At 49.8% G+C, this 57,244-nt stretch carries 56 protein-coding genes, 1 tRNA gene and 2 pseudogenes (2 of these 59 only partly in view); 29 read left to right on the top strand and 30 right to left on the bottom strand.

All coding sequences use genetic code 11. The features are described from left to right. The 9 genes from waaZ to rfaQ all read right to left on the bottom strand — a co-directional run. A protein-coding gene (waaZ, locus tag ABVM99_RS21020) for a 3-deoxy-D-manno-oct-2-ulosonate III transferase WaaZ (protein WP_000536017.1) crosses the window boundary here: on the bottom strand, positions 1–570 show its 5' portion. Its footprint begins 240 nt before the window's first position; the window shows 570 of its 810 coding nt (coding positions 1–570); its start codon is at positions 568–570; the stop codon falls past the left edge of the window. Positions 571–719: 149 nt separating this feature from the next. Beyond that, positions 720–1,418, bottom strand: coding sequence for a lipopolysaccharide core heptose(II) kinase RfaY (gene rfaY / locus ABVM99_RS21015; protein ID WP_000582812.1), 699 nt, complete (start codon positions 1,416–1,418; stop codon positions 720–722). Positions 1,419–1,440: 22 nt separating this feature from the next. Next, the gene (rfaJ, locus tag ABVM99_RS21010) at positions 1,441–2,454 is read right to left on the bottom strand and encodes a lipopolysaccharide 1,2-glucosyltransferase RfaJ (protein ID WP_023195504.1); all 1,014 of its coding nucleotides are present in this window, start codon (positions 2,452–2,454) and stop codon (positions 1,441–1,443) included. A gap of 17 nt (positions 2,455–2,471) precedes the next feature. Beyond that, on the bottom strand, positions 2,472–3,485 hold the full coding sequence (gene waaO / locus ABVM99_RS21005; protein WP_023195505.1) for a lipopolysaccharide 3-alpha-galactosyltransferase: 1,014 nt from the start codon (positions 3,483–3,485) through the stop codon (positions 2,472–2,474). 5 nt (positions 3,486–3,490) lie between these two features. Further along, a complete protein-coding gene (waaB, locus tag ABVM99_RS21000) occupies positions 3,491–4,570 on the bottom strand; it encodes a lipopolysaccharide 1,6-galactosyltransferase (RefSeq protein ID WP_023195506.1) in 1,080 nt (359 codons plus the stop codon). A 59-nt stretch (positions 4,571–4,629) separates the two neighbouring features. Next, a complete protein-coding gene (locus tag ABVM99_RS20995; RefSeq protein ID WP_077684043.1) occupies positions 4,630–5,706 on the bottom strand; it encodes a polysaccharide pyruvyl transferase family protein in 1,077 nt (358 codons plus the stop codon). A 40-nt stretch (positions 5,707–5,746) separates the two neighbouring features. Further along, the gene (gene rfaP, locus ABVM99_RS20990) at positions 5,747–6,544 is read right to left on the bottom strand and encodes a lipopolysaccharide core heptose(I) kinase RfaP (protein ID WP_023195508.1); all 798 of its coding nucleotides are present in this window, start codon (positions 6,542–6,544) and stop codon (positions 5,747–5,749) included. Continuing rightward, positions 6,537–7,661 (bottom strand): glycosyltransferase family 4 protein, encoded by a 1,125-nt coding sequence (locus ABVM99_RS20985; protein WP_001261579.1) that lies wholly within the window; start codon positions 7,659–7,661, stop codon positions 6,537–6,539. The genes rfaP and ABVM99_RS20985 overlap by 8 nt, the downstream gene beginning before the upstream one ends. Beyond that, positions 7,658–8,728: a lipopolysaccharide core heptosyltransferase RfaQ gene (gene rfaQ, locus ABVM99_RS20980; RefSeq protein WP_071786607.1), complete on the bottom strand. Its 1,071-nt coding sequence runs from the start codon at positions 8,726–8,728 to the stop codon at positions 7,658–7,660. Before rfaQ ends, ABVM99_RS20985 begins: the two co-directional genes overlap by 4 nt. Positions 8,729–9,136: 408 nt before the next feature. Here rfaQ and waaA point away from each other — a divergent pair, with 408 nt between their 5' ends. Continuing rightward, positions 9,137–10,414, top strand: coding sequence for a lipid IV(A) 3-deoxy-D-manno-octulosonic acid transferase (gene waaA / locus ABVM99_RS20975; protein ID WP_023195510.1), 1,278 nt, complete (start codon positions 9,137–9,139; stop codon positions 10,412–10,414). An 8-nt stretch (positions 10,415–10,422) separates the two neighbouring features. Continuing rightward, positions 10,423–10,902, top strand: coding sequence for a pantetheine-phosphate adenylyltransferase (gene coaD / locus ABVM99_RS20970; RefSeq protein WP_001171884.1), 480 nt, complete (start codon positions 10,423–10,425; stop codon positions 10,900–10,902). Positions 10,903–10,928: 26 nt separating this feature from the next. Here the strand turns inward: coaD and mutM are convergent, their stop codons facing one another. From mutM to radC, 4 genes are all read right to left on the bottom strand, one after another. Further along, positions 10,929–11,738 (bottom strand): bifunctional DNA-formamidopyrimidine glycosylase/DNA-(apurinic or apyrimidinic site) lyase, encoded by an 810-nt coding sequence (gene mutM, locus ABVM99_RS20965; protein WP_001114516.1) that lies wholly within the window; start codon positions 11,736–11,738, stop codon positions 10,929–10,931. 97 nt (positions 11,739–11,835) lie between these two features. Beyond that, on the bottom strand, positions 11,836–12,003 hold the full coding sequence (gene rpmG, locus ABVM99_RS20960; protein ID WP_001051798.1) for a 50S ribosomal protein L33: 168 nt from the start codon (positions 12,001–12,003) through the stop codon (positions 11,836–11,838). A gap of 20 nt (positions 12,004–12,023) precedes the next feature. After that, complete coding sequence (gene rpmB, locus ABVM99_RS20955; protein WP_001519051.1) at positions 12,024–12,260, bottom strand: 50S ribosomal protein L28; 237 nt, start codon at positions 12,258–12,260, stop codon at positions 12,024–12,026. Positions 12,261–12,477: 217 nt separating this feature from the next. Next, positions 12,478–13,143 (bottom strand): DNA repair protein RadC, encoded by a 666-nt coding sequence (gene radC / locus ABVM99_RS20950; protein WP_000380129.1) that lies wholly within the window; start codon positions 13,141–13,143, stop codon positions 12,478–12,480. Between the two features lie 175 nt (positions 13,144–13,318). Here radC and coaBC point away from each other — a divergent pair, with 175 nt between their 5' ends. The 3 genes from coaBC to slmA all read left to right on the top strand — a co-directional run bounded on the left by coaBC (position 13,319) and on the right by slmA (position 15,679). Beyond that, the gene (gene coaBC / locus ABVM99_RS20945; RefSeq protein WP_023195511.1) at positions 13,319–14,539 is read left to right on the top strand and encodes a bifunctional phosphopantothenoylcysteine decarboxylase/phosphopantothenate--cysteine ligase CoaBC; all 1,221 of its coding nucleotides are present in this window, start codon (positions 13,319–13,321) and stop codon (positions 14,537–14,539) included. Beyond that, the gene (gene dut / locus ABVM99_RS20940) at positions 14,517–14,975 is read left to right on the top strand and encodes a dUTP diphosphatase (protein ID WP_000976078.1); all 459 of its coding nucleotides are present in this window, start codon (positions 14,517–14,519) and stop codon (positions 14,973–14,975) included. The genes coaBC and dut overlap by 23 nt, the downstream gene beginning before the upstream one ends. Positions 14,976–15,082: 107 nt before the next feature. Then, positions 15,083–15,679: a nucleoid occlusion factor SlmA gene (gene slmA, locus ABVM99_RS20935; protein ID WP_000818607.1), complete on the top strand. Its 597-nt coding sequence runs from the start codon at positions 15,083–15,085 to the stop codon at positions 15,677–15,679. A 77-nt stretch (positions 15,680–15,756) separates the two neighbouring features. On the opposite strand, the gene pyrE is transcribed toward slmA, so the two are convergent. Beyond that, a complete protein-coding gene (pyrE, locus tag ABVM99_RS20930; protein ID WP_000806167.1) occupies positions 15,757–16,398 on the bottom strand; it encodes an orotate phosphoribosyltransferase in 642 nt (213 codons plus the stop codon). Positions 16,399–16,476: 78 nt separating this feature from the next. Continuing rightward, positions 16,477–17,193 carry a ribonuclease PH gene (rph, locus tag ABVM99_RS20925; protein WP_001247078.1) on the bottom strand — a complete coding sequence of 239 codons (717 nt, stop codon included), beginning with the start codon at positions 17,191–17,193 and terminating at the stop codon, positions 16,477–16,479. 125 nt (positions 17,194–17,318) lie between these two features. Here rph and ABVM99_RS20920 point away from each other — a divergent pair, with 125 nt between their 5' ends. Beyond that, positions 17,319–18,182 (top strand): YicC/YloC family endoribonuclease, encoded by an 864-nt coding sequence (locus tag ABVM99_RS20920; protein WP_000621352.1) that lies wholly within the window; start codon positions 17,319–17,321, stop codon positions 18,180–18,182. A gap of 49 nt (positions 18,183–18,231) precedes the next feature. Here ABVM99_RS20920 and ABVM99_RS20915 read toward each other — a convergent pair whose 3' ends face one another. Beyond that, complete coding sequence (locus ABVM99_RS20915; protein ID WP_023195513.1) at positions 18,232–19,134, bottom strand: LysR family transcriptional regulator; 903 nt, start codon at positions 19,132–19,134, stop codon at positions 18,232–18,234. A gap of 73 nt (positions 19,135–19,207) precedes the next feature. On the opposite strand from ABVM99_RS20915, the gene ABVM99_RS20910 reads away from it, so the two are divergent. Together ABVM99_RS20910 and ABVM99_RS20905 are read left to right on the top strand one after the other, a co-directional pair. Continuing rightward, positions 19,208–20,089 (top strand): HARLDQ motif MBL-fold protein, encoded by an 882-nt coding sequence (locus ABVM99_RS20910; protein ID WP_017442020.1) that lies wholly within the window; start codon positions 19,208–19,210, stop codon positions 20,087–20,089. A 250-nt stretch (positions 20,090–20,339) separates the two neighbouring features. Next, positions 20,340–20,957 carry a trimeric intracellular cation channel family protein gene (locus tag ABVM99_RS20905; protein ID WP_000924334.1) on the top strand — a complete coding sequence of 206 codons (618 nt, stop codon included), beginning with the start codon at positions 20,340–20,342 and terminating at the stop codon, positions 20,955–20,957. Here ABVM99_RS20905 and ligB read toward each other — a convergent pair. Next, positions 20,954–22,639: an NAD-dependent DNA ligase LigB gene (gene ligB, locus ABVM99_RS20900; RefSeq protein WP_017442021.1), complete on the bottom strand. Its 1,686-nt coding sequence runs from the start codon at positions 22,637–22,639 to the stop codon at positions 20,954–20,956. The genes ABVM99_RS20905 and ligB overlap by 4 nt on opposite strands. 256 nt (positions 22,640–22,895) lie before the next feature. Here ligB and gmk point away from each other — a divergent pair, with 256 nt between their 5' ends. Genes gmk through recG form a run of 5 tightly spaced genes read left to right on the top strand, consistent with a single transcriptional unit; the run spans position 22,896 to position 28,760 of the window. Further along, positions 22,896–23,519, top strand: a complete 624-nt coding sequence (gene gmk, locus ABVM99_RS20895; RefSeq protein WP_000046966.1) for a guanylate kinase — start codon at positions 22,896–22,898, stop codon at positions 23,517–23,519. Positions 23,520–23,573: 54 nt separating this feature from the next. Continuing rightward, positions 23,574–23,849: a DNA-directed RNA polymerase subunit omega gene (rpoZ, locus tag ABVM99_RS20890; protein WP_000135058.1), complete on the top strand. Its 276-nt coding sequence runs from the start codon at positions 23,574–23,576 to the stop codon at positions 23,847–23,849. A gap of 18 nt (positions 23,850–23,867) precedes the next feature. Then, positions 23,868–25,979, top strand: a complete 2,112-nt coding sequence (gene spoT, locus ABVM99_RS20885; RefSeq protein ID WP_000280481.1) for a bifunctional GTP diphosphokinase/guanosine-3',5'-bis pyrophosphate 3'-pyrophosphohydrolase — start codon at positions 23,868–23,870, stop codon at positions 25,977–25,979. Positions 25,980–25,983: 4 nt separating this feature from the next. Beyond that, entirely contained in the window at positions 25,984–26,673 is a 690-nt protein-coding gene (trmH, locus tag ABVM99_RS20880) for a tRNA (guanosine(18)-2'-O)-methyltransferase TrmH (protein WP_001068436.1), read from the top strand. Between the two features lie 5 nt (positions 26,674–26,678). Beyond that, positions 26,679–28,760: an ATP-dependent DNA helicase RecG gene (gene recG / locus ABVM99_RS20875; protein ID WP_052938222.1), complete on the top strand. Its 2,082-nt coding sequence runs from the start codon at positions 26,679–26,681 to the stop codon at positions 28,758–28,760. 35 nt (positions 28,761–28,795) lie between these two features. Here the strand turns inward: recG and gltS are convergent, their stop codons facing one another. Further along, a complete protein-coding gene (gene gltS, locus ABVM99_RS20870; RefSeq protein ID WP_000462250.1) occupies positions 28,796–30,001 on the bottom strand; it encodes a sodium/glutamate symporter in 1,206 nt (401 codons plus the stop codon). Positions 30,002–30,228: 227 nt separating this feature from the next. On the opposite strand from gltS, the gene xanP reads away from it, so the two are divergent. Further along, on the top strand, positions 30,229–31,620 hold the full coding sequence (gene xanP / locus ABVM99_RS20865) for a xanthine/proton symporter XanP (protein WP_000115428.1): 1,392 nt from the start codon (positions 30,229–30,231) through the stop codon (positions 31,618–31,620). 120 nt (positions 31,621–31,740) lie between these two features. Continuing rightward, positions 31,741–33,450: an AsmA family protein gene (locus ABVM99_RS20860; RefSeq protein WP_023195514.1), complete on the top strand. Its 1,710-nt coding sequence runs from the start codon at positions 31,741–31,743 to the stop codon at positions 33,448–33,450. Positions 33,451–33,552: 102 nt separating this feature from the next. On the opposite strand, the gene yicI is transcribed toward ABVM99_RS20860, so the two are convergent. Beyond that, positions 33,553–35,871 carry an alpha-xylosidase gene (gene yicI / locus ABVM99_RS20855; RefSeq protein WP_023195515.1) on the bottom strand — a complete coding sequence of 773 codons (2,319 nt, stop codon included), beginning with the start codon at positions 35,869–35,871 and terminating at the stop codon, positions 33,553–33,555. Between the two features lie 11 nt (positions 35,872–35,882). Beyond that, the gene (locus ABVM99_RS20850; protein WP_000834257.1) at positions 35,883–37,265 is read right to left on the bottom strand and encodes a glycoside-pentoside-hexuronide family transporter; all 1,383 of its coding nucleotides are present in this window, start codon (positions 37,263–37,265) and stop codon (positions 35,883–35,885) included. 287 nt (positions 37,266–37,552) lie between these two features. Here ABVM99_RS20850 and ABVM99_RS20845 point away from each other — a divergent pair. The 4 genes from ABVM99_RS20845 to ABVM99_RS20830 all read left to right on the top strand — a co-directional run bounded on the left by ABVM99_RS20845 (position 37,553) and on the right by ABVM99_RS20830 (position 40,544). Then, a tRNA-Sec gene (locus ABVM99_RS20845) sits at positions 37,553–37,647 on the top strand. A 162-nt stretch (positions 37,648–37,809) separates the two neighbouring features. Beyond that, positions 37,810–38,988: an integrase arm-type DNA-binding domain-containing protein gene (locus tag ABVM99_RS20840; protein WP_001218980.1), complete on the top strand. Its 1,179-nt coding sequence runs from the start codon at positions 37,810–37,812 to the stop codon at positions 38,986–38,988. A 55-nt stretch (positions 38,989–39,043) separates the two neighbouring features. Next, positions 39,044–39,910, top strand: a complete 867-nt coding sequence (locus ABVM99_RS20835) for an HAD family hydrolase (protein ID WP_000754434.1) — start codon at positions 39,044–39,046, stop codon at positions 39,908–39,910. A 1-nt stretch (position 39,911) separates the two neighbouring features. Further along, entirely contained in the window at positions 39,912–40,544 is a 633-nt protein-coding gene (locus tag ABVM99_RS20830; protein WP_000998640.1) for a hypothetical protein, read from the top strand. Between the two features lie 274 nt (positions 40,545–40,818). Here ABVM99_RS20830 and ABVM99_RS20825 read toward each other — a convergent pair whose 3' ends face one another. From ABVM99_RS20825 to ABVM99_RS20815, 3 genes are read right to left on the bottom strand one after another with little or no spacing between them, the layout of a single operon-like run. Then, entirely contained in the window at positions 40,819–41,382 is a 564-nt protein-coding gene (locus ABVM99_RS20825; RefSeq protein ID WP_152921172.1) for a phage polarity suppression protein, read from the bottom strand. A 23-nt stretch (positions 41,383–41,405) separates the two neighbouring features. Next, positions 41,406–41,651 (bottom strand): ogr/Delta-like zinc finger family protein, encoded by a 246-nt coding sequence (locus ABVM99_RS20820; protein WP_000984202.1) that lies wholly within the window; start codon positions 41,649–41,651, stop codon positions 41,406–41,408. Then, the gene (locus ABVM99_RS20815) at positions 41,648–42,382 is read right to left on the bottom strand and encodes a hypothetical protein (protein ID WP_001283014.1); all 735 of its coding nucleotides are present in this window, start codon (positions 42,380–42,382) and stop codon (positions 41,648–41,650) included. The genes ABVM99_RS20820 and ABVM99_RS20815 overlap by 4 nt, the downstream gene beginning before the upstream one ends. A 551-nt stretch (positions 42,383–42,933) precedes the next feature. Here ABVM99_RS20815 and ABVM99_RS20810 point away from each other — a divergent pair. The 6 genes from ABVM99_RS20810 to ABVM99_RS20785 all read left to right on the top strand — a co-directional run bounded on the left by ABVM99_RS20810 (position 42,934) and on the right by ABVM99_RS20785 (position 47,328). After that, positions 42,934–43,200: an AlpA family transcriptional regulator gene (locus ABVM99_RS20810; RefSeq protein WP_001149160.1), complete on the top strand. Its 267-nt coding sequence runs from the start codon at positions 42,934–42,936 to the stop codon at positions 43,198–43,200. Next, positions 43,197–43,796: a host cell division inhibitor Icd-like protein gene (locus ABVM99_RS20805; RefSeq protein ID WP_000980227.1), complete on the top strand. Its 600-nt coding sequence runs from the start codon at positions 43,197–43,199 to the stop codon at positions 43,794–43,796. The genes ABVM99_RS20810 and ABVM99_RS20805 overlap by 4 nt, the downstream gene beginning before the upstream one ends. Beyond that, complete coding sequence (locus tag ABVM99_RS20800; RefSeq protein ID WP_001244670.1) at positions 43,789–44,076, top strand: hypothetical protein; 288 nt, start codon at positions 43,789–43,791, stop codon at positions 44,074–44,076. The genes ABVM99_RS20805 and ABVM99_RS20800 overlap by 8 nt, the downstream gene beginning before the upstream one ends. After that, positions 44,069–44,524, top strand: coding sequence for a hypothetical protein (locus tag ABVM99_RS20795; protein WP_000459316.1), 456 nt, complete (start codon positions 44,069–44,071; stop codon positions 44,522–44,524). The genes ABVM99_RS20800 and ABVM99_RS20795 overlap by 8 nt, the downstream gene beginning before the upstream one ends. Positions 44,525–44,659: 135 nt before the next feature. Further along, positions 44,660–44,980 (top strand): DUF5375 domain-containing protein, encoded by a 321-nt coding sequence (locus ABVM99_RS20790; RefSeq protein WP_000856729.1) that lies wholly within the window; start codon positions 44,660–44,662, stop codon positions 44,978–44,980. Positions 44,981–44,994: 14 nt separating this feature from the next. Continuing rightward, positions 44,995–47,328, top strand: a complete 2,334-nt coding sequence (locus tag ABVM99_RS20785) for a primase-helicase zinc-binding domain-containing protein (RefSeq protein ID WP_124741039.1) — start codon at positions 44,995–44,997, stop codon at positions 47,326–47,328. 537 nt (positions 47,329–47,865) lie between these two features. Here the strand turns inward: ABVM99_RS20785 and ABVM99_RS20780 are convergent. Beyond that, positions 47,866–48,208: pseudogene (locus ABVM99_RS20780) on the bottom strand (transposase); the annotation flags it as partial. Between the two features lie 408 nt (positions 48,209–48,616). On the opposite strand from ABVM99_RS20780, the pseudogene ABVM99_RS20775 reads away from it, so the two are divergent. The 3 genes and pseudogenes from ABVM99_RS20775 to misL all read left to right on the top strand — a co-directional run. Continuing rightward, a pseudogene (locus tag ABVM99_RS20775) lies at positions 48,617–48,727 on the top strand (transposase); the annotation flags it as partial. Positions 48,728–49,483: 756 nt separating this feature from the next. Continuing rightward, on the top strand, positions 49,484–50,101 hold the full coding sequence (locus ABVM99_RS20770; RefSeq protein WP_000984806.1) for a helix-turn-helix transcriptional regulator: 618 nt from the start codon (positions 49,484–49,486) through the stop codon (positions 50,099–50,101). 74 nt (positions 50,102–50,175) lie between these two features. Continuing rightward, a complete protein-coding gene (gene misL / locus ABVM99_RS20765) occupies positions 50,176–53,028 on the top strand; it encodes an intestinal colonization autotransporter adhesin MisL (protein ID WP_023195518.1) in 2,853 nt (950 codons plus the stop codon). Positions 53,029–53,122: 94 nt separating this feature from the next. On the opposite strand, the gene ABVM99_RS20760 is transcribed toward misL, so the two are convergent. Beyond that, positions 53,123–53,587 carry a hypothetical protein gene (locus ABVM99_RS20760; RefSeq protein WP_001521985.1) on the bottom strand — a complete coding sequence of 155 codons (465 nt, stop codon included), beginning with the start codon at positions 53,585–53,587 and terminating at the stop codon, positions 53,123–53,125. 10 nt (positions 53,588–53,597) lie between these two features. Then, complete coding sequence (locus tag ABVM99_RS20755) at positions 53,598–54,455, bottom strand: transcriptional regulator (RefSeq protein WP_001278062.1); 858 nt, start codon at positions 54,453–54,455, stop codon at positions 53,598–53,600. A 796-nt stretch (positions 54,456–55,251) separates the two neighbouring features. Between ABVM99_RS20755 and ABVM99_RS20750 the strand changes: the two genes are divergently transcribed. Continuing rightward, positions 55,252–55,932 carry an isochorismatase family protein gene (locus tag ABVM99_RS20750; protein WP_000106461.1) on the top strand — a complete coding sequence of 227 codons (681 nt, stop codon included), beginning with the start codon at positions 55,252–55,254 and terminating at the stop codon, positions 55,930–55,932. Positions 55,933–56,094: 162 nt separating this feature from the next. Here the strand turns inward: ABVM99_RS20750 and cigR are convergent, their stop codons facing one another. The 4 genes from cigR to mgtA all read right to left on the bottom strand — a co-directional run. Beyond that, positions 56,095–56,574, bottom strand: a complete 480-nt coding sequence (cigR, locus tag ABVM99_RS20745; RefSeq protein ID WP_023195519.1) for an anti-virulence regulatory inner membrane protein CigR — start codon at positions 56,572–56,574, stop codon at positions 56,095–56,097. Positions 56,575–56,675: 101 nt separating this feature from the next. Continuing rightward, on the bottom strand, positions 56,676–56,762 hold the full coding sequence (gene mgtU / locus ABVM99_RS20740; protein ID WP_252515021.1) for a magnesium transporter protection protein MgtU: 87 nt from the start codon (positions 56,760–56,762) through the stop codon (positions 56,676–56,678). 12 nt (positions 56,763–56,774) lie between these two features. Beyond that, complete coding sequence (mgtR, locus tag ABVM99_RS20735; RefSeq protein ID WP_001082117.1) at positions 56,775–56,867, bottom strand: protein MgtR; 93 nt, start codon at positions 56,865–56,867, stop codon at positions 56,775–56,777. A gap of 21 nt (positions 56,868–56,888) precedes the next feature. After that, positions 56,889–57,244: the 3' portion of a magnesium-translocating P-type ATPase gene (gene mgtA, locus ABVM99_RS20730; RefSeq protein ID WP_023195520.1), read on the bottom strand. 2,371 nt of this gene lie beyond the right edge of the window; the window shows 356 of its 2,727 coding nt (coding positions 2,372–2,727); the start codon falls outside the window, past its right edge; it ends in the stop codon at positions 56,889–56,891.

The raw sequence follows: 57,244 nt of genomic DNA, 5'->3' as shown, positions 1-57,244 counted from the left end.
ACATATAATACGGCCATACTTGAGGGAATAGGCAACCTGAATAGCGGTATAAGCAATAGTATGGCAAGAGCAATATCCGATGCTGATATCCTTGCAAAATCCAGCCAGTCGCCCTCTTTTCGAAAGAGGAACTGAAATAAGTAATGCTTTATGAACCCGCTTGAGGATATTAAATTTAATTTTCTTTAAAAAACCCCCTTTTTCTCGGCGATAAAAGGAGCGAATAATTAAACAGTTTTCTTCAATATATTTTTGATCATCCACTGAAGCCTGTTCGTACACATCAAGATTGACGATAGTAAACTGACTGTTACGGCTAAAGTTATAAAAATCTTCGCGCCGACGATGGAGGAAGCGAACATCCGTCAGAAGGTACAAAAATGGCTTGACGTTATTGTTTAGCAAATATTGAACAGAACCATTGACTGCAATGACATCTTTCATTCGTAACAAGGACAGCGGCGTCTTTCTGGACGTAGGACCAGAAAGAAAAATAATACAATCTTCAGCCGTTCTTTTCGCAATAAGTTGCAGAACATCGGCGTGAGTTATGAAATTAACGCTGCCCATAAAAAACTCGTATGTTTATCATGCAACCTATAAATAAATGTTATATTCAATAACTAATATTACATCTCAAATTCTCTCAAGTATGTCATAACGCTGCAGCAAATAAAAGTCAGTCAGCCCCTTAAATTAAACCAAACGTGCTACATTGGTCAGCGCTTTTCCTTACCCTTAATACGACGAAGGAAATTTCGAAGTTTTTTCTTATAAATCAATAAGTAAAATCCGATATCTCTCACATTATTTTTGATACCATAATGTCTTTCTAAATCAATACGATCCTTTGCTTTTCGTTGCCTGGAAGGTCTTTTTCCGGACAAATCGATAATTCTGATCTCATTGCCTTGCAGGATAAAGTTACCTTTATGGGGATCGCCCGAAACCATACCATGCTGATGCAGGGAATATATCGACTGTTTGATTTTCCCTCTCACCTCGTCAGAAATTTCTGGCATATCAACAAGTTCAATACCTTCAATATACTCAATTATCATCACGTATGTTTTTACATAGCGTAATGTTTTAATTTCCGCCAGCAGGTAAAAATCATTAAGCGCCGCAAACCCTTCACGCCGCACACGATCTGTCTGATGAAAAAGCTTTTCGTAGTAATCTCCTTTTACTAACGATTTGAAAAATCGTTCAGTATTTTTTACTTTTGGACTAAATACTTTGAGAATATATTTTCCGTAGTCTGTATTAATCAATACAACTTTTGTATCTTCTATATTACGGAAGACTTTAATAATCTGATGATTATAAGATAGAAAATCTTTGAATATCTCAATGTATTTTTCACCGTCTTTTTTGACAAAGACGGTATAGTTTTTAACCTTTTTTTCAATAATCATAATGGAGATTTAGGGAAGGAAATTATTTGTGGAAAATTTTACGATAAAGATATGCGCTTCCAGCCAGAAGGCCTTTAAAATAATGCCCCTGCACGAGAAGATGTTTATATCGCTTCTTAAATTCAACTATGGTACGCGCATCTTTTGCGGGAAAATCTTTCCAGGGCGAATTCAGTCGTGCATTTTTATAATAGATAACTGAAGGATAATTTGCCCAGGCATGCCATGGTTTTGTAGCGCCCGTATAATGAATTAAAATAGTATTATCATTAATTATATTGCTATATTTTTTATGTGACTTATCTTTCAACTCACTTTTGATAGTATAAATGGTATTATACGGTCGCGGAAGAAAAATGACTTTATCCTGTAGGAGAATATTCAGAACATCCTGATCGGGATATTTAAAAGAGTCAGCCTCTTTACCTGCCAGAAGTAAAAATGCCTTTTCAGTTAAGGCATTCTCTTTCCATAATTTCAGGTTAACAAAAACCACGCCGGAGTTAAAATAACCACCTTGTAAATTAAATGCTCTTAATCTCTCATTTACCTTATTCTGGATGGAATCAACATCTTTTACGACCGCAGCGATCTTCTCTGTCAGATCAAGCTGTAAAAGATCTTGCAAAGATCCTTTGCATACAACATCGGCATCCAAATAAAGTAATGTGTTTACCTTCTTGCTGAGATAATCGAAAGCAAATAAACGAAAATACATTGCTCTCGACCATACTTTAGTTTGAGGCAATACCTCAAGGCTTTCTACTTTAATAAGATAAAGAGAAATTTTTATGTGATGCTGTACGGCTAAACGCTCTATATATTTTACAAAACACGGGGAGTATAAATCACAAATAATATGGAAAGCGAGCGGGATATTATTATTTAATACAACTGAAGCAATTGATACCCCCACACCATCAAGATAGTTTTCATCAACACCATAAGAAATGTTTAATACGTTATCATCATTATTATTATTACTTTCATCAAAAACTTTATATTCAGCTATTTCTATCTCAGGAAATGAATCCATTACATCACCTATGGGTTTTATTCAAGAAGTTTACGTTTAAAGTAGGCTATATAATAATTTATACCCGAAGTATAATGCTTCTGATTAAACATATGCTTTGCCGCATAACGTAACTGATGACTAGTGACTGGATTTAAAAGTGCACAATGAGACCATGGTGAGTTGCTCTTAGCCTGTAAAAAATATTGTGACACAGGATAAGCCCCCCAACTATGCCAGGGCTTCGTTGGTCCGATATAATGAACAAATACAGTCTCAGCATCAACTGGATTAATAACTGAATCTTTTAATTCATAGTTAAGACTAAATTGTGTATTAAATTTTTTATCAACAAAACGCGCTTTATTCACTAACAATATATTTAATACATCCTGATCAAGGTGCGTTATGCGCTGTACTACCTCCGGATCTTTTAGCATTTCAATCGCTTTCTTAGAGATATTTTCTGCGGTCCAAAGAGGTATGTTAATTAAAATAAAACCGGCATTAAAATAGCCAGAAACCAGCCCAGGCGTTGCCAGGCTAACCGAGCGCTTAGTCCACCATTCCAACTCGCCTTCAGCAACGACAGCCGCAATCTCATTTTCAGCGAAGTTAAGATCAATAAGCTCCTGAATACTCCCCTTACATGCAATATCTGCATCCAGATAAAGTACTCTATCTGTTTTATCTGAAAAATAATCGGCGATAATGAATCTAAAGTATGTTGCATAGGTCCAGTTTTTGGTACTGGGTAGCGATTTTAAGCGCTCACAGTCGATTAGGTAAACAACAATCTGCGTAGCGTACTGTTTTGCTAATGCCTCAAATCGCTGCTGGTCTTCAGAGTCAAAGAAATCGGTAAAAACATGGAAAGCTAACGCCTTCTCTGGGTTAGCGAGGAAAACCGATGCAATAGAGACACCACAGCCAAAAAGAAAGTTTTTATCAATCCCATAAGCTATATTAAATTTATCAGCATCACTATGTTGTGCATAGTTATAATCTAAAGTCTGTTGAATGACTTCTTCTTCAAAATATTTTCTGCTCATAGTGATCACTTTTGTAATTTCGAGAATATTGCATTATTAAAATTTTTAAAATATAGCACATCGTAAAATCTCTCAATCGTGCCGGGAATAATATCATGCTGATATTTTACTTCACCAGAAATAACGCGATTAAGGTGTCCTACAAAATCATCTATAGCCCCCGGGGTGTAAAGCTCACCATTCAAGCCGGGTTTAATCATATCGCGCGGACCAGACATACAATCAGAACTAATACACGGAATTCCATATGACATTGCTTCCAGCAGGGTCATAGGAAATCCCTCAAATGCAGAGGTAAGTAGTAACGCGGTGACATTTTTTATTTTTTGCTGTACGACTTGCCACGGCTCGCTTTGCCAACCATACCAGATCACACGCTGCTCAATACCAAGCTCCCGACTATAGGCCTGGCACTTTTCAAAATCTGAGCCATCACCAATAATATGTAGCTGCCATTCCCCTGTCGTACGAGCTAAGCCATCAAATAAATCTTTAACTCTTTTCTGTCCTTCAAATTTAAGACGCCCTACATAGAGAAATACAGCGGGTTTATCGCGCTCAGGCGACGGCACAATGATTGTTTTAATAGAGACAGGATTATAAACGACGCTAATATTTTGCGCTGAGATACCCCGTGCCATCATCTGTTCTTTAATACCACTACTTATGGCCAGATGATAATCCGCGTACGTTATACATTCTGCATGTTTTTTATGGTCGAGCGAAAAATGCGGCCACGAGAAAATAGTAAACTGTTTACCACTTTTCTTTCGTGCTTTATTGGCATAAAGACATGAGATGACATCAATACATATCACAATATCTGGTGACGTTTCTTTCAACCATTGACTAAAATTATAAACATGCTTAGCTCGACGAAGAAAACTTAATTTTATATTTGAGAATGATTGCGCATATTTAATCTCTTTTAGCCATGCTTTATCCATTTTGTCATTACGGCAAAAGAAAAACATTTCACAGTTGATTTTCGGAGAGCTATTTTCAAACGTATGGATAACGTTGCTAATAACGGTTTCCATCCCTCCGAAGCCAGATACCGCTTCGCCAACGAACGTTATTTTCATAATATTCTTATGAATTAGAAAGTTAATATTATAATAACCTATTAATCAACCTCAATAAATTAAAGGAAATTATAGTTGTATTCAGCTAAGTCAGACATCTCTTTAGAAAGTGGTTGCCATGTTAAATTGTCAATTTCGTTAAGCGCTTTAGTAAATTCATCATGTGTTCTGACACAGTCTGGTAAATTAAACATCTTATTAATTTCATCCAATTTTGGTGTATTAGATGAAAAGCATACTGTTGGTGTACCAAAACACATTGCCGCAATAGAATAATGGTACCTTCCTGAGATTAGTACTACTGAGTTCTTAATAACAGATAGCCATTCAGTAAAAGACTTCGCATCATGAATAATTAGTTCAGGCATAAATTTCTTCAGGCTTTCGATTACATCTGGCTCCTCATTATTCATACCAGATGGAGAGCCGACAAGATAAACTAATTTGTGATTTTTATATTTCTTTAAAATCTCACCAGCTATAAAAGATGAATTTTCTTTATTATAGTTAACCGCACCAGATAAACATACGTATTTTTCTTTATACAAACTTTCTGGAATTTCGTTTTCAACCTTTTTGACAAGTAACGGCAAGCTATCAAAAGATAAAGTAGCATCAATACCTAATATATTAGTAATTAATTCATGCGATTTTTTTTCTCTTGCCGCAACATAATTACATCGTGAATAAGCACACTTATAATAATAAATTTGTTTCTCATTACCCAATTTAGGATAACAAGAGTGATTTATTAGATAAACCTTTTTTTTAAGTACATCTTTTGCAACGTGAATTATAAAAAATATAAATCTTGTTGCTGTATGAATACTATTAATAGTTCCTTCACCATTTATTATAACGCAATCACTTTTTAATAATGAATCCCATAAATCAGGTAATTTCCTGCGAAGATGTTTACTATAATAATGGCTAGCTAACCTCCTTATTAACTTATTCTTACTGTACACAAGCAGACTTTTTTTGGGTGAGTTTTCTATCTTACTACCTTCTTCGCACGAGAAAGTGACTATTTCATTAATACCACGAAACCTTAAACTTTCTTTTATCGCAGTCGATGTTCCATAACATCCCCAATGATAAGAGTTACCTGTATCATTTATAATTAATACTTTCATGACATGTAGTCCAAATCAAATAATAAGTCAGTATAATAATTTAAAGATTTTTTCTTATTGTTCTTTCTTTAATTCGAGCGGCTTTAACATCCGCCTGATGAATCAACCCCGATTCTTTTTGCAAAATATCTCGCAGGGGGAGAGAGAAATACTCACGCATAAACCGGAATATATCTCGCTGAGTCAGGCCAATATTCATTGAAGAAAAATAAAGCCCAATTAAATCCTTGTCACGCCAGCGAAGGGGAACGTGCTGACGTATCTGCGCGCGATGCAGGTCGATTACGGAGATTTTTAAATCCTCTTCACGACCTGTGAAAGGTAAATGCAGAAGAAAGTGGCAAATATAACAGTCACGATGGTTAATTCCCCCGGCGTGCATTTTACGTACCATAGTCGCAACACGCTTAATGATCATCCACTTCACCTGCGCGTCCGGTGGATTAACAGCCCAGTCAGCACAGTAGTCTTCAAGGCTAATCGTGGGCGTTAAATCTTCGGTGATAATAAATGATGTTCTGGTTAGCGGATTTACGCCTTTTTCACCAAAACCAACGCCGTGCATCGTATCAACGCCCAGCTCATGTAGACGATGAATGGCGTGCCATTCTCTGTCAGCGCCCAGAACAGGCATACGTAACGAAATCAGGTTCTTCACAATTTCTTTCAGCGAAGTGCCTTTATGCCACTTCAGGAAGTAGCTTTTGCCGTCCAGCTCAAACCGCAATGTTCGACGCGTCTCCAGCTCTCTGAACACTTCGCCCTGTAACGTTTTCACTTCCTCAAAAGCATCTTTACCGCGCCATAGTGTGGTTAACGGCGCTTTCAGCTCAACCATCTAAATCACCTGTAATAATATCTGCGGCCTTCTCCGGTAAGCTGTATAAATCCTGGGTATCAGCATAATACCGCGCATTTTCAGCCCAGGCGCTGCGTAAGGAAGGCTGTGTCAGCGCTTTGAGTAAAACCTCATTTAGCGCATCCTGGCGGAATGGTTCAGTCATCGCTTCGCCACAGTTTGCATCCACAATATAATGTGCATAACCGCACACCGCGGTTGTCAGCACCGGCAAACCAGCAGTAATGGCTTCCAGCAAAACAATACCAGCAGCTTCCTGATAGGCTGGATGCAGTAAAAGGTCGGCTGCCGCCATTAACTCCGCGATATCATTACGTCCGGAGAAAAAATGCACATTCGTGCCGACGCCGCTTCTTTCAGCCAGCGCTGCAAACTTCTTCGGCTTATCCTGCCCGACAACATAGAGCACCGTATTTTGCCGTAAAGATTCGGGTAGCGATGCCAGCGCTTCAATAGAGCGATCCACACCTTTACGGGTAAAGTCAGACCCTACTTGCAACAGTAATTTTTGCTGTTCTGAGATACCATTTTTCTGACGATAAATTTGACGACTGTTTGGGATCTGTTGGCTATATTTTCTGTCCGGGTAAATCCCCGGAGGAAGAATATGGAAACGCTCCGCTTCAGTCTGATAATGTTTTTGGAAGTCAGCAATCTGCTTATTCGTCAGCATTAATAGTTGCGTCGGCTTGCCGTGTTCAAACGTGGCGCGTTCAAAAGCAGCATAATGCCGATAGCGTGATGTCAGGCGATAGAAAAATCCTTTTTCCTGTGCGACTTTTTCGGCGTAACACACGTCTGCGGCGTAATACACATCAAGGCCCGGCATCTTATTGAATCCAACCACCCGATCGACAGGGTGGTCGCGCAAATGGTGTTGCACCCAGGCATAATATTCTGCGTTACGACCGTGGTTCGTCCGGGATTTAACCGGCACGCGGATTAATTCAAAGTTATCCGGGCATTCCCCTTCCCATGACTGAGTATAAACACGAACCTGATGCCCTCGCGCCGCCACGGTTTGGGCAATGCGCATAAAATCACGCTGCAGACCGCCAAAAGGAAAATATTTATATAAGCAAAAGGCAACTCTCATAGCAGGCTGTCCAAATCTATGGTGCGTGCCTCATGCGGCAGCATTTTTTCCGTCGCGGCGATAACATCTTCAGCCGGAATCACGGAAAGGTATTTTTTATTACGATCAAGCTCATGCCGTTCAGGCATCGGCTGATAATTTCCTGCCCAAAACTGAATGATGTCGTCGGTCCAGGGACGCCAGAACACATGATCCGTCGCGCCGAAAAGGCAAATAACCGGCGTTTTGACTGCTGCGGCAATATGACCAGGGGCCGAATCAACACCGATAAAGAGATCCGCATGGTCAATCAACGCGCCCAATTCAGGAAAGCGAGTTTTACCCGCCAGACCAGTAACCGGTTTTGTCTCACAGCCGCGTGCAATAGCATCCACGCAGGCCATCTCGTCTGCGACCGGGCCTGACGTCAGTACAACCTGATAACCGCGGCGCTGCACGGCATCAATAACCTGCGAGAATTTATCATTATCCCAGCACTTAAATAGCTGCCGTGCCGTAGGTTGAATAACAACATATTGTCGGGTTACGCCAAGTTGTTTGAGCTGTTGTCGCATGTTTTCCCAATGTTCCGGGCGATAGCTCATGGTGGTTTCCGTGACATACTGTTTTAACGCTAACGGCTTTAGCGCGGATAATGTGCGCTCAACAGCATGTTCTCCCGCATAAGGTACTAAATGCGTAAAGCTCTTTTTCCATAAAGCAGACTGACGATTACCGAAATCCTGCGAGATTTTTGTTTTTGCGTTTAAAAAACGCACAATGAGCGCCACGCTCCACTGATCGGTGAGATTGACGACCAGATCATACGAGTTAGCGCGCAATTTTTTGATTAGCGATAGCGCGTTTTTAATCTTCTCTTTTGTTCCTGCGCCTTTGTTACTGATGCCGTAGAGTGCATTAATCTCCGGATTTTCCGACAATATCGGTATGGTGTTCTGGTAAAGAAGCACATCGATTTTTGCATCGGGATAATTCTGCTTCAGCGTACTGATGACAGGGGTGGTAAGTAACATGTCTCCATGAAAACGCATTTTTATAATCAGAATTCTTCGAAATGGCTTTTCCACAAGCGACTCTTTGGTTGAAATTGTCCGGATAAATAAGCAGAAAAAAGCACGCTACCGCCCCAGGCTTCACAGCAACCCGATGGCTAATACCGCACTCATTTTAGATGCGCTAGTGTAACACTTCTTTCGCAGCAATCCGATACGAATAATTTTTATACACAATCATTTTTTTAATCATAAATTCAAAGAGATATTAATTTACCCCTCTCTTGTGAATGGTCATTCCCATTGTCTGGGGCGACAAGGGCGGCAAATTTCAATGGATTGCGTAAAAATGCAAAAATAATGGGGTTCAGCGCCTGGAATCCTCGCTTCTGAGCCAATTTGGCGCAAAAATGGGAAAAGTAATGGTAAAGCCCAGGCTAAATACATAGAATCCCCAGCACATCCATAAGTCAGCTATTTACTATGCTCGAATTGCTTTACACCGCTCTTCTCTACCTTATTCAGCCTCTGATCTGGATACGGCTTTGGGTGCGTGGACGTAAAGCGCCGGCCTATCGTAAGCGCTGGGGTGAACGCTACGGATTCTACCGCCGTCCGTTGAAACCGGGCGGAATCATGCTGCATTCCGTCTCGGTGGGCGAAACTCTGGCGGCCATCCCATTGGTCCGCGCTCTACGCCATCGCTATCCCGATCTGCCTATTACCGTAACGACCATGACGCCGACCGGCTCGGAGCGCGTCCAGTCCGCCTTTGGCAACGATGTTCAGCACGTTTACTTGCCTTATGATTTGCCCGATGCGCTCAATCGTTTCCTCAATAAGATTGATCCTAAGCTGGTATTGATCATGGAGACTGAGCTCTGGCCAAATCTGATTGCTGCGCTGCACAAACGTCATATTCCGCTGGTTATCGCTAATGCGCGGCTTTCCGCCCGCTCCGCCGCGGGTTATGCGAAGCTTGGCAAGTTTGTCCGTACGCTCCTGCGCCGTATCACCCTGATTGCCGCGCAAAACGAAGAAGATGGCGAACGCTTTGTGGCATTGGGCGCGAAGAACAATCAGGTCACGGTCACCGGCAGTCTGAAATTTGATATTTCAGTTACGCCACAACTGGCGGCTAAAGCCGTTACGCTACGTAGCCAGTGGGCGCCGCACCGTCCGGTCTGGATTGCCACCAGCACCCACGATGGCGAAGAGAGTATCGTTATCGCCGCTCACCAGGCGTTATTACATCAATTCCCGAATTTATTACTGATTCTGGTGCCCCGCCATCCGGAGCGTTTCCCGGATGCTATCAATCTTGTGCGTCAGGCAGGGTTAAGCTACATCACTCGCTCTTCGGGCGAAGTGCCGTCCGCCAGCACCCAGGTCGTGGTAGGCGATACCATGGGCGAATTAATGTTGCTCTATGGCATTGCCGATCTCGCCTTTGTTGGTGGTTCGCTGGTTGAACGCGGCGGTCATAACCCGCTGGAGGCTGCCGCTCATGCGATTCCGGTACTGATGGGTCCGCATACCTTTAACTTTAAAGATATTTGCGCCCGTCTGGATCAGGCGAGCGGACTTATCACGATTACCGATGCGGCTACGCTGGCAAAAGAAGTTTCCTCTTTACTGACCGACGCTGATTATCGTAATTTCTACGGACGTCACGCAGTTGAAGTGCTGTATCAAAATCAGGGCGCGCTCCAGTGTCTGCTGCAACTGCTGGAACCTTATCTGCCACCGAAAACGCATTGAGGACTGTCATGCAAAAACGGGCGATTTATCCAGGTACGTTTGATCCGATTACTAACGGTCATCTCGATATTGTGACGCGCGCAACGCAGATGTTCGACCATGTCATTCTGGCTATCGCCGCCAGCCCCGGCAAGAAACCCATGTTCACCCTGGACGAACGTGTGGCGCTGGCGCAAAAAGCGACCGCACACCTGGGTAACGTAGAGGTGGTGGGCTTTAGCGACCTGATGGCCAATTTCGCCCGCGACAGACAGGCGAATATCCTGATTCGTGGTCTGCGCGCGGTGGCGGATTTTGAATATGAAATGCAGTTGGCGCATATGAATCGCCATCTGATGCCGCAACTGGAAAGCGTTTTCCTGATGCCGTCCAAAGAGTGGTCGTTTATCTCATCGTCGCTGGTCAAAGAAGTGGCGCGCCATCAGGGCGATGTGACCCACTTTCTGCCGGACAATGTGCATCAGGCGCTAATGGATAAGTTGAAATAAGTATCCTTCCTTGCCGGCCTGGCGTTTTACTTCTGACAGTGACGGCAATAGAACGTCGCACGCTGTGCGTGTTTCGTTGCGACTATCGGCGTACCGCATACCCGACACGGCTCGCCTTTGCGCCCGTACACCTGCAACTCCTGCGCAAAATAGCCCGGTTTCCCATCGCTTTGCAGAAAATCCTTCAGCGTTGTCCCGCCTTGTTCAATAGAGCGCAGCAAAACGGCTTTAATCACCCGTGCCAGCAGGTCGCACTCCTCTGTCGAGAGTGACGACGCCAGGCGGTCAGGGTGAATACCAGCGGCAAACAGCGACTCGCTGGCGTAGATATTCCCCACGCCGACCACCAGCTTGTTATCCATCAGCCAGGGTTTAATCGCCGTCTTCTTCTTCGCGCATTTCTGCCGCAAATATTCGCCATTAAACTCATCGCTTAGCGGCTCCGGTCCCAGATGCGCCAGTACGTTATGCCCTTCCAGCTCTTTGGTCCATAACCAGGCGCCAAAGCGGCGAGGATCGGTATAACGTAGAATTTTGCCATTGCTCATCACCAAATCGACATGGTCGTGCTTTTCCGCCGGCAGCGCTTCCGACAGTATCCGCAAGCTTCCCGACATCCCCAGGTGAATAATTATCCAGCCGTCAGGCAGCTCCAGCAGTAGATATTTAGCACGACGCTGAACGCTAAGGACGGGTGTATCGCTCAGACGATAAATTTCGTCTGAAACCGGCCAGCGCAGACGGCCGTTACGGATATGGGCGTGCAGGATAGTAGCGCCAACTAAATGGGGTTCAATACCCCGGCGGCTGGTTTCAACTTCGGGTAATTCAGGCATAACGTCTCCGGCTGTGTGGCAGGTCTCATTAATATGGGGACGGCCAGAAAACAAAAAACCCCGCCGAAGCGAGGTTTTTGTTACATCAAAGCGAGAATTATTTGATTTTCGCTTCTTTGTAGATCACGTGCTGACGGACAACTGGATCGAATTTTTTCAGTTCCAGTTTTTCCGGCTTAGTACGTTTGTTCTTCGTAGTGGTATAGAAGTGACCAGTACCAGCAGAAGAAACCAGCTTGATTTTCTCACGAATACCTTTAGCCATGATTTATTTCCTCTTAGTACTTAGTACTTTTCGCCACGGGCACGCAGTTCAGACAGAACTGTTTCGATGCCTTTTTTATCGATGATACGCATACCTTTAGCAGATACACGCAGGGTGACAAAACGCTTCTCGCTCTCAACCCAGAAACGGTGAGAGTGCAGGTTAGGCAGGAAACGGCGTTTAGTCGCGTTCAGTGCGTGGGAACGGTTGTTACCGGTCACCGGACGCTTGCCAGTAACTTGGCAGACTCGGGACATGTCTATTCTCCAAAAATCAAATTAGCTCGAGCTTCGTATGGGGTATCGGCGCCTCGTCAGGCTTTACAGCCTGGTCATCGCGCAGTTCTATTGAACTCTCGATTGCCAGGCCCAAATGCCAAACCCGAGATTCTCAAAGGTGGCGTAGTATACGCTGACCCGGCGATATGCTCAAGTCCCGAACAGACAAAGATCCCGATGGATCGCGCAAAGAATCTTAAATCCAGCCGCGTTCGGCAAAAGAAACGTACTCTCCGCGCCCAATTATCAGGTGATCGAGCACCCGGATATCCATAAACTGGCAACACTTTATCACGCGCTCAGTGATAAGTTTATCTGCTTTACTTGGCTCTGCGCAGCCTGAAGGGTGATTATGCGCCAGAATGACCGCTGAAGCATTGAGTTTAATCGCTTCCCGAACAATCTCACGCGGATGCACCTCTACGTGGTTAAGCGTGCCGGAAAACAGGCGGCTGTGCTGAAGCACCCGGTGCTGGGCATCGAGGAAGATCACCAGAAAGATCTCACGCTCTTCGCCCGTCAGTTGGCTTTGCAGAAATTCCCGCGTCATTTCCGGACTCAGCAACGCACTTTCCTCATTCATGCGCACGCTGTAATAGCGCCTTGCCAGCTCAGCAATGCCTTTCAACTGCGCGAATTTCGCCAGGCCGATGCCGTTTACGCCGCGAAACTGCGCAAAGTCCGCCGACAACAGGCCATACAGCGACCCAAAGTGCTGCAATATCTCTTTTGCCAACGTCATAACATCTTTTCCCGGCGTGCCGGTACGTAAAAAAAGCGCCAGCAGTTCCACGTCGCTGAGGGAAGCAATGCCGGATCTGAGCATTTTTTCACGCGGTAATAATTCGTCCAACGTATCCATACGCGCACCTCCTTTTTTAAGGAAGCGGCATAGTGGCATAGCCTTTGGGAGAGATCGACGCCCCGATTTTGTTCTTGCGTAGCGCCTCGCAAAGTGGAGCGCAGGCAAAGACACGACGCCGTAGAGATTGTGATAAAATAGCCGCCTTTCAAAGTCACCCAACAGGAAAGACATGATGAGCCTGGCCGGTAAAAAAATTGTTCTCGGCATTAGCGGCGGTATCGCTGCGTATAAAACGCCGGAGCTGGTGCGCCGTTTACGTGAGCGCGGCGCTGACGTGCGCGTGGCAATGACCGAGGCGGCAAAAGCCTTTATTACCCCCCTGAGCTTACAGGCAGTGTCGGGTTATCCCGTATCCGACAGTCTGCTTGACCCTGCCGCTGAAGCCGCGATGGGGCATATCGAGTTGGGGAAATGGGCCGACCTGGTGATTCTTGCCCCCGCGACCGCCGATCTGATCGCCCGTGTAGCATCGGGTATGGCTAATGATTTAGTCTCCACCATCTGCCTGGCGACGCCAGCCCCGGTGGCCGTTCTTCCGGCCATGAACCAACAGATGTACCGCGCTGCCGCCACGCAACATAATCTGGGGGTGCTCGCCTCTCGCGGCCTGTTCATTTGGGGGCCGGATAGCGGCAGTCAGGCGTGCGGCGATGTAGGCCCAGGCCGAATGCTGGACCCATTAGTTATCGTTGATAAGGCCGCCGCGCATTTCGCTGCCGTCAACGATCTGCGACATCTTAATATCATGATTACGGCAGGCCCGACGCGCGAACCGCTCGACCCGGTGCGTTATATTTCCAACCACAGCTCAGGTAAAATGGGCTTCGCTATTGCGGCGGCCGCAGCGCGTCGCGGCGCAAATGTCACGCTGGTCTCCGGTCCCGTTTCGTTACCAACGCCGCCTTTTGTAAAACGGGTTGATGTCATAACCGCGCTGGACATGGAAGCCGCTGTTCAGGCCGCCGTTCAACAGCAGCACATTTTCATTAGCTGCGCCGCCGTGGCTGACTATCGCGCAGAGACTATCGCCAGTGAAAAAATCAAAAAACAGGCGGCGCAAGGTGATGAATTACTAATAAAAATGGTCAAAAACCCGGACATTGTCGCCGGGGTGGCCGCACTCAGTGACAATCGCCCCTACGTTGTTGGGTTTGCCGCGGAAACGAATAATGTGGAAGAATACGCCCGGCAAAAACGTATCCGTAAGAACCTTGACCTGATTTGTGCAAATGATGTTTCTCTTTCAAATCAGGGATTTAATAGCGATAAAAACGCTTTACACCTTTTCTGGCAGGATGGAGATAAAGTCTTACCGCTTGAGCGGAAAGAACTCCTGGGCCAATTATTACTCGACGAGATCGTGACCCGTTATGATGAAAAAAATCGACGTTAAGATTCTGGACCCGCGTGTTGGTCAGCAGTTTCCGCTGCCGACTTATGCTACTTCTGGTTCTGCCGGGCTTGACCTGCGCGCCTGTCTCGACGACGCCGTAGAACTGGCGCCTGGCGCAACGACGTTGGTGCCTACCGGATTGGCCATTCATATCGCCGATCCATCACTGGCGGCAGTCATGTTGCCGCGTTCTGGCCTGGGCCATAAACATGGTATCGTGCTGGGTAACCTGGTCGGGCTGATTGATTCCGATTATCAGGGGCAGCTGATGGTTTCGATCTGGAACCGTGGTCAGGACAGTTTTACCATTGAACCGGGCGAACGTATCGCGCAAATGGTGTTTGTTCCGGTCGTTCAGGCCGAATTTAATCTGGTGGAAGCATTTGACGCCACCGAACGTGGCGAGGGCGGCTTCGGTCATTCTGGCCGTAAGTAAATTTTACGCATCCCCATAACGTCATAATACTGCCGCAAGCGCTGAGTTTGCGGTTATAGCGTGGGTGCTCGCCTGGCAAGTGCTTATTTTCAGGGGTATTTTGTAACATGGCAGAAAAACAAACTGCGAAAAGGAATCGTCGCGAAGAAATACTTCAGTCACTGGCGCTGATGCTTGAATCCAGCGATGGAAGCCAACGCATCACGACGGCAAAACTGGCGGCCTCGGTCGGCGTTTCCGAAGCGGCGCTATACCGCCATTTTCCCAGCAAGACCCGCATGTTCGATAGCCTGATTGAGTTTATCGAAGATAGTCTGATTACCCGTATCAATCTGATTTTAAAAGATGAAAAAAACACCAGCACGCGTTTGCGCCTGATTGTGTTGCTGATTCTGGGTTTTGGCGAACGCAACCCTGGCCTGACGCGCATTCTTACCGGGCACGCGCTGATGTTTGAACAGGATCGCCTGCAGGGGCGCATTAATCAGCTTTTTGAACGCATCGAAGCGCAGCTCCGCCAGGTGCTACGAGAAAAAAGAATGCGTGAAGGCGAAGGCTACACGACGGATGAAAATCTGCTGGCAAGCCAACTGTTAGCCTTCTGTGAAGGTATGCTTTCACGGTTCGTGCGTAGCGAATTTAAATACCGCCCAACGGACGATTTCGACGCCCGCTGGCCGCTCATTGCCGCTCAGCTACAGTAACGCTGACTGGATAGTGGCTCACGCCTTATCCAGGCGACAGAAACATAGGCCCGGTAAAGCGCCACCGGGCAATTCGCTTACACGCCAAATTCTTCCCGGTATGCTCGCACAGCCGCCAGATGCTCAGCCATATCAGGTTTTTCTTCCAGATAGGCAATCAGGTCTTTCAGCGTAATGATGGAGATAACCTTACAACCATAGTCGCGCTCCACTTCCTGAATCGCGGAAATCTCGCCGCGGCCACGTTCCTGACGATCCAGCGAAATCAGTACGCCAGCCAGCGTAGCCCCGTGCGCCTGAATAATCTCCATCGACTCGCGAATCGCCGTACCTGCGGTAATCACGTCATCCACCAGCATCACGCGGCCCTGTAGCGCGCTGCCCACCAGACTCCCGCCTTCGCCATGATCTTTTGCCTCTTTGCGGTTAAAGCAGTACGGCAGGTCTTTATCGTGATGTTCCGCCAGCGCAACTGCCGTCGTCGTCGCGATCGGAATACCTTTGTATGCGGGGCCAAACAGCAGATCAAATTCAATACCGGAATCCACCAGCGCTTCGGCATAAAAACGGCCTAACAACGCCAGGTCGCGCCCGGTATTAAACAGCCCGGCGTTGAAGAAATAGGGGCTTTTGCGCCCGGATTTCAGCGTAAACTCGCCAAACTTTAGTACCTGCTTGTTAAGCGCAAACTCAATAAACTGGCGCTGATACGGTTTCATGGATTCGCTCCTTTTCTTACTTTCATCATTTACGAAATTTACGGACAAAAAAAAGGCGACTTTTCAGTCGCCTTAAAATCAATTTTCTAACGCCGCCTTCTGCGTCGCCACAATGGATTCAATTCCCCCTCGGGCCAGCGCCAACAAAGTGAGAAGTTCTTCATGGCTGAACGGCTCGCCTTCCGCGGTACCCTGTACTTCAATAATGCGGCCGTCTTCAGTCATCACGACGTTCATGTCGGTTTCTGCGGCGGAATCTTCAACATATTCCAGATCGCAGATCGCTTCGCCGTTAACGATGCCTACGGAAACCGCCGCCACCATGCCTTTCATCGGGTTGGTTTTCAGCTTACCGTTGGCAACCAATTTATTCAGCGCATCCGCCAACGCCACGCAGGCGCCGGTAATAGACGCTGTACGCGTACCGCCATCGGCCTGGATTACATCGCAGTCCAGCGTAATGGTAAATTCGCCGAGCGTTTTCAGATCGACCGCCGCACGCAGCGCACGCGCGATCAAACGCTGAATTTCCATAGTACGACCGCCCTGCTTACCCTTTGCTGCTTCACGCGCATTACGGGTATGGGTAGCGCGAGGCAACATGCCATACTCTGCGGTGATCCACCCCTGTCCTTGTCCTTTCAGAAAACGTGGGACGCCTTCTTCAATGGAGGCGGTGCACAACACTTTGGTATCTCCAAATTCGACCAGTACCGAGCCTTCAGCGTGTTTTGTATAGTTACGGGTCAGGGTTACGGGACGCACCTGATTAGCGCTACGGCCTGCTGGACGCATATTGAGATCTCCGGCTTAAAACGAATGTGGCTGCGCATTATACGGACTTCCGATGGTTATTCCTATCCTGACAAGGCCTGGATAGCTATAATCCCCTCATCTCTCCTTTAAAAACGGGAACATCTATGATCCGCAGTATGACCGCCTACGCCCGGCGTGAAATCAAGGGTGAATGGGGTAGCGCGACCTGGGAAATGCGCTCGGTAAACCAGCGTTATCTGGAAACTTACTTTCGTCTGCCGGAACAGTTCCGTAGTCTTGAACCCGTCGTGCGCGAACGCATTCGTACACGCCTGACGCGCGGCAAAGTCGAATGTATGCTGCGTTTTGAACCCGATGCCAGCGCGCAAGGCGAGCTTATTCTGAATGAAAAGCTCGCGAAACAATTAGTTAGCGCCGCAAACTGGGTCAAAATGCAGAGCGACGAAGGGGAAATCAATCCGGTTGATATTTTGCGCTGGCCAGGTGTCATGGCGGCGCAAGAGCAGGATCTGGACGCGATTGCCGCAGAAATTTTAGCCGCGCTGGACGGTACGCTGGATGACTTTATCGTCGCGCGCGAAACGGAAGGTCAGGCGCTGAAAGCGCTGATTGAACAACGGCTGGAAGGCGTCAGCGCCGAAGTAGCGAAAGTCCGCGCGCATATGCCGGAAATCCTGCAATGGCAGCGTGAACGCCTGGTCGCGAAGCTGGAAGATGCTCAGGTTCAGTTGGAAAACAACCGTCTGGAGCAAGAGCTGGTGATGATGGCGCAACGCATTGATGTGGCGGAAGAGCTGGATCGTCTGGAAGCGCACGTCAAAGAGACTTACAACATTCTGAAGAAAAAAGAGGCGGTAGGCCGCCGTCTGGACTTCATGATGCAAGAATTTAACCGTGAGTCGAACACCCTGGCCTCCAAATCCATCAACGCTGATGTAACTAACTCCGCTATTGAATTAAAAGTGTTGATCGAGCAAATGCGCGAGCAAATCCAGAATATTGAATAATTCTGGCGCTCAATATGTCACAGAGCCCGCCTTATGCGGGCTCTCGCGTTTATCGGTAGTACGTTTTTAATTTCCGGCGAATAGCGTCGATAAGGCGTCGCTTCCACTCTACCGTCGAAGCCCGATACTGCATAAAAATAGCGCCTTCCGCCTGCTCCCCGGCAAGCGGCAGGACAAAAAGACCGCGCTTATCGGATAAATTTTCATACCAGGGGCGCGGTACAATCGCCATTAGCGGCGCCGACTGGACAGCAGGCGCAAGTTGACTGTAATCATGACAAACAAACGTCAGCGGACGTTCAAACCCGGCACGAGCCTGCTGCCTGTCCAGTTCGTTGTTCTCTTTTGTCCACGGCAAACAGTAAATGTGCTGATAATGCTGTAGATCAGCAAAATTCAACTCTGCGGCATTCTCCAGACGTGAACGCAATGGCGCACCATAAACCGCAATCAAACGCGTAGTCCCCACCCGCTCGTAATGCAGAGCGCTGACCTGCTTTTGATGGTCGCCAATTGCCAGCACCAAATCAACCGAGCTATCCAACAGTTCATCACGCCAGGGTCGGCGGGCAAAAGGAAGGCACTCGATCACCGCCTGATGAAGATGACCTTTCTCTGCGAGAACGGGCGTAAGCAGCGCGTTCAATGCGGGAGGAAGTACCACCCGGAAACAACGGGAGCCGTTCTCTTTATCGCCAAACAGCTCCTCATTAAGCGAAACAAACACAGGCGCCAATTTGTCACGCAGCGCCTGCGCATAAGGCGTAGCAATCTGGCGGTTCCCTTCCCGTCGAAACAACGGATCGTTTAGCGCATCGCGCAATCTCATTAACGCATGACTTACCGCAGAAGGCGACAAAGCCAGCTTTTGCGCCGTTTTCCCCGTAGAGCTCGTCTCCAGCAGCACATACAGTACTTTTAACAGGTTCATATCCATTTGCAGCAAGTTCATTAAACGTCTCTCTTATTGAACCTGGCTAAATTACTGCCAGGTATACTGCGGGCGCTTCAATCAGGAGAACATTATGAATCGCTATGCATTATTCCTTGTATGTATATTTTCAACATCAGCACTTCCTGCCATGGCGGCATTAGATCCTTCACAACCGTTATCACCCGCGCCTCCGTTATCACTGTTTAAAGCGTGGGCTAAGCCTATAAAGCCGTTTCAAATCACAGAAGGCGTGTGGTATGTCGGCACGGAAAATCTCTCTTCTATTCTGCTGACCACTCCGGCAGGGCATATTCTTATTGATGCGGGGTTGGATGAAAGCGCACCGCAAATTAAAGCGAATATTGAAGCGGCAGGATTCCGCCTCACAGACGTGCGCTATCTGTTGAATAGCCATGCGCGGCTGGATCAAGCGGGGGGCATGGCACGTTTGAAAGCGTGGAGCGGCGCACAATTGGTCGCCAGCCAACCCAACGCCGATCAGATGGCGAGGGGTGGACGAGAGGATTTTGCGCTTGGCGATGCGCTCCCCTTTCCGCCCGTCACCACCGATAAAATTATCCACAACCAGGAAAGCATCAGCCTCGGAGGGATAACCGTGACAGCGCTATTCACGCCTGGACATCTACCCGGTTCAACCTCCTGGCGCGTAACGCTCCGCAACGGCAAGACGCTAATTTACGCTGACAGTCTCGCCACGCCCGACTATCTGCTGATTAACAACAAAAATTACCCTGACCTGGTTACTGATATTCAGGGTAGCTTTAAGACACTGGCCGCCCAGCATGTTGATATCTTTATTGCCAACAAAGGTGACCGCTTCGGGCTACTGGAGAAACGACAGCAACTTCGCAACGGCGATACACAGGCATTCTTTGATTCCAATGGCTTGCAACAGTATGTGGAACGCTCGCGTCAGCGCTTCATCACACAACTTACCGCACAGCAGCCATAATGAAATGACTCACCGGCGGCGCGTCCAGGGCGCCGTTAAGTTAATTTATCTAAGTCAAAACAGAAAAACCTCGCATGTAATAAACCACAAAAATGATGTTCAACTTATTAATATTTATAATAAATAATTATTAATCATAAATTTAAAATCATTACTAAAATTTATTAATCGTGTAATGCCTTAGAAAATCTCAATCGTGATACAGCGCACAAATCGTTAATCTTCGCCCCCAGTAAATTAGGGGGAAATCATGCTGTTGCACGTTCTTTATTTAATTGGCATCACTGCCGAGGCCATGACGGGCGCACTCGCTGCGGGTCGTCGTCGCATGGATACATTCGGCGTAATTATTATTGCTACCGCCACCGCCATTGGTGGAGGCTCGGTTCGCGACATTCTGCTCGGTCACTATCCGCTGGGTTGGGTGAAGCATCCCGAATATGTCATTATTGTGGCGACTGCCGCTGTATTGACCACCATTGTTGCCCCCGTCATGCCCTATTTACGCAAGCTTTTCCTGGTACTTGACGCGCTGGGGTTGGTGGTTTTCTCTATTATTGGCGCTCAGATAGCCCTTGATATGGGCGAAGGGCCAATTATCGCCGTGGTGGCCGCCGTCACTACCGGCGTCTTTGGCGGCGTGCTCCGCGATATGTTCTGCAAACGCATTCCACTGGTGTTTCAAAAAGAGCTATATGCCGGCATTTCGTTCGCCTCGGCGGTGCTCTATATTGCGCTACAACATTACGTCATGAATCCGGATGTCGTCGTTATCTCTACGCTACTGTTTGGCTTTACAGCAAGGTTATTAGCGCTACGTCTTAAACTTGGCCTGCCGGTATTTTATTACCGCCATGAAGGGCACTAAGACCCAAATCCGGGAATATGCTGAGCAGCCAGCCATCTGCTCAGCGTTTTGATCTGCGGATTATCCCGCCAGTCGATAACTCTCCCGGCACGGCGCTCGCCCGTCGCTGGCAACTGCCGCCAGTGTTGCTCTGTTCGCATTAATAACTGCTCCCATGAGCGATCGCCGCTGGCCTGTAATGCGGCCTGCGTTAAGGGGATATCCATCGCCATGATCCAGCGGGTAAACGACTGCCGGCGCGCCAGGTTAAATTGCCGCCATATCTGCTCGCTTTTTCCTTTAGCAAAGCCTGGCGTGTTGGCTATTTGCGCTGACGTCAGGGCAAGCCAGGAGAAGATATGCTCAAAGCGATGCGTTTGATGCAAGGCCCGCCAGCTGGCTTCGCCCATTCCGTCCAGACCCAACGCCGACCGTGACCCCAGCCATACCAGCCTGGAGATAAACTGTTCCTGACACGTTGCCGACGCGTAAAAGCAGGTCAGCGAGTTGAAATGGCTATCAGGCGGTACAGGCTTACTCCGCTCACGACTCCGCCAGACGACCTCATCAAGCCGGGGAATGCCTTGCCCGGCCAGACTCACCAGGATCTGATCGCCCGGCGCGATATCCCACGCTTCCCAACGTTTCACAGAGCCGATATTGACCCGCTGAACCCGCTTATCATCCAATATAACGGGGACAAGCGACGCTACTACGGTAATTTTGCCGCTTTTCCCCACCGAGAACTGAATAGCGCTCACTTGCGCGACCTGCGCTACTGGCGGATATTTCCATGCTGCCAGCCAGTCGCCCTGCCCGGGTCGCCAGTGTTGTGACGCAGGTTCTTTAGCCATGCGTATCACTACGCCATCCGTTACAAAGGGTAATGCTGACGTCAGCCATGACTGGCGCGCCCGCTCGACCTCGCTGGCATTTTTTACCGCCAGGGAATATTTCTTCGTCAGACTGAATCCAGCCTTAGCAAGTTGGCTTAATCTTTCGGGCATATTTGCCGGACCGTCCGGCCACGCCCAAATAAAAATACCCAACGAATTTAGCGCGGAGGCGTTATCCTGGCGCATTAACATTCCTGCGACTTTCGAGCGCGCATTCATCCCGCCCATCCGTTGCTGGATATGCCCCTCGCGCTGTAGAAAGATTTCGCCCTGCAACACCGCGTTAGCTAGCGCGCCTTGTGTTGTCTGCGGTATAGAGGGGATCAGGCGAATTTTTGGCGTCCAGTCCTCGCCTTGTAGTCCGTTACCCCGGCTAATAGCCCTGGTCAGTTTACCGTTTTGATAAACCAGCGTTACCGCTACGCCATCCACTTTTGGCTGTACCCAAAGCTCGCTGCGCCCGCGCATCCACTGTTCTACCGCCTGTCGGTCCGCGAGTTTACGTACGCCCGTGTGCGCAACAGGGTGCATTGTTGTACCGTTTAACGGCGGTGAAACCGGAGTAGATGAAACATCCTGACCAACACAGCGTTGCCACTGAACCAGCCTTGCGCTGAGTTGGTCGTACACACTATCGTCAACCGCGCTAACCCCTTGTTTCCAGTAGATGTCATTCCAGTCAGCGAGCTGTTGCTGTAAACGGGCGATTTCTTCAGCGGCCCTTGCTGGCGGCCAGGCCGGGCAAAGCGCCCCACTCTGCGAATGCCACAATAAAATTCCCCACGCCATACTTTTCCATAATCTCATCACGACCTCCTGCGCACATTGCCCGGCAGGTATAGCGCTTTAGTGAATAAAAACCGACAGGTAAAAATGCATCATCCGAGCCGCTTTCCAGATTTTTTGGTGGGTTGCTGCAACGACGCGATAAAAGCGGAAAAAGGGACGCAAAATGCAATAATCTGGCGCAAAAAGTGTGACAAAGACTACGTCGCATAACGGCGATGTGTATAATAAGCCCGTATCAAGGCTCTATTTCGATAATCACAGACGTAAGATACTCATGGCTCAAGGTACGCTTTATATTGTTTCTGCCCCCAGTGGCGCGGGTAAATCCAGCCTGATTCAGGCTTTATTAAAAACCCAACCGTTGTATGACACTCAGGTTTCCGTTTCACATACCACGCGCGCGCCGCGTCCGGGTGAAGTGCACGGTGAGCACTATTTCTTTGTAAATCATGATGAGTTTAAAACCATGATTGGCAGGGAGGCGTTTCTGGAGCACGCGGAAGTGTTTGGCAATTACTACGGCACTTCGCGCGAAACCATTGAGCAAGTGCTGGCAACCGGCGTTGATGTTTTTCTGGATATCGACTGGCAGGGCGCCCAGCAAATTCGCGAAAAGATGCCGCAAGCACGCAGCATTTTTATTTTGCCGCCGTCAAAGATCGAATTGGATCGCCGTTTACGCGGCCGCGGGCAAGATAGCGAAGAAGTCATTGCCAAACGAATGGCGCAAGCGGTTGCAGAAATGAGCCATTACGCCGAATATGATTATCTTATTGTGAATGACGACTTTGATACCGCGTTAAGCGACTTGAAAACCATCATTCGCGCTGAACGTCTGCGTATGAGCCGCCAAAAGCAGCGTCATGACGCTTTAATCAGCAAATTGTTGGCAGACTGAACCCACTTTCAGTATCATGCCCAGTCATTTCTTCACCTGTGGAGCATTTTAAGTATGGCACGCGTAACTGTTCAGGACGCTGTAGAGAAAATTGGTAACCGTTTTGACCTGGTACTGGTCGCCGCGCGTCGCGCTCGTCAGATGCAGGTAGGCGGAAAGGATCCGCTGGTACCGGAAGAAAACGATAAAACTACCGTTATCGCGCTGCGCGAAATCGAAGAAGGTCTGATTAACAACCAGATCCTCGACGTCCGCGAGCGCCAGGAACAGCAAGAGCAGGAAGCCGCTGAATTACAAGCCGTTACCGCTATTGCTGAAGGTCGTCGTTAATCACAAAGCGGGTCGCCCTTGTATCTGTTTGAAAGCCTGAATCAACTGATTCAAACCTACCTGCCGGAAGACCAGATTAAGCGTCTTCGGCAGGCGTATCTCGTTGCACGTGACGCTCACGAGGGCCAGACACGTTCAAGCGGTGAACCCTATATCACGCACCCGGTAGCGGTGGCCTGTATTCTGGCCGAGATGAAACTCGACTACGAAACGCTGATGGCCGCTCTGCTGCATGACGTGATTGAAGATACCCCCGCCACCTATCAGGACATGGAACAGCTTTTCGGTAAAAGCGTTGCCGAGCTGGTAGAGGGGGTGTCGAAACTTGATAAGCTCAAGTTCCGCGATAAGAAAGAGGCGCAGGCCGAAAACTTTCGCAAAATGATTATGGCGATGGTGCAGGATATCCGCGTCATTCTCATTAAGCTTGCTGACCGTACCCATAACATGCGCACGCTGGGCTCGTTACGCCCGGATAAACGTCGTCGTATTGCCCGTGAAACGCTGGAAATCTACAGTCCTCTGGCGCACCGTTTAGGTATTCATCACATCAAAACCGAGCTGGAAGAGCTGGGCTTTGAAGCGCTGTATCCCAATCGTTACCGCGTCATCAAAGAAGTGGTAAAAGCGGCGCGCGGCAACCGTAAAGAGATGATCCAAAAAATCCTCTCTGAAATCGAAGGACGTTTGCAAGAGGCGGGAATTCCGTGTCGCGTTAGCGGTCGCGAAAAACATCTTTACTCGATCTACTGCAAAATGGTGCTCAAAGAGCAGCGTTTTCACTCGATCATGGACATTTACGCGTTTCGCGTGATCGTTCATGACTCCGATACCTGCTATCGCGTACTCGGCCAGATGCACAGTCTCTATAAGCCGCGTCCGGGACGCGTGAAAGACTATATAGCCATTCCCAAAGCGAACGGCTATCAGTCTTTGCACACCTCGATGATCGGCCCGCACGGCGTTCCTGTTGAAGTCCAGATCCGTACCGAAGATATGGATCAGATGGCGGAAATGGGGGTCGCGGCGCACTGGGCGTATAAAGAACACGGTGAGACCAGCACCACGGCGCAGATCCGCGCCCAGCGCTGGATGCAGAGCCTGCTGGAGCTACAACAGAGCGCCGGTAGTTCGTTTGAATTTATCGAAAGCGTAAAATCCGATCTCTTCCCGGATGAGATTTACGTTTTCACCCCGGAAGGGCGCATTGTCGAACTGCCCGCTGGCGCTACGCCGGTGGATTTTGCCTATGCAGTGCATACCGACATCGGCCACGCCTGCGTCGGCGCGCGTGTTGACCGGCAGCCTTATCCGCTGTCGCAGCCGCTTAGCAGCGGTCAGACCGTCGAAATTATTACCGCGCCGGGCGCGCGTCCCAACGCCGCCTGGCTGAACTTTGTCGTCAGCTCTAAAGCGCGCGCTAAAATTCGTCAGTTGCTGAAAAACCTCAAACGTGATGACTCCGTAAGCCTGGGCCGTCGTCTGCTTAACCATGCTTTAGGCGGTAGCCGTAAGCTGGCGGAAATTCCGCAGGAAAATATTCAGCGCGAACTGGATCGTATGAAGCTGGCAACGCTTGACGATCTGCTGGCGGAGATCGGTCTCGGCAACGCGATGAGCGTAGTGGTCGCGAAAAATCTGCAGCAAGGCGAAGCCGTGGTGCCGACCGTTGCGCAATCGAATCACGGCCACCTGCCGATTAAAGGCGCGGATGGCGTGCTTATCACCTTTGCGAAATGTTGTCGTCCGATCCCAGGCGACCCGATCATCGCTCACGTAAGCCCAGGTAAAGGACTGGTGATCCACCACGAATCCTGCCGTAATATCCGTGGATACCAGAAAGAGCCAGAGAAATTTATGGCGGTCGAATGGGACAAAGAGACGGAGCAGGAATTCATTACCGAAATCAAGGTGGAAATGTTTAACCATCAGGGCGCGCTGGCTAACCTGACGGCGGCGATTAATACCACCACCTCCAATATTCAAAGCCTGAATACTGAAGAGAAAGATGGTCGCGTCTATAGTACCTTTATTCGCCTTACCGCACGCGATCGCGTACATCTGGCGAATATCATGCGCAAAATCCGCGTGATGCCAGACGTTATTAAAGTCACCCGTAACCGAAACTAGCGCTATGAATCCAAAACGTTATGCGCGTATATGCGAAATGCTCGCCAGGCGTCAGCCTGATCTCACGGTCTGCATGGAGCAAGTCCACAAACCTCATAACGTTTCTGCAATCATTCGTACCGCAGATGCCGTTGGTGTCCATGAAGTCCATGCCATCTGGCCTGGTAGCCGGATGCGCACCATGGCTTCCGCGGCGGCGGGCAGCAACAGTTGGGTACAGGTGAAAACTCACCGTACCATTGGCGATGCGGTAGCCCATTTGAAAGGTCGGGGAATGCAGATTCTGGCAACCCATCTTTCTGATAAAGCCGTAGACTTTCGCGAGATTGATTACACGCGCCCGACCTGTATTCTGATGGGTCAGGAGAAAACCGGTATTACTCAGGAAGCATTAGACCTGGCGGATCGGGATATCATCATTCCGATGATCGGCATGGTACAGTCGCTGAACGTTTCCGTCGCCTCCGCGCTCATTCTTTATGAAGCCCAGCGCCAGCGGCAGAACGCGGGCATGTATCTGCGTGAAAATAGCATGTTGCCGGAAGATGAACAGCAGCGCCTGCTGTTTGAGGGTGGTTATCCGGTGCTGGCGAAAGTCGCTAAACGTAAAGGTCTGCCTTATCCTCGCGTCAATCAGCAGGGCGAAATCGACGCCGATGCTGACTGGTGGGCGACGATGCAGGCGGCTGGGTAATCACCATGTCAGGCCGCTTGTTAGACGCTGTTCCGCTCAATTCCCTGACAGGCGTCGGCGCAGCGCAAAGCAGTAAACTGGCGAAAATTGGCCTGCATACCGTGCAGGACCTCCTGCTCCACCTCCCTCTGCGTTACGAAGACCGTACCCATCTCTACCCTATTGGCGAACTGCTGCCTGGCATCTACGCCACCGTTGAAGGTGAAGTGCTGAACTGCAATATCACTTTCGGCGGTCGTCGGATGATGACCTGCCAGATTAGCGACGGTTCCGGCATTCTTACCATGCGCTTTTTCAATTTTAACGCGGCGATGAAAAACAGCCTGGCGACGGGACGACGTGTGCTGGCCTACGGGGAAGCGAAGCGCGGCAAGTATGGCGCAGAGATGATCCATCCGGAATATCGCCTGCAGGGCGATCTCAGCACGCCGGAACTTCAGGAAACGCTCACCCCCGTCTATCCAACCACCGAGGGCGTGAAGCAAGCGACACTGCGCAAGCTTACCGATCAGGCGCTGGAGTTGCTCGACACCTGCGCCATTGCCGAACTACTGCCGCCGGAACTGGCGCAGGGTATGATGAGCCTGCCGGAGGCGCTACGTACCTTGCATCGCCCGCCGCCGACGCTCCAGCTCGCCGATTTAGAAACCGGCAAACACCCGGCGCAGCGGCGGCTTATTCTTGAAGAGCTACTGGCGCATAATCTCAGTATGCTGGCGCTTCGCGCAGGCGCGCAGCGCTATCACGCTCAGCCGCTAAGTACCAACAACATATTGAAAGACAAGCTGCTGGCGTCGTTGCCGTTTAAACCCACCAGCGCGCAGGCGCGGGTGGTGGCAGAGATCGAACGTGATATGGCGCTGGATGTGCCGATGATGCGTCTGGTTCAGGGCGACGTCGGTTCAGGGAAAACGCTGGTTGCGGCGCTTGCCGCCTTGCGCGCTATTGCCCACGGTAAGCAGGTGGCGCTGATGGCGCCGACCGAATTGCTGGCTGAACAGCACGCAAATAATTTCCGCAACTGGTTCGAACCGTTGGGCGTTGAAGTGGGTTGGCTGGCCGGTAAGCAAAAAGGTAAAGCGCGTCAGGCGCAGCAAGAGGCTATTGCCAGCGGTCAGGTGCAGATGATTGTCGGCACCCACGCTATCTTTCAGGAACAGGTGCAGTTTAACGGGCTGGCGCTGGTTATTATCGATGAGCAGCACCGCTTTGGCGTCCACCAGCGGCTGGCATTGTGGGAAAAAGGCCAGCAGCAGGGCTTTCATCCGCATCAGTTGATTATGACCGCAACGCCCATTCCGCGCACCCTGGCGATGACTGCCTACGCCGATCTCGATACCTCGGTGATTGACGAGCTCCCGCCGGGCCGTACCCCTGTCACTACCGTTGCTATTCCGGATACCCGTCGCCATGAAATCATTGATCGTGTGCGCAACGCCTGCACAACCGAAGGCCGTCAGGCCTACTGGGTCTGTACGCTGATTGAAGAGTCTGACCTGCTGGAAGCGCAGGCGGCGGAAGCCACCTGGGAGGAGCTCAAGCTGGCGCTGCCGGAGTTGAATATTGGCCTGGTACACGGCCGCATGAAGCCCGCCGAAAAACAGGCGGTGATGCAGGCCTTTAAGCAGGGTGAACTGCATCTGCTGGTCGCCACTACGGTGATTGAGGTGGGGGTCGATGTTCCTAACGCCAGCCTGATGATTATTGAAAACCCGGAGCGGCTGGGCCTGGCGCAATTACACCAGCTCAGAGGGCGCGTTGGCCGTGGCGCGGTCGCGTCGCACTGCGTGCTGCTCTATAAATCGCCGTTGTCGAAAACGGCGCAGAAGCGTTTACAGGTATTGCGCGACAGCAACGACGGCTTTGTGATTGCACAAAAAGATTTAGAGATTCGCGGCCCGGGGGAATTACTGGGCACGCGCCAGACGGGTAACGCCGAATTTAAAGTAGCTGATTTGCTGCGCGATCAAGCCATGATCCCCGAAGTTCAGCGTATTGCCCGTCATATTCACGAACGTTATCCGCAGCAGGGACAAGCGCTGATTGAGCGCTGGATGCCGGAAACCGAACGTTATTCCAACGCCTAGTGAGCACGGCGGCTTTAATGCCGCCGTACAAACCCTTATTGCGCGAAAATCGGTAACATCAGGTACAGCTTGATCACCAACGCATTGACGATATCGATAAAGAACGCGCCGACCATCGGCACCACCAGGAACGCCATATGCGAGGGGCCAAAACGGTCGGTAATCGCCTGCATATTAGCAATGGCGGTCGGCGTTGCGCCCAAGCCAAAACCACAGTGACCCGCCGCCAGCACCGCCGCATCGTAGTTTTTCCCCATCATGCGCCAGGTGACGAAGATCGCGTACAGCGCCATGAAGATGGTCTGTACCACCAGAATCGCCAGCATCGGCAGCGCCAGCGACGCCAGTTCCCACAGCTTCAGGCTCATCAGCGCCATTGCCAGGAACAGTGACAAACTCACGTTCCCCAGCACCGAAACAGCACGCTCAAATACGCGATAAAAACCCACCAGCGCCAGGCCATTGCTGAGGATCACCCCAACAAATAGCACACAAACGAAGACCGGCAGTTCAAGCACCGTTCCCGCCAGTAGCTGCGCTACGATTTTGCCCACGGTCAGACAGATAGCAATCAGGGCGATAGTTTCGATTAGCACCAGAGAGGTGATCATACGACCCACATCCGGCTTTTCAAAGGCTGTCGGCACGGCCTGATCGTCAGGCATTCCATCCGGCGTGGTGGAGTGTTTCACCAGATAACGCGCTACCGGGCCGCCAATCAACCCGCCCAGTACCAGGCCAAAGGTTGCACATGCCATTGCAACTTCGGTGGCATTGGCAAAACCATAACGTTCGACAAACAGTTTACTCCACGCCGCGCCGGTACCGTGTCCGCCGGACAGCGTAATTGACCCGGCAATCAGCCCCATTAACGGATCCAGCCCCAACAGACTCGCCATGCCGATACCGATGGCATTCTGCATCAGCAGTAATCCGACCACGACGACCAGGAAGACGCCAACAACGCGTCCCCCCTTGCGCAGGCTGGCAAGGTTCGCGTTAAGGCCGATCGTCGCGAAAAACGCCAGCATCAACGGATCGCGCAGGGTCATATCAAAGTTGACCTCCCAACCGACGCTTTTTTTCAGTACCAGCAGAGCAACCGCAACCAGTAACCCCCCCGCCACCGGTTCCGGAATCGTATATTTCTTCAGTAAGGAGACAGACTGGACCAGCTTGCGACCCAGTAGCAGCACCAGCGTGGCGGCGACAAGGGTCGATAAGGTATCGAGTTCAAACATTTAAAGCTCCTGTAGTGCGCTGTGACATGTGCGCACAAATCATTTCCTGAGTCAGTTTTTTAGCTCTTTGCGAGTCTTCGGCATGGATTTTAAGCAGAAAAAGGCAAAAAGTTATATAAAAAGGTGCATTTATCTTTTTTAAATATTAAGAATATTCGCTCGCAATCGTTTGCTTTTACCACCTGGTCAGATAAAATCACCGCTTTTCCACCACGAGAATGTCCCTGATGTCCGTTAACGCCATCGAGCCGGCAGATGCGCAACCGGTTGCGCAGACGCAAAACAGCGAATTAATTTACCGTCTTGAAGATCGACCGCCGCTCCCTCAAACCCTTTTTGCCGCTTGTCAGCATCTGCTGGCTATGTTTGTCGCGGTAATCACGCCAGCGCTGTTAATCTGCCAGGCGTTGGGTTTACCGGCGCAGGATACGCAGCACATTATCAGCATGTCGCTGTTCGCCTCCGGCGTAGCCTCTATTATTCAAATCAAAGCGTGGGGGCCGGTAGGATCGGGGCTGTTATCCATCCAGGGAACCAGTTTTAACTTTGTCGCCCCGCTGATTATGGGCGGTACCGCGCTGAAAACCGGCGGCGCGGACGTCCCGACGATGATGGCGGCGCTGTTCGGCACGCTGATGCTGGCAAGCTGCACCGAGATGGTGCTTTCTCGCATTCTACATCTGGCGCGCCGGATTATCACGCCGTTAGTCTCCGGCGTAGTGGTGATGATTATTGGCCTGTCGCTGATTCAGGTGGGGCTAACCTCCATCGGCGGCGGCTATGCCGCCATGAGCGACAACACCTTTGGCGCACCGAAAAACCTGCTGCTGGCCGGCGTCGTCCTGGCCATTATTATCTTGCTGAATCGGCAGCGTAATCCCTACCTGCGCGTGGCTTCTTTGGTTATTGCCATGGCGGCAGGCTATCTTTTGGCCTGGTTTATGGGCATGTTGCCTGAGAATAACGCGCCAGTCTCACAGGATATCCTGATGGTGCCGACCCCGCTGTATTATGGTCTGGGCATTGACTGGAACCTGTTACTGCCGTTGATGCTGGTCTTTATGATTACGTCGCTGGAGACCATCGGCGACATCACCGCCACCTCTGATGTCTCCGAGCAGCCGGTATCCGGCCCCTTGTACATGAAACGGCTAAAGGGCGGCGTACTGGCTAACGGCCTGAACTCATTTGTTTCAGCGGTATTTAATACGTTCCCGAATTCCTGTTTCGGTCAGAACAACGGCGTAATTCAGTTGACCGGCGTCGCCAGTCGCTATGTGGGATTTGTCGTCGCGCTGATGCTGATTGTGCTCGGCCTGTTCCCGGCGGTAAGCGGTTTTGTGCAGCATATCCCGGAACCGGTGCTCGGCGGCGCCACGTTGGTGATGTTCGGCACCATTGCCGCCTCCGGGGTACGTATTGTCTCGCGTGAGCCGCTGAACCGCCGCGCGATTCTGATTATCGCCCTGTCGCTGGCCGTGGGTCTTGGCGTTTCGCAACAGCCGCAGATCCTGCAGTTCGCGCCAGAATGGGTGAAAAATCTGCTCTCATCCGGAATTGCCGCTGGCGGCATCACGGCTATCGTGCTGAACCTGATTCTCCCGCCGGAAAAACCGTAAAAACCCTGCGGCGGCGACACGATTCGCCGCTGCTGTAACGCTCTTTCACCATTCCTGTCTTGAGGATTGCACGCAAATCGTGCATAAATCCCCTATGTGCATTTCACGGGATGGAAGACCATGAAATTGATTGGGAGGTTGCTTCTCTACGTGCTGATCGCCTGTTTAGTGGTGATTTTCGGCTTTTATTTTCTGCTGCAAACGCGCTGGGGCGCAGATCACATCAGCAACTGGGTATCAGAGAACAGCGGTTATCACCTCACATTCGACGTGATGGATCATCGTTTTTCCGCCCCATCCCATCTTTTACTGGAGAATGTGACCTTTGGTCGTGATGGTCAGCCTGCTACCCTGGTCGCGAAAACCGTAGATATCGGTCTGAGCATTCGCCAGTTAACCGCGCCGCTGCATGTCGACACGATTCTGTTACAGGACGGCACGCTGAATATTTCAGTGCAAACCGCCCCTTTCCCGTTTGAGGCCGACCGCCTGCAACTTCGCAATATGGCGCTCAATAGTCCCGGTAGCGAATGGCGGTTGAGCGCCCAGCGCGTTAACGGCGGCGTTATGCCCTGGCGCCCCGAAGCCGGTCGGGTATTGGGCAATAAAGCCCAGATCCAACTGAGCGCCGGTTCGCTGACGTTAAACGACGTTCCCGCCACGAATGTGCTTATTGAAGGCAGTATCGACCATAATCAGGTGATGTTAAACACCGTCGGCGCCGATATGGCGCGCGGAGCGTTAACCGGTGTCGCCCGGCGTAACGCTGACGGTAGTTGGGTCGTTGAAAATCTGCGGCTGAATGATATTCGGTTACAAAGCGATAAATCCCTGAGCGAGTTTTTCGCGCCGCTTACTACGGTTCCATCTTTGCAGATTGGTCGTCTTGAAGTGACGGACTCCAGCCTGCAAGGACCAGACTGGGCAGTCACCGATCTTGACCTGAGTTTGCGCAATCTGACTCTGCGCAAAGAAGACTGGCAAAGTCAGGAAGGTAAATTATCGATGAACGCCAGCGAGTTTATTTACGGCTCACTGCACTTGCTCGATCCAATCCTGAACGCCGAATTTTCACCACAGGGCGTTGCGCTACGCCAGTTCACTACCCGCTGGGAAGGCGGTATGGTCAGAACCTCCGGCGCCTGGTTACGCGAAGGCAAAGCGCTTATTCTGGACGATACCGCTATCGCCGGGCTGGAGTATACGCTGCCGGAAAACTGGAAGCAGTTATGGATGAAGCCGCTGCCCGACTGGCTGAACAGCCTGACGCTGAAAAAATTCAGCGCCAGCCGCAATCTGGTGATTGATATCGACCCGGCCTTCCCGTGGCAAATCACCGCCCTGGACGGCTACGGCGCAAACCTGGAGCTGGTACAACATCATCAATGGGGCGTCTGGAGCGGCAATGCGACCCTCAACGCCGCAGCGGCAACCTTTAACCGTGTGGACGTGCGCCGCCCGTCGCTGTCGTTGACGGCTAATGCCAGCACGGTCAACATCAGCGATCTGAGCGCGTTTACTGGAAAAGGGATACTGGAAGCCACTGCCAGCGTATCGCAACTGCCGCAGCGTCAGACGCAAATCAGCCTGAACGGACGCGGCGTACCAATGGATGTGCTACAGCAGTGGGGCTGGCCGGCATTACCGATTGCTGGCGATGGCAATATTCAGCTCACGGCCAGCGGCAATATTCAGGCCGATGCGCCGTTGAAACCGACGGTAAACGGGCAATTACACGCGGTCAACGCACAAAAGCAGCAGATAACACAGACGATGCAAGCGGGCGTGATGTCCGGCGGGGAAGTTACGTCAACGGAGCCAGCGCTGTAATTGAGGGCTTGCCCGGTGGCGATGGCGCTTACCGGGCTTACGGTTCTTGCTCATTTGTAGGCCGGATAAGCGCAGCTCATAGCGCCATCCGGCGATTCAGATTTAAAGCGTAATCACTATCTCATTTCCCTGCGGGGTGACCACTACGCCCAGTTCACTTCCCGCATATGAGCCGCATTTGGTACCGCTAATCTGCGTAATATTACGCAGACACAGCGTCCAGTTGCGCGCCTCGCCTTCGCTGCTCACCGTAATGGTATTGCCTGTGCGTTTCGCCTGCAGCGTAAAGATTGTCGAACCATCCGTAGCAGGGACTTCGCAGACCGCTTCGCAACCGTCATCCAGATGGAATAACTGGAAGGCCGTACCCTCATGCCAGGCGTAATCGGGCTTCTGGCTATTGTTGCCCAGCGCCAGTAGTGTATTGTCACGCACGTACACTGGCAGGCTCAGGAAGTCATGCTGCTGTTTATGCCAGCGGCTGCCCTGCACTTCATCGTTGCGCCATAGGTGCGTCCAACGGCCTTCTGGCAGGTAGAACTCCACGTCGCCCGCTTCACTAAATACCGGCGCTACCATGACCGCATCTCCCAGCATGTACTGGCGATCAAGATAATCACACGCCGGATCGTCCGGGAACTCCAGCATCATCGCCCGCAACATTGGCGTACCGGCTTCGTTGGCACGCGCCGCTTCCCGATACAGATATGGCATCATCCGGCACTTCTGTTCGGTGAAGAAGCGCACCACGTCACAGGACTCGTCGTCATAGGCCCACGGAACCCGGTAGGATTTGCTACCGTGCAGGCGGCTGTGGCTGGAGAGCAAGCCGAATGCGCACCAACGCTTGTAGACATGCGCCGGCGCGGTATTCTCGAATCCGCCAATATCATGGCTCCAGAAGCCAAACCCTGACAGGCCGATGGACAGCCCGCCGCGCAGGCTTTCCGCCATCGATTCGTAGTTGGCGTAGCAGTCGCCGCCCCAGTGCACCGGGAACTGTTGCGCGCCCACCGAGGCGGAACGGGCGAACAGCACCGCCTCTTCAACGCCGACGGTCTCTTTCAGCACGTTCCACACCAGTTCGTTGTAGATGTAGGCATAATGGTTGTGCATTTTCTGTGGATCTGAACCATCAAACCACTGCACATCCGTTGGAATGCGTTCGCCGAAGTCAGTTTTGAAGCAGTCCACTCCCATCTCCACCAGGCCCTTCAGCTTGTCGGCATACCATTCGCAGGCTTGCGGGTTGGTGAAGTCGTAAATCGCCAGTCCCGGCTGCCATTTATCCCACTGCCACAAGGAGCCGTCCGGGCGTTTTAGCAAATATCCTTTCTCTTTCAGCTCCTGGAAGACCGGGGATTTCTGGCCGATGTAGGGGTTAATCCACACGCAGACTTTCAGCCCTTTCGCTTTCAGGCGGCGAATCATCCCTTTCGGATCGGGGAAAGTCACCGGGTCCCATTCAAAATCGCACCACTGGAAGGCCTTCATCCAGAAACAGTCGAAGTGGAAGACGTGCAGCGGCAGATTGCGCTCGGCCATACCGTCGATAAAGCTGTTAACGGTCGCTTCGTCGTAGTTGGTGGTGAATGAGGTGGTCAGCCACAGGCCAAACGACCAGGCGGGCGGCAGCGCCGGACGACCCGTAAATTGGGTATAGCGGTTCAGCACGTCTTTCGGGGTCGGGCCGTCGATGACGAAGTATTCCAGATACTCGCTCTCGACGCTGAACTGAACTTTGGAGACTTTCTCGGAGCCAATTTCAAACGACACGCACTGCGGATGATTCACCAGCACACCGTAGCCACGGTTGGTGATATAGAACGGGATATTCTTGTACGATTGCTCGGTGCTGGTGCCGCCGTCGCGGTTCCAGGTCTCCACCGTCTGACCGTTACGCACCAGCGCGGTAAAGCGCTCGCCCAGCCCGTAGACGGTTTCGCCCACGCCGAGATCCAGCCGCTCGAACATGTAGTTGCGCCCGCTATTGGTGTCCTGCACATAGCCGTTATTTTTCAACTGACTACCGGTGATACGTACACCGTTGCGCAGAAAATCCAGAGACCAGAGCTCGCCTTTGGTGACGCGCACGCTCAGGCTGCCGCTCTTGAGTTCGGCAAATTCAGCGTTGTTCTGCATCTCTACGTTGATATCTTGCAAGACATTGAGCGGATAATGTGGGCCGTTATCCAAAGCGCCCTGGAAGTGTTCCATCCGTACACCTATCACTCCTTCCTGCGGCGAGAAAAAGCGCAGGGTAAACAACGGGGTATCCAGTTGCCAGGTACGTTCGCGGACATCACGCGGCGCGGCATAGATCACCATCTCATTCCCGTGCTGTTCAACGTCGAACACCTGAACCGGGTGAATCAAATTAAGGCCAGGCTGGATCAGCCAGTTTCCGTCGCTAATTTTCATAGTCTGTTCCTTTAGTTTTGCAATTCTTTATGGGTAAATTCTTGTTCGTTGCGGTGTGCGCCCTGCGCCAGTTGTTCCAGAATGGTTTTCAGGAACGGGCTTTTCAGGGTGTAGTAGCGTTTAGCGATCGCGGCGCTCAGCAGATAACAGATGGCCGGGACGATAGTGAACAGAGCGATGATGATGCTGATCGTGGCGCTGTTTTGCGATTTCGCCGCCGCGTCGTAACCGCCACCTGCCAGCATCCAGCCAATCAGCGCCCCGCCGAGGGCAAGACCCAGTTTCAGCACGAACAACGTGCCGGCAAAACTGATCCCCGTCAGGCGTTTGCCGTTACACCATTCGCCGTAGTCGACGGTATCAGACATCATCACCCACTGGATAGGCGTGACTAACTGGTGCAATACGCCAATCACAAAGATAAAGACGAACATAGCGATCGTGGCGTGCATCGGTACGAAGAACATCGCCACGCTGATTACTGCGAGTAAGGCGTTGGTCCACCAGAAAACGCTCACTTTGCATTTCCAGTCGGTCAACGGTTTTGCCAGCGCCGAGCCAATCAGGTTGCCGACACAATAGGTGGTGAGGAAGGCGACAAACACGCCCGGTTTGCCCAATATCCAGGTGACGTAATACATCATCGCCCCGCCGCGCACGCATACCGCCAGAATATTCAGGATGGTGAGCAGGCCGACTATGCGCCACTGGTCGTTGTGCCAGATATCACGCAGGTCTTCACGCATGGAGGTATGGGTGGCAGGCGCTTCAACGCGCTCTTTGGTGGTAAAGAAGCAGAACGCCAGCATCAGGAACGCCACCACCGAGAGCGCCGCGATACCCCCCTGGAAGCCCAGCGCCTTATTCTCGCCGCCAATCAGTTTCACCAGAGGCATCATCAGTACGGTAGAGAGCATTCCGCCCGCCGTTGCCAGCACAAAGCGCCAGGATTGCAGGGAGATACGCTGCGTTGGGTCATTGGTTATTACACCCCCCAACGCGCAGTAAGGGATGTTGACCACAGTGTACAGAAGGGTGAGCAACGTGTAGGTGATGGCGGCATAAATCATTTTGCCGTTCAGACTGAGATCCGGCGTGCTATAAGCCAGCACACAAACGATACCAAACGGCAACGCGCCAAACAGCACCCAGGGTCGGAATTTGCCCCAGCGAGAGCGGGTACGGTCGGCCAGCAGGCCCATGCAAGGGTCGGAGATGGCATCAAGCGCACGCGCCAGTAAAAACATGGTGCCAACAAAACCAGCGGGAATGCCGAAAATATCGGTATAGAAGAACATCATATATAACATGACGTTATCAAAGATGATGTGGCTCGCGGCATCGCCCATACCATAGCCAATCTTCTCCTTAACGGAGAGAATCTCACTTTTCATTACGCATCCTTAACGCTTACAACGCTCACTGATACCGGTTACAGTTTTTGTAAACCTTCCCTGCGAGCGTGAATATTCCGTTATTTGGTTATCAAATTACGATTCTTGTTTTCTGTGATCAGGGTAGCGCCAAAAAGTGTGATGAAATGTAACTAATGGATTTTATGGGGGTTTATATGAAACCGATCATGGCAGAAGGAAAGGGAAGTTAAAAAAGCACGGGAGGGGATGTGGAAACGCCAGGAAGTAGCTATAATGCGCGCGCCTCCATGTAGCAATCGAGGCGCGGAAGATCGTCGTCTCCGGTGAGGCGGCTGGACTTCAAATCCAGTTGGGGCCGCCAGCGGTCCCGGGCAGGTTCGACTCCTGTGATCTTCCGCCAAACCTCATCCAGCCAGTTCCGAGACACTCCATAAAATCATTTATATTCAATGCGATGAATAATCAGCTTGTCCGTAATAGTCCGAGATCATCTCCCTGAATCCGCGAAAAATATGTATAGTAATGTGTATAGATTTTTTATACGTAGTTTTCAGTTATACACATGGCCCTAACCGATATACAGATCAAACGTGCAAAACCACAAGACAAACCATACACATTAAACGATGGACAAGGTCTGTCATTGCTTATCAATCCCGATGGCTCGAAAGGCTGGCGTTTCCGTTTCCGGTTTGCAGGGAAAGCGCGGTTAATGTCATTTGGCAGCTACGATTTAGTAAGCCTCGCAGAAGCACGTGAGAAACGCGATACGGCTCGTAAGCAGGTAGCAAACGGCATTGATCCAGTAGCAGAGCGTAAGGCTCAGAAAATTGCTCAGAAATTATCAACTGAAAACTCTTTTGAGGCCGTTAGCAGAGAATGGCATGCAGCAAAAGCAGATCGCTGGACTTTAGCTTATCGCGAAGAAATTATTAAAACATTTGAACAGGATGTTTTTCCTTTCATTGGTAAACGGCCAATAGCTGAAATTAAACCCCTAGAACTGCTTGAAGTTCTTAAACGCATAGAAAAACGTGGAGCGTTGGAGAAAACCAGAAAAGTACGTCAACGATGCGGAGAGGTGTTTCGCTACGCGATCATCACTGGCCGCGCTGAATACAATCCAGCACCTGATTTAGCTATCGCATTAGCTGTACCGAAGCAAAAACATCATCCTTTTCTATCAGCAGAAGAACTCCCTCATTTTGTCAGAGATCTTGAGGCTTACACAGGTAGCATAATCACTAAAAATGCAACTAAAATTGTGATGCTTACTGGAGTCAGGACACAGGAAATGCGTTTTGCCACTTGGGACGAAATTGATTTACAAAAAAAGGTATGGGAAATACCGGCCGAACGAATGAAAATGCGCCGACCACATCTTGTACCACTCTCCACTCAAGTAGTTGAAATTTTTCAACAACTCAAGCTAATCACCAAAAACTATCCATATATTTTTATCGGCCGTAATAATCACACTAAGCCAATTTCTAAAGAAAGTGTATCCCAAGTAATAGAATTACTTGGCTATAAAGGAAGAGCTACGGGCCACGGATTCCGCCATACAATGTCTACTATTTTGCATGAGTACGGATTTAACAGCGAATGGATAGAATTACAATTGGCTCATGTTGATAAGAATAGTATTCGAGGCACTTATAATCATGCCCAATATTTAGAAAAGAGAAGTTCTATGATGCAGTGGTACAGTGATTATATCCTTAATAGAGATAAAGCATAGAATAATAGAAGTTAATGCTGTATACTGTAAATTAACAATATAGTAAGGATTGAAAATGAAGAAGACAGTACTTATAACTGATTTAGATAACACACTATTCGACTGGTTTAGCGTTTGGTATCATAGCTTTAATGCAATGCTAAATAAAGTCGTTGAGATTTCCGGTTTTTCTAAAGACGAGCTTATTGCACAGATAAAACCGATTCATCAAAAATATGGTACTGCCGAATACTCTTTTATTCTAGAAAGCATACCTCTTTTACAAGAAAAATATGGTGATAGAAACTCCATCAATTTAGTTATGGATGATGCTATACACGCTTTCAGAAGTGAGAGAAAGAAATATCTTTCTCTGTACCCAACAGTAATGGACACTTTGAGTGTATTAAAAAGTAAAGGGTGTTATATTGTCGCGTATACTGAATCCAAAGCTTATTACTCCAATTTCCGCTTAACAAGATTAGGATTAGATGGTGTGATTGATGTCCTTTTCTCTCCTGAAGATCATGAAATCCCTGATGGTGAGAAAAAACAAGATAAATATAATCTAATGCTGACAAAGCAAGAATATACACCTATTGATGAAATTAAACCAAACCCACAACTTCTTCTGGACATAATAAAATCAATTGGTGCCACACCAGAAGAGTGTGTATATATAGGTGACAGTGAAATGAAAGATATAGAAATGGCCCAAAAAGCAAACGTATCAGATGTTTTTGCAAGCTATGGAACGAATCATTTTGAAGAGAACAAGGAGGGATATGAATTACTCCGTGCGGTAACCCACTGGACTGATGCTGATGTTGAAAGGGAAAGAAAAATTAAAGAAAATGCCTTCGGAGCAAAACCCACATATGTAGCCAAACAATTTTCAGATATTTTGTCTTTTTTTGAATTTACCAAATTTAAAGGAAAATAGAATGAACGATCTAGAATTAAAGAAACATGATGACGCTATAAAATTAGAAAATCTCAAGTTGAAAATTGATATCTGGAAGACAGTTGTTGACGTTCAGAAACATTTTAATGATCTTGAGATGAAGGTTAGAAACTTCGGAATTTTGATCTTGTCTGCATTTATTGGTGCAATTGGTGTAAGCTTTAATTCCGGCGCTGAATTTATAGCCTTTGGCAATCATTACTCTGTTGCTGCCATTCTTGCTTTCGGGGCATCTGTTGTTTGGTTGTTATTTTATTTTGTTGACGTTTACTGGTATCACCCATTACTTCTTGGAGCTGTAAAGAAAGGTTCAGAACTCGAAAAAGAAATTGCATCCGACATCCCAGGAATTAATCTTACAGAAACCATAGGAAAAAGTAGCCCAAAAGATATTTTGCTCTGGAAAAATATGCATAGTACTGGAAAAGCTAACCTTTTCTACTTTGGGGTTTTAGCTGTTCTGTTAACTATTTTTATTTCTCTACTGTGCTTTAAAGCCCCGCAAAAGACAAATCAACTAAATGAATTAAATATTAAAGCAAATTGCACTAGAAACAGTAATTACAATGGAGTTAATTGCATTATCGCATCACAGCCAAGTGACAACAAATAGTGCACTTTATCACTCTTTACCCCAACTGCATGTACTTACCTTGTGAGCACAGAGACGCGCTATAAATAAACACTTTACTGCTGGCGGGCGGTGCTTTCCCCGCCTCGCCCGCCCGCTTTGCAGGGCGGTTTTAATGCAGTTGCACAGTCACGCTCAGGCCGTGCCGGGCGTGGCCTGGTCTGCAGGAAATGAGGCGGGAAAACGCATGCAAAGCCATGCACCTTATCGATGCATGGCTTTTTTCAGTAAAAACGGGCGGATTTTTCGGGGAGTTTTACACAGACTGACGTGATGCCAGTTCTGCACTTTTACGCGAAAAAATCATGTTCTGCGCAGGGGTGAATTTTTCACGGCTGTCATCCACCGAAGCCGCGTCAGGCCTGAATCCGATGGTCGTTAAAATGTTGCTATCCTGTGCGGAATAATTAATTTTTTCCCCCTTCGCAAGCCAGGACAGAAGGGCTTCACGCAGGGCATCTGTGGCACGCTGTATGGCACAGTTTCGGGCAATGGCCGTCAGCTCACTGTAGCCCATCAGCTCCGGTGCCAGTGCGGCCGCCAGTGCTGTGCCGTGCTGCTGCATAAAATCATTCAGCCGCTCGCGGATGCTGATGTGCTGAACGGCTTCATGCGAACGAACATAACGACCGGCGGCCTGATTCACCTGCCATTTTCTGACTTCGATAATATTGCGTAATTCGTCCAGGCGACTGACGTTTCTGCCTTCCCCGGACAGAAGCCGCAGATATTCCTGTTCGGCTGCCGCCAGTTCATTTTTGCGCTGAAGCCATGCCGCTTTGTTATTCTGGCAGACCTCAAAAGCCTGCTGTAATGACATTGTGGTCACACCCCTTCTCCTGATTAATGGTTGAATGGTGAGCTGTAACAGCCTTTAACTTTTCGGACAACAGCCGGTGCTGTGCTTACCGGTGCTGGTTTTTCCTCCGTGACCGGAGAACGAATCACGGCACAAATTGACTCATGCGTTTTAAATGTCGCCGAACAGTAAATATTCTGGCACTGCAGATAACTTTCTTTGACATTGTCACTCACATACCGGCTGGTGCGGGTATGCGCTGAATGACGACAGAAAGGGCAGCGCATCATGACAGCAGTCCTCTGGCCTTAAGCTCTGCTCCCTGCTGGTCTATTTTGTCCTGCCACACCTTGCGCTGTGCCGGTGTGCCTGCCACCTCATAATCCATGTGCGGGAGTGTTGCCGCTGACAGTCCGGTCAGCCGGAGAACCGGCTCGCCGGTGAGGCTGATTTGCATCTGTTTTATTTTCTGTTCCAGCGATGATTTCACCTGCTGCATGACAGCTTTATCGGGTGCGATGTAGCCCTGATGGCCGGTGGTGTTGGCGAGCGGATTTTCCTGTACCAGAATGCTCAGATGCATTGCCCGGACAAGCGCCTCACAGGTTTCATTCAGGGCGTGTTCCAGCTCATGCTCTGCATACAGACTCAGAAGGTGATGATGTGCCTTCCGGTAGGCGGTGGCCGTGCTGTCACACGCCCCTTTCAGGCGTTCACGTTCGAAATTCAGCACCACGGCCAGATTGTCATATTCCTGTACCAGCTCCCGGCGTGCCACGCGCTCAATGTGGCGCTGTTTCAGCTCGTCGCTCAGGACACCACCGGCTGCACGAAAGGCCGTGCGCCAGTCGTCAGCGTCGTTTCCGTCGGCCTGCGCCAGCGCATTTTTTTCCTGCTCTGCCCGTTCAATGGCCGTGACGGTCTCATCCATCAGGCGGGCGTTCTCAAGATGGGCGGCTCTGGCCTTTTCCAGTTGTGCCAGCGCGGGTTGCAGATATTCAGGGATGGTGTTGTCAGACATTTTCCGGCTCCTCGTCACTTCAGGTTGAGAAAATTGTGACGTACACCGGACAACAACACGACGCATTGCAGATGTGCCAGCCCTGACACAGGAGACTCATCCTCAGACCGGCAAGCCAGGAAAAGGTCGCAGGAAAAACCGGCTTACTGTTTGTTTTTTTATATTTTACTGTTCACCTCTGTTCACCATAAGAAAAAAGATAAGTAATACAGTAAGTTAAAGGGTGAATAATCGCAGTAATGACTGTTCACCGTCTGTTCACCACTGTTCACCCGTTGATGGGCTTTTTATGCTGTTTATTACTGTTTATTTTTATTAATTCACTGAAATAAATAAGAAAAAACAATTTGCATTTCACTATAAAAAATTCCAGTTCCTTCAGAACCCTTTGAGACCCTTCCAGTCCGGATGGATAAAAAACACACAGCCATTGTAAGGTTGCCGGAACAAATTCCCCCTGTTGCGTCTGCTGAAAATATTCACAAAATAAAGCGCTACCCGAAGCCGGACGGACTTATCCGGTGCTGTATGGACATTAACGAGGTAGCCCGATGCAAGCTGTTTTTTCTTCCCCGTCTCCCGCCCCTGTTACGCCACTGATGCCGCTGCCGGACATCACGCAGGAGCGTTTTTTACGTCTGCCGGAAGTGATGCACCTGTGCGGCCTGTCACGCTCGACCATCTATGAACTCATCCGTAAGGGGGAATTTCCGCCGCAGGTGAGTCTTGGCGGTAAAAATGTGGCCTGGCTGCACTCTGAAGTCACCGCATGGATGGCCGGGCGCATTGCCGGACGCAAACGGGGGTACGACGCATGATGATGCCCGCTCTGCAAAAACTCCCTTTTTCTGGCTTGCCTTTTTCCGGCATTTGCGGATATAGTTTTTCCGCTGCCGCAAAATCGGCAGCCGGGCGTGAGAACCCGAGCAATTCACAGGCGACATATGACGCGCCACGCGTCTTTTTTTGTGTCGCAATCAATGCCACAGAGCGCCAGATTATGGTGTGGTGTGTGGTCAGTCGTGCAGATGGCATTCCGTGCATCCTGCCCGCGTCCGCTCATTATGCCGCAGAGTCAATGGTAGCTCAGGCGGGGCAGCCTCCGGGCTGGCCGGTATCCTGTGAAGCCGGTATTCTCACCCCCGTCTGGGCTATCGCCATCGAGCGTGAGAACTCCGGCGATAGCGTTATTTGCTATTCACAGGAGGCTGCCATCATGGCTACAACCCTTACCCCCTCACACCCTGAATTTGTCTTTGTGTTTGCGGCTGTCCGTCGCGCAGACCGTCATCCCCGTATCTGTATGCTTCGCACCGTCGCCGGTGATGAACGCAGTGCCCGCCGTTCCCTTGTCCGTGACTATGTGCTCTCCCTTGCTGCCCGTCTGCCGGTGGTGGAGGTGTCCCGTGCGTAATAAAAAAGCCCCTCAGACCGTCTCAGCGCGTCATGACGCCCGTGAACACCTCAGCATTGAGGCTTACCATAAGCTCAACCGCGCCAGCGCCGTATCCCGGTTTGTTGGGGGTGATTTGATTCACCGTGAACTCTCCGGCCTGCATCAGCTCTACATTCCGCATATTTTCAGCTACCTGAATGAAGATATTGATTTTGTGCTGAATGAGCTGAAAGCCAAAGGCCTGTGCCGCGATTTTCTCGCCCAGCAGAAAGACCGGGGAGACAGGACGCATGTTTGATTTTCCCCAGCCCGGTGAGATTTACCGTTCTGCCGGTTTTCCCGATGTGGCCGTGGTCGGCATTCTGGAAGACGGTATTCCGTGGGAAATGCCGTACCGCTGCCCGGAAATTGTCTGGAACCCGTACCGCCGTAAATTCAGTATCCTTGTGCGTATCCTCGCTGACGGGCGCACCACAGACATCCCGCTGGGGCGTTTTCTGCGGGAATTTACCTGTGACCGTCCTGACCTGTTTAAACGCAGCCCCGTAAACCGGCATGCGGTACTGAAAGAAATGGCCGGAGACCCGGAATTACAGAAATGGCGGGAGAAATATCTGGATATTTACCCGCAGGACACTGTTCCGGCCAGCCGGGCGGCACCGGTGGCGCGGGAATGGCGGGAAATTCCCCGCACGGAGCCTGACCCGGAAATCACCCCGGATAACAGTTACCGCAATTATCTGTAATTAAAAAACGACACCCGAAAAATTAAATGTGCGTATTCGCGCAGGGATACGCACGTCTTCAGGAGACGCAGATATGCCTTATCAGTTAATGCAACCGGCACGGAATGCAGTCATCTGTCACAGGGAGGAAAGCAAATGAAAACACCCTTACCGCCCGTCTTACGCGCTGCCCTTTACCGTCGCGCTGTCGCCTGTGCCTGGCTGACCGTGTGCGAACGTCAGCACCGCTACCCGCATCTCACCCTTGAGTCACTGGAGGCGGCCATCGCCGCTGAGCTGGAAGGCTTTTATCTGCGCCAGCACGGTGAGGAAAAAGGGCGTCAGATAGCCTGTGCCCTGCTGGAAGATTTAATGGAATCCGGCCCCCTGAAGGCCGCGCCGTCGCTGTCCTTTCTCGGGCTGGTTGTGATGGATGAACTCTGTGCCCGTCACATAAAAGCGCCGGTACTGCACTGAAGGAGAACAACACCATGAAAATGAACGTAACCGCCACCGTCAGCCATGCGCTCGGCCACTGGCCGCGTATTCTCCCGGCGCTGGGGATTCAGGTGCTGAAAAACCGTCATCAGCCCTGTCCGGTCTGTGGCGGGAGTGACCGCTTCCGTTTTGATGACAGGGAGGGGCGCGGCACCTGGTACTGCAATCAGTGTGGTGCCGGTGACGGCCTGAAACTGGTTGAAAAGGTGTTTGGTGTTTCCCCGTCCGACGCGGCCGCAAAGGTGGCTGCCGTGACCGGCAGCCTGCCACCGGCTGACCCGGCAGTGACGGCCGCCGCCGTTGCTGAAACAGACGCTGCCCGGAAGAACGCCGCCGCACTGGCACAAACCCTGATGGCGAAAACCCGTCCCGGAACCGGTAACGCCTACCTGACCCGCAAGGGCTTTCCCGGCCGGGAATGCCGGATGCTGACCGGCACACACAGAGCCGGTGGCGTGAGCTGGCGTGCCGGTGACCTTGTGGTGCCACTGTATGACGACAGCGGCGAACTGGTTAACCTTCAGTTAATCAGTGCTGACGGCCGTAAGCGCACCCTGAAAGGCGGACAGGTCAGGGGCACCTGTCACACCCTTGAAGGACAGAATCAGGCCGGAAAACGTCTGTGGATAGCGGAGGGATACGCGACCGCACTTACCGTACATCACCTGACCGGTGAAACGGTGATGGTGGCGCTTTCTTCCGTGAACCTCCTTTCTCTGGCCGGCCTTGCCCGGCAGAAGCATCCGGCCTGTCAGATTGTCCTTGCCGCAGACCGTGACCTCAGCGGTGACGGCCAGAAAAAAGCCGCCGCAGCCGCAGATGCGTGTGAAGGTGTTGTTGCCCTGCCGCCGGTCTTCGGTGACTGGAATGATGCCTTCACGCAGTACGGCGGGGAAGCCACCCGTAAGGCCATTTATGATGCCATCCGGCCACCGGCTGAAAGCCCGTTCGACACCATGAGCGAAGCGGAGTTTTCCGCCATGAGTACCAGCGAAAAGGCCATGCGTATCTATGAGCATTACGGCGAGGCGCTCGCGGTCGATGCCAACGGCCAGCTTCTGTCCCGCTATGAAAATGGTGTCTGGAAGGTGCTGCCGCCACAGGACTTTGCCCGGGATGTGGCCGGGCTGTTTCAGCGTCTGCGCGCGCCGTTCTCCTCCGGGAAGGTGGCCTCCGTGGTGGACACCCTGAAGCTGATTATTCCGCAGCAGGAAGCCCCCTCCCGCCGCCTGATTGGCTTTCGTAACGGCGTGCTCGACACGCAGAGCGGCACGTTCCACCCGCACAGTCCGTCACACTGGATGCGCACCCTGTGCGATGTGGATTTCACCCCGCCGGTGGAAGGGGAAACGCTGGAAACCCACGCCCCCGCGTTCTGGCGCTGGCTTGACCGTGCCGCCGGTGGTCGTGCGGAAAAACGCGACGTGATTCTGGCCGCACTGTTTATGGTGCTGGCAAACCGCTACGACTGGCAGCTCTTTCTGGAGGTGACCGGTCCCGGCGGCAGCGGCAAAAGTATCATGGCCGAAATAGCCACCCTGCTGGCCGGTGAGGATAACGCCACGTCGGCCACCATCGAGACGCTGGAATCCCCGCGTGAACGTGCCGCGTTAACTGGCTTCTCACTGATACGCCTGCCGGACCAGGAAAAATGGAGCGGCGACGGTGCCGGACTCAAGGCCATCACCGGCGGCGATGCGGTGTCCGTTGACCCGAAATACCGGGATGCATACTCCACGCATATCCCGGCGGTAATTCTGGCCGTGAACAATAACCCGATGCGCTTCACCGACCGCAGCGGCGGCGTGTCACGCCGGCGGGTGATTATTCACTTCCCGGAACAGATAGCCCCGCAGGAGCGCGACCCGCAGCTTAAGGACAAAATCACTCGCGAGCTGGCGGTCATCGTGCGTCACCTGATGCAGAAGTTCAGCGACCCGATGCTCGCCCGGTCACTGCTTCAGTCCCAGCAGAACTCAGACGAGGCGCTGAACATCAAACGGGATGCCGACCCGACGTTTGATTTTATCGGCTATCTGGAAACCCTGCCGCAGACCAGCGGCATGTATATGGGGAACGCCAGTATCATCCCGCGTAATTACCGTAAATACCTCTATCACGCCTATCTGGCCTACATGGAGGCAAACGGCTACCGGAATGTACTCAGTCTGAAAATGTTCGGGCTGGGGCTACCGGTGATGCTGAAGGAATACGGACTGAATTACGAGAAGCGCCATACCAAACAGGGGATACAGACCAACCTGACACTGAAAGAGGAAAGCTACGGCGACTGGCTGCCAAAATGTGACGACCCTGCGACAACCTGACCATCATGACTCATCTGACCGGCATCTGCCGGTCTTTTTTTTATCCCTGAATTCCCCGCAGGTGAACAATCCACTGTTCATCCTTCACCGTGTATTCACCCGTTATCACACTGAAATTAAAAGAGAAAAACGAAAGGTGAACAGTGTGAACAATCAAATCAAAAAAAACTTTTTTCGCCCTGTGTGATTTCAGTGCGGAGGATTAATCCCCTGCACAAGTCACACCGGCAGAATGCCGGAGGTGAAGAATCGAATGTTCACCCTTCACCCATTATTCACCACCTATCACTCTGAAATAAAAGGAGAAAAAAGAAAGGTGAACAGTGTGAACAGTTCTTTCGAAAAAAAATTTTTTTCCTGAGTTAACGTGCGTGAAGATACGTGTAACAATTAATCGATAGATATTATATGTATAAGGATGTGTATAAATGAATTAGAATAGAAAAATATAAACGATTTGAATCAAATGGTTACATGGCAATTTTGACTCCTGTGATCTTCCGCCAATTTGCCTCTTCTGACCTCAATAAAATGAATCGCCCGCGCCCGTGGACTTCGGTATCCGACCTGAGCCTTTATCTCCACACGTTGCATCAACCACCAGACTTTGTTTACACCACATTGTTCCTGATATCCCGCAGATCGAGACAGATCGTGCGATAACCATAAACACAGCCCGATTCCAGCCAGAACTGCCTGTATGCCCCGTCAGATTCAGGTCAACATGATGCCGTCGTGAATGTGGCGGCTTTATCCAGGCGTAAAGACTATGGATAGTAATATCAAGACGTGTTGCGACGCTGGAAACAGAATGGCCGCGCTCAATAACCTGTTTTACCACTTTAATTTTAAACGCTTCGGGATAACATTTACCGCTCATGGGCTCTTCTCTTTAAGTCATCTTAAATGACTCAGCGGTGTCTGTTAAACCTGTGGCGATTCATTCCTCCGTTTTATCCAGACGAAATTATCCTGATAATGTGCTGTAGCGGCTGAATGACTTAATATCACATCAACCTAAACACTGAATAGTTTCTCAGTTACCTGATTTTTCATTGTTATCTATTAGATACTGCAAGCATTTTATCTTTATACCCTTTCTCTCCCATACGTTCTGTTTATTCTTAACCCTCCCATTATTATATTTCAGTAGTAATATATCCGTATACATTCTTATACCAGGTACTCATATTACTGGCAGTTAGTTTAATTTTTTGTACGTATCCCACATAATCGTGCTATTCACATTTAGAGATCACGTCATCGATCTGCTAACGAAGGAATCTCTATGTGTAAATCCCGTCTCACTGAGCATCAGAACATCGCCGTAATTAAGTTGGTCGAAGCCGGACGAACGGTTAAAGATATCTGCCAGGAGGCGAATATTTCTGAAGTAACTGACGACATCTATGGACATTAGGTTTGACCACATCCTGTTTCTCACTAATGTGCTCCGGGAAAGAGTTTTCATCAGATGAGCAATTGAAAAGAGAAGCCAGAAGCTGAAGTTGCTTCGACCGATAAGTCTGTCGGTTGCTCAGACTGTCACGATCAGAATTAAGTCAGATCAACTTATTGGCAAGGTATGACCCCCAGCGTTAAGTTACAAGATTTTCTCATGGCATTAGCATTACACCTCCTTAAAGTTTACATGCGTCTCTACAAAAGAGTCTTAAATTTGTATATAAGAAGTTGATGAGAGCACAAATGTCACCATTAAGTCATTGAATAACAATGCAATAAAAGAAAAAATCTTAAATTAGGTTTTAATAATAAGAATTCATTACAGGTTTACAGGAATTACTTTTATATTTCATCACATCACCCCGATAGTGACGAGGACAGCAGACAGATGGTATTGAGAACCGTTATTTATCACCCTCATGATTTAGCAAATAGTGCTGTTTTAAGATTTTTTCTGATATTGGAGATTATGTATAAAAATCCCAATGGGTGAAATACAAATCCGAAATGATGTATTACGACTGTCGGATCTGTCATGGTTTTTTAAAGCTGTATTTTAGTGCTTTCCAGGAGTTTATGACACTGACAATATTTCGCGACTTTTGACAGCCGTAGCACGGTATATTATCTGGATTGACACATTTATTTACCAATGAAATATTAATAGAAACATCGACGGGAGTCGTTCAGGATGATGAGAAAGCCTTCACAAATTGTCCATTGCATTAGTTGCGATTTATCCTGTCAATTATTCCCTGACAGCGCAGTACGGGTGCAATACTGTCATAATGCGGCATTTTCCATCTGGCCAGATGGTAATGCTTTCCTGAAAAAAGGGTTTATTGAAAAGTTATTGCTTGATAGACACAACCATTTATCCAGCGGTTTTATCTTTGTTGATTTTTCTTTCCCGAATCTTCGACGATTTACCGATTTGCAATGGGCTGACAGTCTGGCAGACAGTGGCATGCATATTGTCCTGATTTCTGACAGAAGTTTAACTCCGCTGGCCAATTACTGGATTTTGAAAAGCAATAAAATACAAGGAATTATTTATTCCGATGACGATGATATTGTGCAACAGCAAAAGATGCACCGCTTGTTTACCGGTCGGCTCGCCAACAGTAAACGTGGACGAACGCTTAACTATACGGAATTTATATTACTGAAGCGCTTTGTATCAGGAATAAGTATTCAGCAGATTGTAAATATTGACAATATTGATATTAAGAAACTTTATGTGCATAAGCTGCGGCTTGAAAATAAGCTAGGGCATAGCATTCATAAAATAATATCAAATATTTTATAGATCCGTTTCCATTTTTATTATTTCCATATTATTGCGATGTGGAAGACGCTTTACGCCATAATGCAGGAGGCAGAATGCCAACTCCCCAAAATTACTCATTCATCGCCATAGCGGTATCAGCAGCGTTAGCCTCTATGGTATTTCCCTCCCAGGCGGCCTGGGTTGACGTTGATAGTCTGCCATCCAGTGGGCTGGTCAGCCAGTTGCCGCCGGAATTACAGGCTATTATTCCCGCTCAGGCCAGTACCGGTTTCACCAAAGTCGGTACTATGCCCAACTACGTTTATCAGTGGAACACCGGCACCATCCCGGTTTATGGCAATGGCCTCACGCTTAATGGGCCGGGTGCGGAGGCGTTTGAACACACTGTCACGGTTATTCAAAACAGCGGGACGGGAAGTCCGGGCGTGATTTTTGGCAACGACCTGACCATTCGGACGCAGTCGGCGAATGCCGCGAATAATGGTAGAGACGTCGATGGCATCCGTACTCACGGCGCAAATACTCCGGATAACCCGGTATTTATTATTACCGGTGACCGTACCAACATCTACGTGGATGGTCAGGATGGTGACGGTATTAACGCCGGATATAACTCATTGGGCCAGGGTTGGACCGGATCGGCCAATATTTACGTCGGCGACGATCTGTATATCAAAACAACAGGTAGCCAGGGACGTGGAATTACAGCTAACGCCATGCGGGATGCGTCACGTGCCAAAAATACGATTGTCGTCGGCAATCGTGCACATATTGTTACTACCGGCGACAGTTCGGAGGGGCTGCGTACCGGACAAAGTGGTTCGTTGATTCGTCTGGGTGACGATGCAACCATCGAAACCTCCGGCGCATCCTCAACGGGGATTTACGCAGCATCCTCCTCCAGAACCGAGCTTGGCAACAACGCTACTATTACGGTGAACGGTGCCAGCGCACACGCGGTATATGCAACTAACGCTACCGTTAATTTGGGAGAGAATGCCACTATTAGCGTTAACAGCGCCAGTAAGGCTGCATCCTATAGTAAAGCCCCTGCCGGTTTATACGCCCTCTCCCGAGGCGCCATTAATCTGGCAGGCGGTGCGGCTATTACTATGGCGGGCGATAACAGTAGCGAAAGTTACGCCATCAGCACGGAGACTGGCGGCATTGTTGACGGTTCTTCAGGAGGTCGTTTCGTCATCGACGGTGATATTCGTGCTGCTGGCGCCACCGCTGCCAGCGGTACGCTACCGCAGCAGAACAGTACAATTAAGCTCAATATGACGGACAACTCGCGATGGGACGGGGCGTCGTACATCACCAGCGCTACGGCGGGCACAGGCGTTATCTCTGTACAAATGAGCGATGCGACCTGGAATATGACCAGCAGCTCAACGCTCACTGACCTGACGCTGAATAGTGGCGCAACCATTAACTTCAGCCATGAAGATGGCGAGCCATGGCAAACGCTCACCATCAATGAAGATTATGTAGGCAACGGCGGTAAGCTGGTCTTTAATACTGTGCTCAACGATGATGATTCCGAAACGGACAGGCTGCAGGTTCTCGGCAATACTTCAGGCAACACATTTGTTGCAGTAAATAATATTGGAGGAACCGGGGCTCAAACCATTGAAGGTATTGAAATTGTAAACGTTGCTGGCAATTCCAACGGTACTTTCGAAAAAGCAAGCCGTATTGTTGCCGGAGCCTATGACTACAACGTGGTGCAGAAAGGTAAAAACTGGTATCTGACCAGCTACATTGAGCCGGACGAACCGATTATTCCCGATCCGGTGGACCCTGTTATTCCCGATCCGGTAGACCCTGATCCAGTAGACCCGGTTATCCCTGACCCTGTTATTCCCGATCCGGTGGACCCTGATCCAGTAGACCCTGAGCCAGTAGACCCGGTCATCCCTGATCCGGTCATTCCTGACATAGGGCAATCTGACACACCGCCGATAACAGAACATCAGTTCCGTCCGGAAGTGGGCAGCTATCTTGCCAACAACTATGCGGCAAATACGCTGTTCATGACGCGTCTCCATGACCGTCTGGGTGAAACCCAGTACACCGACATGCTGACGGGTGAGAAGAAGGTCACCAGCCTGTGGATGCGTAACGTTGGCGCCCATACTCGCTTCAACGATGGCAGCGGGCAGCTAAAAACCCGCATCAACAGCTATGTGTTACAACTGGGAGGCGATCTGGCACAGTGGAGCACTGACGGTCTTGACCGTTGGCATATTGGTGCAATGGCAGGTTATGCCAACAGCCAGAACCGCACGCAGTCGTCCGTGAGTGACTATCATTCCCGTGGTCAAGTCACCGGTTACAGCGTCGGCCTTTACGGCACCTGGTATGCTAACAATATCGATCGGTCTGGGGCTTATGTGGATACCTGGATGCTGTACAACTGGTTTGATAACAAGGTCATGGGTCAGGATCAGGCCGCTGAGAAATATAAATCCAAAGGAATTACCGCCTCGGTTGAAGCCGGTTACAGCTTCAGGTTAGGTGAAAGCGCGCATCAAAGCTACTGGTTGCAGCCCAAAGCGCAGGTGGTATGGATGGGCGTGCAGGCTGACGACAATCGCGAAGCCAATGGTACCCTCGTCAAGGATGATACCGCCGGTAATCTGCTAACCCGCATGGGCGTAAAAGCCTATATTAACGGCCACAATGCTATTGATGACAATAAATCTCGAGAGTTCCAGCCGTTCGTGGAGGCGAACTGGATCCATAATACGCAGCCTGCCAGCGTGAAGATGGACGATGTCAGCAGCGATATGCGTGGTACAAAAAATATTGGTGAACTGAAAGTGGGTATTGAAGGGCAAATTACCCCGCGCCTGAACGTATGGGGTAACGTGGCGCAGCAGGTAGGTGACCAGGGCTATAGTAATACCCAAGGCCTACTGGGGGTTAAATACAGTTTTTGATTCAGGTAACAACAGAGCCGCTGATCTTCAGCGGCTTTTACCCGGAAGCGCTTTCATTTGGCTGATATGTTTCATGAACGGCTCCCAAAACCGCTTAATGTGTACAGAAAAATATCGGGCGTTTCCCGATGGTGAACATAAAGCCACGATGGCCCTGAGTCAGGATGGTGTAACTGATGCTTTTCCCTGGATAGACATAAAAATCGGGTAAAACCGTCTCGATAACCGCATCGGACAGTGTTTCGTCACGCGTGACTTTGTTGATATCCGTCGATATAAAATGGGTGCTGTCTTTATTTTCACTCCATACATAGGAAACATCACGGCGGATCACGCCGCTCATTTTATTATCGACGTAATATGTTCCGCTGATGGAAACCACCCCAGTGCGTTTTTTCAGCGAATACATAAAGTCCAGCGTCAGGTTAGCCTGAGTATTGTTATAAAACACAATCACAGGCGCCGTACATTTCTCTGGATCCCGGTTCTTTTCCGTATACAAATGAAAAAGATGCCCAAGCCCTACTCCCAGAAACAGTAGAGTCAGGCAGGCTAACATCAGTGCCTTTTTACCCATGTGTCACCCCGCGGAAAAAAAGCGTCACGCAACCTGTATCACCGCGCGTTTTATAAGGTTGCTGACAAATCAATGCCGTAACCGCTGGGGTGCGACTGCTGGAAGGGAAATAGACCCATGGGTATTTCTGACAATCCATACCGGTTTTTAGAATCATTGACTTATAGCTTGCAAAGCGGCTGCCGCTTTCGATATCTTCATTCCGCGAGAAAAAATGACAGCCCTGAGTTGTTTCAACCAGCGTGTAGCGATCGTAAAAATCCTTATCGGGAACGGTTTGCCAGCTTATAGTGCCAAGCAAAATACCAACAGCAAATGTCCCGGTCATCCAAAGTACAGGTACATAATGTTTAAACCAACGCCCTGACATACGCGGTGGCGTCTCACCCTTTTTTTCTATTGCCTGAGCGAAGTCTTTGCGGATGGTCATGAGGCTCACACCAGGCTCAATCTGAAAGCCTCTACGCGGAACCGTGATTATCAGCGTATCTTCATTTTCGCCAACGGTACGTAATCCGCGGCGAATAATGGAGATATTCTGATAAAGCGTATTTGCCGACACCACCATGCCGTCTTCTTCCCACACTTTTTGAAAGAATGTTTGTTGTGAGACGACGGAGGGGGCGTTTTCCAGCAGAAGGCGCAAGCAGCGGCTGGCGGGCGTTGTCAGAATAATGTTGAGATCTGGCCTCGATAATGACGCCAGGCGATTCATTTCTGGATTAAATTCAATATTATCGTTAATTATCCATAACATCGCATTGTTACCATGCCAAAACATAACGTAGTTGGAGAGGGTTAATAGACACCACTGAGTATAGTCTGATGCTGTGGCTGCGTAGCAGGACATGGATTGTCCCCTGCACATACCGATCATATAGAACATGACAAAAAGAGCGAGAGGCATAAGACATTAACAGGTAAGCGTAGACACCGCTTTTCTCATTATAGCAGACTCAGGGGTGAAAGTACGTTTGGTTTTCTTGTTCGTTAAGTCTCCTGTTTTGTATTAAGGTGAGAATATCACCTTTAATCAGGTGGCCAAATTTACTGTGCCGCTACGCTTTAATATCTCATAGATAAATCATGAGAAAATATATCCTGACAATCTATATCATATGAAAGACAGGGTTTTATTTAAAGTGTTCTCTATAATGGCTTGTAATATCCAAAAAAGCAGCACTCGTTATGTAGGGATAGTTTCCAATTTATTAAGAGTTACAGTAGCCATACTTAATAAAAACACGCTTCCCACTTAATATTTAAGCTGTGCTTTATGTTATTTAAATATAAATAAGTTAATCCTTAACAAACATATTTCAAACTTATACTAAATAATTTTAAAACTATCCATCAGAAACAATTTGTGGGGACATAGTTTGTTTTTTCAATCAATAATCCTCTCTGACATGTAAAATAGAAACATTTATTCATAATATGAATATTGTTGTGATAACAGATTCGCGTGAAAGTAAATCGACTGAAGGTGATGCCGATGAATATTCCTTCAGAAAGAACTCACCAGGGTAATCCAGGATCGGCAACGGATTACTGTCATCAGCTTAAAAAACGGAAATCGCCCCGGCGATTAATGACTTTAACACTGATAGTGACTATCAGTGAAAGGCAACAACAAGGAATGAATTATGTCTACACCCGCGAATTTTAACGGTCAACGCCCTGCCATTGATGCTAACGACGCAGTAATGCTGCTGATTGATCACCAAAGTGGCCTGTTTCAGACCGTCGGCGACATGCCGATGCCGGAATTACGCGCGCGCGCCGCGGCGCTGGCTAAGATCGCCACCTTATGCAATATGCCGGTCATTACTACCGCATCCGTACCACAGGGACCGAATGGTCCGCTGATTCCGGAAATCCATGCGAATGCACCCCACGCGCAATATGTCGCGCGTAAAGGGGAAATTAATGCCTGGGATAATGCCGATTTTGTACAAGCGGTAAAAGCGACAGGCCGTAAAACGCTGATCATCGCCGGTACTATTACCAGTGTCTGCATGGCTTTTCCAGCCATCAGCGCCGTCGCGGAAGGGTACAAGGTATTTGCGGTAATTGATGCCTCCGGTACGTACAGTAAAATGGCGCAGGAAATTACGATGGCCCGCGTGGTGCAGGCGGGCGTAGTACCAATGGATACCGCGGCGGTAGCCTCTGAGCTGCAACGTACCTGGAATAGGGAAGATGCCGCAGAATGGGCGGATGTATATACCAAAATATTCCCGGCCTATCAGCTACTGATTGAAAGTTATACCAAAGCGCAGGAAGTAGTAAAAAATAATGAACTGCTGGATTCTCAGCGCGCATAAATAACGCCCTGAAGCGGCTAAATAGCCCCATTTAATGGGGCTATTTTACTTGCCATTTTGGTCCTGGGCAGAAAATCCTCACGTACTACGTGTGCGCTCCGGTTTTTGCGCGCTGTCCGTGTCCAAACTGGCTGCGCCAATAACGCCTGGTGGGATAGGCTCTTAATCAAATACGCCATTAATAATCGCCGTGACCACCGCGGTACTGAGCGCGATCAGCACCAGATTATCCCCAACGATTTTCCACTCATAGCCCGGATAATAAGGTAATTGTCCCAGCATAGACGCCGGCACCGTTTTTTTAGCGATTCCCGGCGGTAGCGGTTTTCCTCTCGCCAGATTTTTCGCAATCCCCGGAGGTAAAGACTGATAACCCGTCAACCCTAAATTCACTGCCAGTTGCCTGGCGACAGCGTAGCTAATGTCCGACTCGACGTGATCCGGTTTACCGCCATTTTTACGGTGTTCCGTTTTTTGCCCGGCATTTCCTTTATGTCCGTTACCGTTATTACCCTGATTAGCCGCGTTATTACCATGTCCGCCGCCATTGCCATTTCCCGGATTCGCCAGCACAGGCGTAGCGCTCAGGGAAAACGAAATCAACGTCGCCAGGACGGCGGTTAAACCACGACGATTATTCATGATATTGCCCTTCTGATGTGGGATACCATGAAAATAGCGCCCCGCCATAAAAAGAACAACTACATCGATTCTTATTTTAAGCGGGGCTCGCCAACAGCAGCTTATCGTATCCAGATAGTCAGTAAAATCAGGATGATTGCTATCAGGACAACCTGATAAAAAATTTTGTCCAACCCTCTTTTTTGCATGGCGTCACCTCGTTAGAAAACGATTTGCCAGAGGGCTAAACACAACACCAACAGGCTAATCAGTAAAAATATCAGCGCGATGATTTTATCGGGTGAGCGATTCATCTGGGCGATCCTCAAACATCATTAAAACCACTGGCCAAAGCGTTTGATATAAAAGCGTTTCATGCCTTGCGCCACCAGACAGTAGCTCAATAATGTCGCCACCAACCACGGGAAGTAGCTCAGCGGCAGCGGCTCCAGTCCAACCATCGCGCCCAGAGGTGAGAATGGAATATAAATGCCTATCGCCATAATCAAGCCGGTCGTCAATAATACCGGCAACGTCGCCCGACTTTGGATAAACGGTATTTTCTGCGTCCTTAGCATATGCACGACCAGTGTCTGCGAGAGCAGACCCTCAATAAACCAGCCGGACTGAAAGAGCGCCTGCGCCTCTACGTTATTAGCCGCAAAAACGTACCACATCAGCGCAAAGGTTG

Origin of the sequence: Salmonella sp. SJTUF15591 (assembly GCF_043356435.1) — a bacterium.
GTDB lineage: Bacteria > Pseudomonadota > Gammaproteobacteria > Enterobacterales > Enterobacteriaceae > Salmonella > Salmonella enterica.
This window is presented reverse-complemented; position numbering and strand designations above follow the sequence as displayed.

Coding starts and splice junctions, on each gene's coding strand:
- rfaY (WP_000582812.1), bottom strand. CDS start 1,418: ATGATTATTGAAAAAAAGGTTAAAAACTATACCGTCTTTGTCAAAAAA.
- rfaJ (WP_023195504.1), bottom strand. CDS start 2,454: ATGGATTCATTTCCTGAGATAGAAATAGCTGAATATAAAGTTTTTGAT.
- waaO (WP_023195505.1), bottom strand. CDS start 3,485: ATGAGCAGAAAATATTTTGAAGAAGAAGTCATTCAACAGACTTTAGAT.
- waaB (WP_023195506.1), bottom strand. CDS start 4,570: ATGAAAATAACGTTCGTTGGCGAAGCGGTATCTGGCTTCGGAGGGATG.
- ABVM99_RS20995 (WP_077684043.1), bottom strand. CDS start 5,706: ATGAAAGTATTAATTATAAATGATACAGGTAACTCTTATCATTGGGGA.
- rfaP (WP_023195508.1), bottom strand. CDS start 6,544: ATGGTTGAGCTGAAAGCGCCGTTAACCACACTATGGCGCGGTAAAGAT.
- ABVM99_RS20985 (WP_001261579.1), bottom strand. CDS start 7,661: ATGAGAGTTGCCTTTTGCTTATATAAATATTTTCCTTTTGGCGGTCTG.
- waaA (WP_023195510.1), top strand. CDS start 9,137: ATGCTCGAATTGCTTTACACCGCTCTTCTCTACCTTATTCAGCCTCTG.
- coaD (WP_001171884.1), top strand. CDS start 10,423: ATGCAAAAACGGGCGATTTATCCAGGTACGTTTGATCCGATTACTAAC.
- mutM (WP_001114516.1), bottom strand. CDS start 11,738: ATGCCTGAATTACCCGAAGTTGAAACCAGCCGCCGGGGTATTGAACCC.
- rpmG (WP_001051798.1), bottom strand. CDS start 12,003: ATGGCTAAAGGTATTCGTGAGAAAATCAAGCTGGTTTCTTCTGCTGGT.
- rpmB (WP_001519051.1), bottom strand. CDS start 12,260: ATGTCCCGAGTCTGCCAAGTTACTGGCAAGCGTCCGGTGACCGGTAAC.
- radC (WP_000380129.1), bottom strand. CDS start 13,143: ATGGATACGTTGGACGAATTATTACCGCGTGAAAAAATGCTCAGATCC.
- coaBC (WP_023195511.1), top strand. CDS start 13,319: ATGAGCCTGGCCGGTAAAAAAATTGTTCTCGGCATTAGCGGCGGTATC.
- dut (WP_000976078.1), top strand. CDS start 14,517: ATGATGAAAAAAATCGACGTTAAGATTCTGGACCCGCGTGTTGGTCAG.
- slmA (WP_000818607.1), top strand. CDS start 15,083: ATGGCAGAAAAACAAACTGCGAAAAGGAATCGTCGCGAAGAAATACTT.
- pyrE (WP_000806167.1), bottom strand. CDS start 16,398: ATGAAACCGTATCAGCGCCAGTTTATTGAGTTTGCGCTTAACAAGCAG.
- rph (WP_001247078.1), bottom strand. CDS start 17,193: ATGCGTCCAGCAGGCCGTAGCGCTAATCAGGTGCGTCCCGTAACCCTG.
- ABVM99_RS20920 (WP_000621352.1), top strand. CDS start 17,319: ATGATCCGCAGTATGACCGCCTACGCCCGGCGTGAAATCAAGGGTGAA.
- ABVM99_RS20915 (WP_023195513.1), bottom strand. CDS start 19,134: ATGAACTTGCTGCAAATGGATATGAACCTGTTAAAAGTACTGTATGTG.
- ABVM99_RS20910 (WP_017442020.1), top strand. CDS start 19,208: ATGAATCGCTATGCATTATTCCTTGTATGTATATTTTCAACATCAGCA.
- ABVM99_RS20905 (WP_000924334.1), top strand. CDS start 20,340: ATGCTGTTGCACGTTCTTTATTTAATTGGCATCACTGCCGAGGCCATG.
- ligB (WP_017442021.1), bottom strand. CDS start 22,639: ATGAGATTATGGAAAAGTATGGCGTGGGGAATTTTATTGTGGCATTCG.
- gmk (WP_000046966.1), top strand. CDS start 22,896: ATGGCTCAAGGTACGCTTTATATTGTTTCTGCCCCCAGTGGCGCGGGT.
- rpoZ (WP_000135058.1), top strand. CDS start 23,574: ATGGCACGCGTAACTGTTCAGGACGCTGTAGAGAAAATTGGTAACCGT.
- trmH (WP_001068436.1), top strand. CDS start 25,984: ATGAATCCAAAACGTTATGCGCGTATATGCGAAATGCTCGCCAGGCGT.
- recG (WP_052938222.1), top strand. CDS start 26,679: ATGTCAGGCCGCTTGTTAGACGCTGTTCCGCTCAATTCCCTGACAGGC.
- gltS (WP_000462250.1), bottom strand. CDS start 30,001: ATGTTTGAACTCGATACCTTATCGACCCTTGTCGCCGCCACGCTGGTG.
- xanP (WP_000115428.1), top strand. CDS start 30,229: ATGTCCGTTAACGCCATCGAGCCGGCAGATGCGCAACCGGTTGCGCAG.
- ABVM99_RS20860 (WP_023195514.1), top strand. CDS start 31,741: ATGAAATTGATTGGGAGGTTGCTTCTCTACGTGCTGATCGCCTGTTTA.
- yicI (WP_023195515.1), bottom strand. CDS start 35,871: ATGAAAATTAGCGACGGAAACTGGCTGATCCAGCCTGGCCTTAATTTG.
- ABVM99_RS20850 (WP_000834257.1), bottom strand. CDS start 37,265: ATGAAAAGTGAGATTCTCTCCGTTAAGGAGAAGATTGGCTATGGTATG.
- ABVM99_RS20840 (WP_001218980.1), top strand. CDS start 37,810: ATGGCCCTAACCGATATACAGATCAAACGTGCAAAACCACAAGACAAA.
- ABVM99_RS20835 (WP_000754434.1), top strand. CDS start 39,044: ATGAAGAAGACAGTACTTATAACTGATTTAGATAACACACTATTCGAC.
- ABVM99_RS20830 (WP_000998640.1), top strand. CDS start 39,912: ATGAACGATCTAGAATTAAAGAAACATGATGACGCTATAAAATTAGAA.
- ABVM99_RS20825 (WP_152921172.1), bottom strand. CDS start 41,382: ATGTCATTACAGCAGGCTTTTGAGGTCTGCCAGAATAACAAAGCGGCA.
- ABVM99_RS20820 (WP_000984202.1), bottom strand. CDS start 41,651: ATGATGCGCTGCCCTTTCTGTCGTCATTCAGCGCATACCCGCACCAGC.
- ABVM99_RS20815 (WP_001283014.1), bottom strand. CDS start 42,382: ATGTCTGACAACACCATCCCTGAATATCTGCAACCCGCGCTGGCACAA.
- ABVM99_RS20810 (WP_001149160.1), top strand. CDS start 42,934: ATGCAAGCTGTTTTTTCTTCCCCGTCTCCCGCCCCTGTTACGCCACTG.
- ABVM99_RS20805 (WP_000980227.1), top strand. CDS start 43,197: ATGATGATGCCCGCTCTGCAAAAACTCCCTTTTTCTGGCTTGCCTTTT.
- ABVM99_RS20795 (WP_000459316.1), top strand. CDS start 44,069: ATGTTTGATTTTCCCCAGCCCGGTGAGATTTACCGTTCTGCCGGTTTT.
- ABVM99_RS20790 (WP_000856729.1), top strand. CDS start 44,660: ATGAAAACACCCTTACCGCCCGTCTTACGCGCTGCCCTTTACCGTCGC.
- ABVM99_RS20785 (WP_124741039.1), top strand. CDS start 44,995: ATGAAAATGAACGTAACCGCCACCGTCAGCCATGCGCTCGGCCACTGG.
- ABVM99_RS20770 (WP_000984806.1), top strand. CDS start 49,484: ATGATGAGAAAGCCTTCACAAATTGTCCATTGCATTAGTTGCGATTTA.
- misL (WP_023195518.1), top strand. CDS start 50,176: ATGCCAACTCCCCAAAATTACTCATTCATCGCCATAGCGGTATCAGCA.
- ABVM99_RS20760 (WP_001521985.1), bottom strand. CDS start 53,587: ATGTTAGCCTGCCTGACTCTACTGTTTCTGGGAGTAGGGCTTGGGCAT.
- ABVM99_RS20755 (WP_001278062.1), bottom strand. CDS start 54,455: ATGTCCTGCTACGCAGCCACAGCATCAGACTATACTCAGTGGTGTCTA.
- ABVM99_RS20750 (WP_000106461.1), top strand. CDS start 55,252: ATGTCTACACCCGCGAATTTTAACGGTCAACGCCCTGCCATTGATGCT.
- cigR (WP_023195519.1), bottom strand. CDS start 56,574: ATGAATAATCGTCGTGGTTTAACCGCCGTCCTGGCGACGTTGATTTCG.
- mgtU (WP_252515021.1), bottom strand. CDS start 56,762: ATGCAAAAAAGAGGGTTGGACAAAATTTTTTATCAGGTTGTCCTGATA.
- mgtR (WP_001082117.1), bottom strand. CDS start 56,867: ATGAATCGCTCACCCGATAAAATCATCGCGCTGATATTTTTACTGATT.